Origin of the sequence: Methylobacterium sp. E-046, assembly GCF_022829625.1 — a bacterium.
In the GTDB taxonomy this organism is placed as follows: Bacteria; Pseudomonadota; Alphaproteobacteria; order Rhizobiales; family Beijerinckiaceae; genus Methylobacterium; species Methylobacterium longum.
Map to the genome: position 1 here is coordinate 1 of NZ_JAKSYP010000273.1, position 40,889 is coordinate 40,889.

35 protein-coding genes and 2 pseudogenes are annotated in these 40,889 nt (G+C 69.6%); 6 read left to right on the top strand and 31 right to left on the bottom strand.

The genetic code is table 11. The features are described from left to right. On the bottom strand, positions 1 to 187 hold a 187-nt coding region (locus tag MKK82_RS29600; protein ID WP_279603349.1), incomplete at its 3' end, for a TCP-1/cpn60 chaperonin family protein. Positions 188 to 286: 99 nt separating this feature from the next. Beyond that, the gene (gene groES / locus MKK82_RS29605; RefSeq protein WP_238290049.1) at positions 287 to 574 is read right to left on the bottom strand and encodes a co-chaperone GroES; all 288 of its coding nucleotides are present in this window, start codon (positions 572 to 574) and stop codon (positions 287 to 289) included. Between the two features lie 390 nt (positions 575 to 964). Here groES and rsgA point away from each other — a divergent pair, with 390 nt between their 5' ends. Further along, positions 965 to 1,999, top strand: a complete 1,035-nt coding sequence (gene rsgA, locus MKK82_RS29610; RefSeq protein ID WP_238290048.1) for a ribosome small subunit-dependent GTPase A — start codon at positions 965 to 967, stop codon at positions 1,997 to 1,999. A 370-nt stretch (positions 2,000 to 2,369) separates the two neighbouring features. Here the strand turns inward: rsgA and MKK82_RS29615 are convergent, their stop codons facing one another. From MKK82_RS29615 to MKK82_RS29745, 27 genes are all read right to left on the bottom strand, one after another. Beyond that, entirely contained in the window at positions 2,370 to 3,182 is an 813-nt protein-coding gene (locus MKK82_RS29615) for a class I SAM-dependent methyltransferase (RefSeq protein WP_238290047.1), read from the bottom strand. Positions 3,183 to 3,485: 303 nt separating this feature from the next. Continuing rightward, positions 3,486 to 3,782 (bottom strand): cytochrome C oxidase subunit IV family protein, encoded by a 297-nt coding sequence (locus tag MKK82_RS29620; RefSeq protein ID WP_238290046.1) that lies wholly within the window; start codon positions 3,780 to 3,782, stop codon positions 3,486 to 3,488. After that, the gene (locus tag MKK82_RS29625; protein ID WP_238290045.1) at positions 3,779 to 4,471 is read right to left on the bottom strand and encodes a cytochrome c oxidase subunit 3; all 693 of its coding nucleotides are present in this window, start codon (positions 4,469 to 4,471) and stop codon (positions 3,779 to 3,781) included. The genes MKK82_RS29620 and MKK82_RS29625 overlap by 4 nt, the downstream gene beginning before the upstream one ends. Further along, positions 4,468 to 6,165 carry a cytochrome c oxidase subunit I gene (gene ctaD / locus MKK82_RS29630; protein WP_238290043.1) on the bottom strand — a complete coding sequence of 566 codons (1,698 nt, stop codon included), beginning with the start codon at positions 6,163 to 6,165 and terminating at the stop codon, positions 4,468 to 4,470. Before ctaD ends, MKK82_RS29625 begins: the two co-directional genes overlap by 4 nt. 34 nt (positions 6,166 to 6,199) lie before the next feature. Then, positions 6,200 to 7,279 carry a cytochrome c oxidase subunit II gene (coxB, locus tag MKK82_RS29635; RefSeq protein ID WP_243987681.1) on the bottom strand — a complete coding sequence of 360 codons (1,080 nt, stop codon included), beginning with the start codon at positions 7,277 to 7,279 and terminating at the stop codon, positions 6,200 to 6,202. Beyond that, positions 7,267 to 7,779 (bottom strand): hypothetical protein, encoded by a 513-nt coding sequence (locus MKK82_RS29640; RefSeq protein ID WP_238290041.1) that lies wholly within the window; start codon positions 7,777 to 7,779, stop codon positions 7,267 to 7,269. Before MKK82_RS29640 ends, coxB begins: the two co-directional genes overlap by 13 nt. A gap of 13 nt (positions 7,780 to 7,792) precedes the next feature. Next, on the bottom strand, positions 7,793 to 8,770 hold the full coding sequence (locus tag MKK82_RS29645; RefSeq protein WP_238290040.1) for a hypothetical protein: 978 nt from the start codon (positions 8,768 to 8,770) through the stop codon (positions 7,793 to 7,795). Continuing rightward, positions 8,767 to 9,294, bottom strand: a complete 528-nt coding sequence (locus MKK82_RS29650) for a c-type cytochrome (protein ID WP_238290039.1) — start codon at positions 9,292 to 9,294, stop codon at positions 8,767 to 8,769. Before MKK82_RS29650 ends, MKK82_RS29645 begins: the two co-directional genes overlap by 4 nt. Then, positions 9,291 to 9,818 (bottom strand): DUF3341 domain-containing protein, encoded by a 528-nt coding sequence (locus tag MKK82_RS29655; protein WP_238290038.1) that lies wholly within the window; start codon positions 9,816 to 9,818, stop codon positions 9,291 to 9,293. The genes MKK82_RS29650 and MKK82_RS29655 overlap by 4 nt, the downstream gene beginning before the upstream one ends. Beyond that, positions 9,815 to 11,173, bottom strand: coding sequence for an NrfD/PsrC family molybdoenzyme membrane anchor subunit (gene nrfD, locus MKK82_RS29660; protein ID WP_243987682.1), 1,359 nt, complete (start codon positions 11,171 to 11,173; stop codon positions 9,815 to 9,817). Before nrfD (MKK82_RS29660) ends, MKK82_RS29655 begins: the two co-directional genes overlap by 4 nt. Continuing rightward, entirely contained in the window at positions 11,170 to 13,974 is a 2,805-nt protein-coding gene (locus MKK82_RS29665) for a 4Fe-4S dicluster domain-containing protein (RefSeq protein ID WP_243987683.1), read from the bottom strand. The genes nrfD (MKK82_RS29660) and MKK82_RS29665 overlap by 4 nt, the downstream gene beginning before the upstream one ends. Next, complete coding sequence (locus tag MKK82_RS29670) at positions 13,962 to 14,621, bottom strand: cytochrome c3 family protein (protein ID WP_238290035.1); 660 nt, start codon at positions 14,619 to 14,621, stop codon at positions 13,962 to 13,964. Before MKK82_RS29670 ends, MKK82_RS29665 begins: the two co-directional genes overlap by 13 nt. A gap of 109 nt (positions 14,622 to 14,730) precedes the next feature. Then, the gene (locus tag MKK82_RS29675; RefSeq protein ID WP_238290033.1) at positions 14,731 to 15,630 is read right to left on the bottom strand and encodes a beta-xylosidase; all 900 of its coding nucleotides are present in this window, start codon (positions 15,628 to 15,630) and stop codon (positions 14,731 to 14,733) included. Between the two features lie 5 nt (positions 15,631 to 15,635). Next, the gene (locus tag MKK82_RS29680; RefSeq protein ID WP_238290032.1) at positions 15,636 to 16,400 is read right to left on the bottom strand and encodes a TIGR04290 family methyltransferase; all 765 of its coding nucleotides are present in this window, start codon (positions 16,398 to 16,400) and stop codon (positions 15,636 to 15,638) included. After that, on the bottom strand, positions 16,397 to 16,987 hold the full coding sequence (locus MKK82_RS29685) for a histidine phosphatase family protein (RefSeq protein ID WP_238290031.1): 591 nt from the start codon (positions 16,985 to 16,987) through the stop codon (positions 16,397 to 16,399). Before MKK82_RS29685 ends, MKK82_RS29680 begins: the two co-directional genes overlap by 4 nt. A 262-nt stretch (positions 16,988 to 17,249) precedes the next feature. Continuing rightward, positions 17,250 to 18,332, bottom strand: a complete 1,083-nt coding sequence (locus MKK82_RS29690; RefSeq protein WP_238290030.1) for an inositol-3-phosphate synthase — start codon at positions 18,330 to 18,332, stop codon at positions 17,250 to 17,252. A 27-nt stretch (positions 18,333 to 18,359) separates the two neighbouring features. After that, entirely contained in the window at positions 18,360 to 19,370 is a 1,011-nt protein-coding gene (locus MKK82_RS29695) for a UDP-glucuronic acid decarboxylase family protein (protein WP_243987685.1), read from the bottom strand. 12 nt (positions 19,371 to 19,382) lie between these two features. Continuing rightward, a complete protein-coding gene (locus tag MKK82_RS29700) occupies positions 19,383 to 20,477 on the bottom strand; it encodes a glycosyltransferase (RefSeq protein ID WP_279603352.1) in 1,095 nt (364 codons plus the stop codon). A gap of 11 nt (positions 20,478 to 20,488) precedes the next feature. After that, positions 20,489 to 21,598, bottom strand: coding sequence for a glycosyltransferase (locus MKK82_RS29705; protein ID WP_243987687.1), 1,110 nt, complete (start codon positions 21,596 to 21,598; stop codon positions 20,489 to 20,491). Next, positions 21,595 to 22,914: a glycosyltransferase gene (locus MKK82_RS29710; RefSeq protein ID WP_243987689.1), complete on the bottom strand. Its 1,320-nt coding sequence runs from the start codon at positions 22,912 to 22,914 to the stop codon at positions 21,595 to 21,597. Before MKK82_RS29710 ends, MKK82_RS29705 begins: the two co-directional genes overlap by 4 nt. Then, positions 22,911 to 24,044, bottom strand: coding sequence for a glycosyltransferase family 4 protein (locus MKK82_RS29715; protein ID WP_243987690.1), 1,134 nt, complete (start codon positions 24,042 to 24,044; stop codon positions 22,911 to 22,913). Before MKK82_RS29715 ends, MKK82_RS29710 begins: the two co-directional genes overlap by 4 nt. Beyond that, positions 24,029 to 25,336: a TIGR04295 family B12-binding domain-containing radical SAM protein gene (locus MKK82_RS29720; RefSeq protein WP_238290023.1), complete on the bottom strand. Its 1,308-nt coding sequence runs from the start codon at positions 25,334 to 25,336 to the stop codon at positions 24,029 to 24,031. The genes MKK82_RS29715 and MKK82_RS29720 overlap by 16 nt, the downstream gene beginning before the upstream one ends. Positions 25,337 to 25,360: 24 nt before the next feature. Then, positions 25,361 to 26,422: an NAD-dependent epimerase/dehydratase family protein gene (locus MKK82_RS29725; RefSeq protein WP_238290022.1), complete on the bottom strand. Its 1,062-nt coding sequence runs from the start codon at positions 26,420 to 26,422 to the stop codon at positions 25,361 to 25,363. Next, entirely contained in the window at positions 26,419 to 27,534 is a 1,116-nt protein-coding gene (locus tag MKK82_RS29730; protein WP_238290021.1) for an NAD-dependent epimerase/dehydratase family protein, read from the bottom strand. Before MKK82_RS29730 ends, MKK82_RS29725 begins: the two co-directional genes overlap by 4 nt. A gap of 474 nt (positions 27,535 to 28,008) precedes the next feature. Further along, positions 28,009 to 29,070: an NrfD/PsrC family molybdoenzyme membrane anchor subunit gene (gene nrfD / locus MKK82_RS29735; protein ID WP_243987691.1), complete on the bottom strand. Its 1,062-nt coding sequence runs from the start codon at positions 29,068 to 29,070 to the stop codon at positions 28,009 to 28,011. Next, positions 29,067 to 29,975 carry a 4Fe-4S dicluster domain-containing protein gene (locus MKK82_RS29740; protein ID WP_238290019.1) on the bottom strand — a complete coding sequence of 303 codons (909 nt, stop codon included), beginning with the start codon at positions 29,973 to 29,975 and terminating at the stop codon, positions 29,067 to 29,069. Before MKK82_RS29740 ends, nrfD (MKK82_RS29735) begins: the two co-directional genes overlap by 4 nt. Positions 29,976 to 29,988: 13 nt before the next feature. Then, positions 29,989 to 30,228, bottom strand: a complete 240-nt coding sequence (locus tag MKK82_RS29745) for a hypothetical protein (protein WP_238290018.1) — start codon at positions 30,226 to 30,228, stop codon at positions 29,989 to 29,991. A 204-nt stretch (positions 30,229 to 30,432) separates the two neighbouring features. On the opposite strand from MKK82_RS29745, the gene fdh reads away from it, so the two are divergent. From fdh to MKK82_RS29775, 5 genes are all read left to right on the top strand, one after another. Then, entirely contained in the window at positions 30,433 to 33,648 is a 3,216-nt protein-coding gene (gene fdh / locus MKK82_RS29755) for a formate dehydrogenase (RefSeq protein WP_279603350.1), read from the top strand. Further along, positions 33,645 to 33,956 carry a hypothetical protein gene (locus tag MKK82_RS29760; RefSeq protein ID WP_238290014.1) on the top strand — a complete coding sequence of 104 codons (312 nt, stop codon included), beginning with the start codon at positions 33,645 to 33,647 and terminating at the stop codon, positions 33,954 to 33,956. The genes fdh and MKK82_RS29760 overlap by 4 nt, the downstream gene beginning before the upstream one ends. A gap of 508 nt (positions 33,957 to 34,464) precedes the next feature. Continuing rightward, a complete protein-coding gene (locus tag MKK82_RS29765; protein WP_243987693.1) occupies positions 34,465 to 37,956 on the top strand; it encodes a PAS domain S-box protein in 3,492 nt (1,163 codons plus the stop codon). 523 nt (positions 37,957 to 38,479) lie between these two features. Next, a complete protein-coding gene (locus MKK82_RS29770) occupies positions 38,480 to 38,842 on the top strand; it encodes a hypothetical protein (RefSeq protein ID WP_238290012.1) in 363 nt (120 codons plus the stop codon). A gap of 110 nt (positions 38,843 to 38,952) precedes the next feature. Beyond that, positions 38,953 to 39,924 (top strand): alpha/beta fold hydrolase, encoded by a 972-nt coding sequence (locus MKK82_RS29775; RefSeq protein ID WP_238290011.1) that lies wholly within the window; start codon positions 38,953 to 38,955, stop codon positions 39,922 to 39,924. 145 nt (positions 39,925 to 40,069) lie between these two features. Here the strand turns inward: MKK82_RS29775 and MKK82_RS29780 are convergent. Next, positions 40,070 to 40,329, bottom strand: a pseudogene (locus MKK82_RS29780) (IS3 family transposase); the annotation flags it as partial. A gap of 435 nt (positions 40,330 to 40,764) precedes the next feature. Continuing rightward, positions 40,765 to 40,889 (bottom strand): annotated as a pseudogene (locus MKK82_RS29785) (IS630 family transposase); the annotation flags it as partial.

Below are 40,889 nucleotides of genomic sequence, written 5' to 3' on the forward strand. Positions count from 1 at the left end.
CGAGTTCGATCTCCTTGGCGACCGTCACACCGTCCTTGGTGATGCGCGGGGCGCCGAAGCTCTTCTCGATCACGACGTTGCGGCCCTTCGGACCGAGCGTCACCTTCACCGCACTGGCGAGCAGCTCGACGCCGCGCAGCATCTTCTCGCGGGCATCGACCGAAAAGCGAACGTCTTTAGCGGACATGTTGAGGGCTCATCATCTGTCGTTTTAGCCCCGAGGCACGCCACAGCGGGCGCCTCGAAGGGCAGGTCGAGGATCAAGGCCAGTGAGGCCGGATCGGCGCTAGGCGACGATGCCCAGGATGTCGGATTCCTTCATGATCAGCAGGTCCTGACCGTCGATCTTGACCTCGGTGCCGGACCACTTTCCGAACAGGACGCGGTCGCCGGCCTTGACGTCGAGCGGGTTGATCTTGCCCGCCTCGTCGCGCGCACCCGGGCCGACGGCGACCACCTCACCCTCCTGCGGCTTCTCCTTGACCGTATCGGGGATGATGATGCCGCCCTTGGTCTTCTCCTCGCCTTCGATGCGACGGAGCACCACGCGGTCGTGCAGCGGCCGGAAGTTCATTGTGAAATCCTGATCGTTCCCAAGCGAGATCCAGCCGACATGGCTGGCGCTATCGCGGGACAAGGCAGCGGCGAAGCAGATCATCGGCGCCCGATCGGCCCATCTTTAGCACTCTCGACGTGGAAGTGCTAACCCCTTCTCTCGGGGCCGACGTGTAAATTTCAGATACTGGAACGCCGCGTCTCCGCCGATGATCGGATACGGGAGTCTTGAGACTGGCTGCGCCGTCGGGGGCTCTTGGTGCGACTGGGAGGGACCAACGCGCCGACACGCCTTTCCGCGGGATTCTACATGGTCAACCGGATCGGCACCGTGGAACGATCTCGCGTTCAGTGAGGCTTCATTAGGAGGCTGGCTGCAGAGGGCTGGCCAGGCGCGTGGTGCCATGCCATGGGCAGGGCGGTGATCAATCATCTCACCGCCCTCCAGTCCGTGCCGCTCTCAAAGCTGGGGTGGTCCGACTTCTTCGAGGACCAGCGAGAACCCGACGAGGCTGTATTCGCCCCGATGCGGATCGCTGCGATCCACCGCTCCCGCCTGACCGCGTTATCGGAAGTCGGATCGGTCGAGTTGACCTTGGCCGCTCCTGCCGACGCGGGCGACCTTACGGTCGGCGATTGGGTACTCGTCGACCCGGTGACCCAGACACTGCATCGCCGTCTCGGCCGCAGGACGGTGATGGAGCGACGCACGGAGGGCAGCAGGACTCTTCAGGCCGCTGCGGCCAATGTCGACACGCTGTTCATCGTCACCTCCTGCAACGCCGACTTCAATCCCGCACGCCTGGAGCGCTATCTCGCCCTCGCCAATCAGGGCGGCACGGCCCCGGTGATCTTGCTCACCAAGGCCGACACGACGGACGATCTGGGAGCCTACCAGCGCCAAGCGTCCCAGCTGCAGCGCGGGCTCGACGTCGTCACCGTCAATCCCCGGCTCCCAGCAGCCGCGGACATGCTCGCTCCATGGTGCGGCTCGGGGCGGACCGTGGCGCTGGTCGGCTCCTCCGGGGTCGGCAAATCGACTCTGGTGAACACGCTGGTCGGCGCAGGTGAGGGGCCGGCTCAGCAGACCGGAGGCATTCGGGAGCACGATGCGAAGGGACGCCACACGACCACGTCGCGTTCGCTGCATGCCATTGCCGGCGGCGGCTGGGTCATCGACACGCCGGGAATGCGAACGCTGCACCTCAGTGGCGCCGCGGAGGGGATCGAGACGCTGTTCGCTGAGATCGTCGAGCTCGCGCCCTTGTGCCGATACCGTGACTGTACGCACGCCCATGAACCCGGCTGTGCCGTGAGCATCGCGATCAGTGAAGGCAAGATCGAACCGGAGCGTTTGGTCCGGTGGCGCAAGCTCTTCGATGAGAACCGGGACAACACGCCGACATCCGTGGGACCGCGCGGCCGTCAGCGTGCCAGCCGTTAGCCTCGGCGATCACACTCGGCAGGTGTGGATGCTGTGAGGCAGCGCGGAAATCGTTCGTCGCGACAGAGCCGCGTCGGCAGCCGCATGCCCGTTCGACCGTCTCATCGCCTCCGAAGCAGACCGACGGCTTCCGGCCAGGTAGGGCCGGCCGCTCCGCGTGGCGCGGTTAGTCATTGCGTTGGATCGCCGGCCTGCTCCGGCGCGGACATGCGGTGCCAATGGGCCGATCCGGCGCCGACGCGCACAACGGACGTAACAGGAGCTGGATCGTACCCTCGGTTGTGGCGATGACCCGGATGCGTGCAAGCGATCTGGGCCGAGACGGGAAAACTGATCTGCGGCCGCACTGAGCGCTGTGCTGAACGGCCGATCACCGGCCTGAGTCGAAGACGATGGCGCGCATGCGACCTTCGATCGGCCCCTGACCGAAGCGCGTCGCCAGGGACTCGGCCACCCGCCGGGTGGCCTCCGGTAGACCAGTGGGATTTCGCGCCATGATCTCGCCTCGCAAGGGCGTTCCCTGGCAGTAGGCCACGGCCGGCCCGTGCGGCGAGGGACTCCGACTTACGTGTTCGACCACCTCCGCCTTCACATCGGAGAAGCCGGCCTGTTTCAGTGCCGTGGCCATGCCGACGGTGTCGCAGTGGCCGTACGGCGTGCGCACGAGAAATCGAGGCGGATCGGCCGGGAAGAGTTCGGCGAGCGATTGCGTGACCGTGTCGGCGAAGTCATTCGCTCCGATGGAATCCCAGACGCTGAAAATCAGCCGTCCTGATCGCTTCAGGACGCGCCGGGCCTCTCGAAACGCCCGAAGCGGCTCGGGGAAGAACATGATCCCGAACTGGCACAGCACAACGTCGAAGGTCTCAGCAGCGAAAGGCAGAGCTTGGGCGTCGGTCTGCAGCCACTCGATGGGCCGGGTCTGACCCACACGATCCCGGGCGACGGCGAGCATGGCCGCGTTCAGATCGGTGGCGACCAAACGCGTCGTCGCGGGCAAGGCCGTGGCGAGCCTGCGGGTGACGACACCCGTGCCGGCGGCAGTCTCCAGGACGCTCCTCGGTACGAGCTGCCTCACCCGGACGGCCGCATCGCGGGCATAAGGCTCGAAGATCAGGGGAACGAGGTGGCGCTCGTACAGATCCGGGATCGAACCCGTGAATGCTTTGTCCGCCGCTGCCATTCGGCGTCCTCCCAAACACCGGCGTGAGCAGATCATGAAGCCGCAGGCTCAGGCTCGCAAGCGGCCATCGCGAAGGTGGCATGTGGAACGCCCTCTGCCGTTCACGGGGGCTGACCGGACCGGCCAGCATTCATTCGGAGGGTTCGGGAGGATCGGCCAGGCGAGAGGGCTGCACCGGTCGCGAAACGCGGCGGACCTCGACGGGGCCCTGAGGCTCAGCAGGCTCGACAATGCGGGTGAGACCGCGCCGATCACCCTGGAGCGGCGCGGCAAGATCGATGAAGCACGCGGGACGAGGTGTCCTCAGCTCCGCGTCAGACGGCTCAGCACGTCGGCGAAGGTCAGCGTGAACAGAATCGCCGACCAGAACAAGCCGCAGGCCGCCGTGAGGCGGATGAGGGCGGAGGCCTCGATCAGGCGCATGAACAGCAGCGCCACCAGCGCCGCCTGCGTCGTGGCGATTCCGAAGCTCACGGCCGCCGTCCAGGGGCCGAGCGGCGCGTAGGCCAGGGCGCACGCGACCGCCAGCAGCGCCATCAGACCGAGCCAGACTGGCAGTACCCGGCGCCAGACCGCGCCTGCGGAAACCGGCGCGCTCATCCCGGCCGCCCGACGAGGTAGAGGGCCGGGTAGAGGAACAGCCAAACCATGTCGACGAACCCCCAGTAGAGCATCGTCACCTCCACCTGCGGATTCCCAGGCAGGCGCTCCGGATGCCGCCAGCCGATCCAGATCAGCCGCGCAACGAGCCCGATGCCGACCGTCAGATGGACGCCGTGGATGCCGGTGGAGAGCCAATAGAAGCCGAAGAACAGCTGCGCGGAGGGCTCGGGGAGCTTGAATCCCCGCCCCGGCACGAGGTGCTCGGCGATATCGTCGCGGTACTCCATGCCCTTGACCGCCAGGAAGGCGAGGCCGAGCGTCGCCGTCGCCACGAGACACCACTGAGTGAGCCGGCGCAGCGGCACGTGCTCGGAGGCCAGCGAGGCGGCGGCGGCGCTCAGGCCGCTGGTGAGCAGGATCGCGGTGTTGAGGGTGCCGTAGACGATGTTCGTTTCGCGGGCGGCCGTCGCGAAGGCCTCCGCGTGCTCGGCCCGCACGGCGGCGTAGAACAGGAACAGCGCCCCGAAGAACAGCACCTCGCTGGCGATGAAGATCCAGATGCCGAAGGTGGCGCCGAAGCGCTGGTAGGACAGCGCCTCCTCCTGCGGGAGCCCCAGCCCGTCCCAGGGTTCGCGCAGGAACTCCGCGTGCAGCGGCGCTTCGGTGGCGATCGCGGGGTCGGTCACGTGAGCGAGCCCTGCGAGGGGATGCGCGGCTCGTCGTGCAGCGGGGCTGCGCCCTCCGGGTGGTAGTTGTAGGGCTTGGCGAGCACGGCGGGGCGGCCGAAGAAGTTGACCCGCGGCGGCGGCGAGGTGGTTCGCCATTCGAGGCCCGAGGCGTTCCAGGGGTCGTTCACCGCCCGGGCGCCGAAGAACAGCGACCACGTCAGGTAGCCGAGCGGCATCAGGTAGGCGGCCGCCAGCACCGCAGCACCCGAGGAGGAGAGCACGTTCCAGACCTGAAACTCCGGCGGGTAGACGTGGTAGCGCCGCGGCATGCCGAGATAGCCAGCGATGAATTGCGGGAAGAAGGTCAGGTTGAAGCCGAAGAACATCAGCACTGCGGCGAACTTCGCCCAGGTCTCCGGATACATGCGACCGGTGAACTTCGGCCACCAGAAGTGCAGGCCGGCGAAGTAGGCCGACACGGTCGCGCCGACCATGATGTAGTGGAAGTGGGCGACGACGAAGTAGGTGTCCTGCACGTGCACGTCGATCGGGATGGAGGCCAGGAACAGCCCGGTCAGGCCGCCGACCGTGAACAGCCCGATATAGCCCAGCACGTAGAGCATCGGCGATTCGAACCCGACCTGCCCGCGGTAGAGCGTGGCGGTCCAGTTGAACACCTTGATGGCCGAGGGCACGGCGACCACGAAGGACAGGAACGAGAAGATCAGCGCCGCGTAGGGCGACATGCCCGAGGTGAACATGTGGTGGCCCCAGGTGAAGAAGCCGATCACCGCGATCGCCACCAGGGCGTAGACCATGAAGTCGTAGCCGAAGATCCGCCGCCGCGCGAAGCAGGTGATCACCTCCGAGACGATGCCCATGCCGGGCAGGAGCATGATGTAGACGGCCGGATGCGAGTAGAACCAGAACAGGTGCTGGAACAGGATCGGGTCGCCGCCCTTCGCGGGATCGAAGATCGGCAGGCCCAGGGATCGCTCGGCCACCACCAGGATGATGGTCAGCGCCAGGACGGGGGTCGCGAGCACGAAGATGATGCTCGTCGTGTACATGGCCCATACGAACAGCGGCAGACGGAACCACGTCATCCCGGGCGCCCGCAGCAGGTGCGTGGTGGCGATGAAGTTCACCCCCGTGGCGATGGTCGAGAAGCCCGAGACGAACACCCCCAGCACGCCGATGGTCACGGCCGTGTTGGAGAAGGTGGTCGAGTAGGGGACGTAGAAGGTCCAGCCGGTGTCGATGCCGCCAGCCAGCACGGCGGTCGCGGTGATCAGGCCGCCAATGACGTTGAGGTACCAGCTCGCGAGGTTGAGCTTCGGGAAGGCGAGGTCCCGCGCCCCGATCATCAGGGGGAGCAGGAAGTTGCCGAAGGTGGTGGGGATCGACGGGATCAGGAAGAACCACACCATGATCACGCCGTGGAGCGTGAACAGCTTGTTGTAGGTATCGGCGCCGACGAGGTCGGCCTGCGGCGTGAACAGCTCCAGCCGCACCAGCGTGGCGGCCGCGCCGCCGATGAAGAAGAACAGGGTGACCGACAGCGCGTAGAGGATCGCGATGCGCTTGTGGTCGGTGGAGGTCAGCCACGATCCGAGGGTGCCGCCGGCCGACAGGTAGCTCTCGGGCAGGCCGAGGGCCAACTCGTCCGGGTCGGCGAGGCTCGCCGGGCTCTCGGCGACGCGCGTGCTCATGCGGGCACTCCGGTTCGGGATGCTGGTGCGGAGGTCACGGCCGCACCACGGGGCCGGCGGGGGAGGGCGTGTCGGCGACGGGGGCGCCCGGCACCATGGCGGGGCTGCGCTCGGACTGGGCACCCGGCACGCGCGACGACAGCGGCGGCACGCCCGGCGTGCGGACCTCCCGCGGCCCCGCGCCCAGCGAGCGGATATAGGCGGTCAGTTCCTGGATCTCGCCGTCCGAGAGCAGCCCCTCGTAGCTCGGCATGACCGGGGCGTAGCCCGCCACGACGTCGCGCTTCGGCTGGAGGATCGAGTCGCGCACGTAAGCGGCATCGACCGTGGCGAGTTTGCCGCCGTCGAGCTGCACGGCCTGCCCCCAGATGCCGGCGAGGTTCGGGGCATGGACCGTCGAGCCCGGCGCGTGGCAGCCCGAGCAGCCCTTCTCGGAGAACAGACGTTCGCCCTGGTGGGCGAGGTCGTCGCCCTCGGGCTGGGCCGAGAGCCAGGCCGCGTAGTCCTGCGGCTCCATGACGATCACCCGGCCGAGCATGCGGGCATGGTCGGTGCCGCAATACTCGGTGCACATGAGCTGGAAGGTGCCGGTCTTCGTCGCCTGGAACCACGCCTCGGTGGTCTGGTCCGGCACGGCGTCGCGCTTCAGCCGGAAGGCCGGGATGTAGAAGGAATGGATCACGTCCTGCGAGGTCAGGACCAGGCGCACCGGCACGCCCACCGGCACGTGCAGCTCGTTGATCTCGCGGGCGCCGTTCGAGGCCTGCGTCTTCCACATCCACTGCTTGCCGACGACGTGGACCTCCAGGGCGTCCTTCGGCGGCGAGAAGGCGCCGATCTCGGCCGAGGCGGCCCACCAGAAGATGAAGACGAAGACGAACAGGGTGGCGGCGGTCCAACCGATCTCGAATTCCCGGGAGACCACCTCGGGGAGCGGCCCCCGGTCGGCGTTCGAGCCCCGGCGGAAGCGGATCGCGAAGGTGACCACGAGGCCGACCACGAGGAGCACGATGGCCGCCGAGACAAGAGTGAGGCCGATGAAGATCCGGTCGACCTTGGCGGCGTGTGTGGAGGCGGCGACCGGCATCAGCCAGGCGGGCATCAGCGATCCCATCGGCGCCCCACCTCGGAGGCGGCGCGTTGCACGGTGCCGGGTTGCCCGTCCGGCGACATCACGGTGCTCGACGCGCCGCCGCGGCTGCCGAGGGGCGGCACCTGCTCGGGCTGGGCGGGCGCAGCGAACCCGGCATCGCCCTCCGCGGCCAGCCGGGCCATCGCCGCCGCGACCGGAATCCGGGCGATGCCCTTGTCCCGGTCGACCCAGGCGTAGCCGGAGAGCCGCGCCTTCTGATCCCGGAGGAGGGCGGCGAGGTCGCTCGCGGGCGCCCGCTGGAGCTGCGGCTGCGCGAAGGTGCGGGGTGGCCGCATCAGCGGCAGGTCGACGGTCAGCGTGTAGTAGAGGCGCAGGCCCGCGAGCGTCGCGCCCACGAAGACGACGATGAACAGGCCGGTGAGCAGCACCGGGCGCAGCGCCAGGGCGGGCGCCTCCGTGCCGGGACGGGCGTGGCCCACGGCGTCGTCGTGAACGCCGGTATGAAGCTGGCCATCGGCCACGGGGGAGGGCTGATCAGGTATGGCGCGGCCTCCCGGCGGCCCGGATCCGGGCGAGGCGGCGGGTGATCTGGCGACCCACCGGCGCCGACAGCAGGGCCAGCAGCGCGGCGCACAGGGCAGCCCAGGCGGCAGCCGGACCCGCGCCGGCCTCGTAGGCGGGCAGCACGTACCACGCGAGGTGCAGGGCCACGCCGATCAGGGTGAGGAGACCGACCACCCGCAGGGACGCGACGCTCCGCCGGATCCGCCCGAACAGCAGGGCCGCGAAGGGCAGGAGCCCGCCGGCGGCGAGCGCCGCGAGGAGCACCGCGATCCAGGGGCCGGTTCCGCGCCTCAGGTACCAGACCGACTTCTCAGGCAGGTCGCCGTACCACGCGACGATGTAGGACATCAGGCTCAGGTAGAGGACGCCCAGAAGGGTCGCGAGGATCAGACCGGCCAGGTCGGCGGCGCGCTCCGCGTCGAGCCCCGGCGGGCTCGCGAGCGCCGCCCAGGCGAGCGCCGCCAGGATCTGGTGGAACGCGACGTTGGCCGCGAAGGCCGATGAGGTGAAGTGCGGCTCCACCGAGAGGATCCAGTCCACCGCCACGAGGCTGATGGTGAGCCCGTAGAAGCTCAGGCCCAATGCCGCCGCGAGGGGGGAACAGCGGCCCGCGAGGCACAGCAGCGCGAGGACCGACCAGCCGACGAGCGTCACCGCGGCCCGCAGGTCGAACAGGGCCGGGTCGAGGTAGAGTTCGGCGACCCCCGGCTTCACCGTGCCGGGGTCGGCGGCCCAGGGATACAGGGCGGGGAGACTGAGCGCCACGCCGAGGAAGGCCAGGGCGGCCAGCGGTATCAGGCCGGCGGCCGGACGCAGGGCGGGCGCCAGGGCCTCGCCCCAGCGGCCACCGGTCACCCGGTGGATCAGCATCAGAACGAGGCTGCCCACGGGAACCGCGCTCCAGACCAGCCAAGCGACGAGCCAGCCGCGGGCGAGATTCGCCATCATGGCAGCTGCTCTGCGAGACCGGGGACGTCCGCGACCCGCGCGCCTTGCGAGAGCTGAAGCGCCCGGATGTAGGCGGCGATCGCCCAGCGGTCCCGGGGGGCAACCCGGGCCGCGTAGGGGTACATCACGCCGTAGCCCCTGGTGATCACGTCGACGAAGTACCGGGCGGGCGCCGCCCGCAGGCGGTCCTCGTGGTAGGAGGGCGGCGGCGGGAAGCCGCGCTGCACGACCATGCCGTCGCCGTGGCCTGAATAACCGTGGCAGGGGGTGCAGATCGCCTCGTAGCGTTCCTTGCCGCGGGCGAGCAGGGCTGCGTCGAGGTGCGGCGGCGTGTCGAGGCCGGCATCATAGGCGGCATCGCCCTGCGCGACGGTTCCGGCCGGCGGCGTCTGCGTCTCGGCGCCGCCCGGGAAGAGCGGCGCCGTGCCGTAGACCTCGTAGCGGTTCTGTACCCGCATCGATTGGTCGTCGCAGGCCGTCAGGCAGAGGGCCGGGAGGGCGGCGAGGAGGAGCGCGCGCCTCATCCGTGCATCTCCGAGACGAGCAGCGCGCCGGCCTCCTCCAGACGCCGGCGCAGGGGCGCAGGCGCGTCCTTCGGCGCCACGAGGAGCAGGAAGCGATCCTGGCTCGCCCGCTCGAACTGCGGCATGTCGTGGACCGGGTGGTTGAGCCGCGGCAGGCCGCAGGACCAGAGCATCGCGGCGAAGCCCGCGACGGCCGCCGCCAGCACGCCGAACTCGAACGGCACCAGGGTGAAGACCGGCCAGGAATGGAGCGGCCGGCCGCCGGAATTCAGCGGGTAGGCGTAGACCGCGCTGTACCATTGCAGCCCGTACATCGCGGCCGCCGCCCCGAAGCCCGCCAGAGCCATGACGGGCCGCACCGGGTTGCGCGCGGGTTCGAGGGCGCCCGACAGCTCCTCGAGCGGGAAGGGCGTGAAGGCGTCGAGCAGGCGGTGGCCGTCGGCCCGGGCGAGCCGCAGGGCCCGCACCAGCGCGTCGGGGGTCTCGAACTCGGCCAGCAGCGGCTTGGTGGACGGCCTGCTCATGCGGCAGCCCCCTCGTCGTGGCTGATCTGCCGGACCTCGTGCATCGAGATGACGGGTAGGATCCGCACCAGCACGAGGAACCCGAGCACGAACAGGCCGAGCGGCCCGAACAGGATCGCGAGGTCGTAGAGGCTCGTGTGATAGGTCCGCCACAGGCTCATGGCGTGGCCGTGCGAGAGCGTGTTCCACACGATCAGGATACGCTCGAACCACATCCCGATGTTGATGACCACCGAGATCCCGGCGAGCACCCAGAGGTTGCGCCGCGCGAACGGGAACCACAGGGCCTGCGGCACGACGCAGTTGCAGGCGATCAGGGCGTAATACAGCCAGCAATAATCGCCCACGAAGAAGTAGCGCACGACATCGCGGTCGGCAGGCTCGCCGCCGTACCAGGCCATGAACCACTCGGTGGCGTAGGACAGGGTCATGACCACGCTGGCGAACAGCATGACCTTGCCCATGACGTCGAAATGGGCCGGCGTGATCACCGCCTGGAGGTTCAGGCCCCAGCGGATGAAGATCGCGATCACCACAACCATCGCGAAGCCGGAATACATCGCGCCGACGACGAAGTAGGGGGGGAAAATGCTCTCCTGCCAGCCGGGCATCAGGCTCGCCGCGAAGTCGAGGCCGACGATGGAGTGGACCGAGCAGACCAGCGGCACCGCGAGCGCCGCCATGGTCTTGTGATAGGTCTCGTAGACCTGCCAGTGCCGGGCGGAGTTGCGCCAGCCGAGGGCGAGGGCGCCGTAGATGACCTGCCCGGCCCGGGTGGTGGCCCGGTCGCGCATCGTGGCGAGGTCGGGCAGGAGGCCAGTGAACCAGAACAGGGCCGAGAACAGGATGTAGCTGAGGATCGCCCAGAAATCCCACACCAGGGCCGAGCGCCATTGCGGCCAGAGCTCCATGGTGTTGGGGTAGGGCGCCAGCCAGTAGGCGTAGAGCGGCCGCCCGAGATGGATGATCGGGAAGATCCCGGCGATCCCGGCGGCGAACAGGGTCATCGTCTCGGCGAAGCGGTTGATCGAGGCGCGCCAGCGCTGGCGCGTGAGCAGCAGCATCGATGAGATCAGCGTGCCGGCATTGCCGATGCCGATCCACCAGACGTAGTTGGCGATGGAGAAGCCCCAGACCACGGTGGTGTTCACCCCCGAGAGCCCGATCCCGACGGTGAGCACCGCGCCGATCGCCCCGAGGGTCACCAGCACGAAGGGCAGGGTGGCGAGCAGGGCGTAGAACCAGAGCCTGCCGGGGCCGCGCTTCTGGATCGGGTCGGCGATCGCCGCCGAGATCGCGCCGTGGCTGAGCTGCGCCGGAACGATCCAGCGAGGGGCCTGCGCGCCTCCGGTCATGTCCGGCCCCCGAGGTCGGGGTTCGGGGCGTGCAGGTCGGCGAGGTAGGTGGTGCGCGGCCGCGTGTTCAGTTCCTCCATCAGCGCGTAGTGCCGGGGGTCCCGGCGCAGGGCCAGGATCGGGTCGCCCGACTTCGCGAGGTCGCCGAAGGTGATCGCCCTGGTCGGGCAGGCGGACTGGCAGGCGGTGACGACCGGATCCATGGGCCGCCCGTCGCGCTCGGAGGCTTGGCGCTCGTTGGCGATCCGCTGGATGCAGTAGGTGCACTTCTCCATCACGCCGCGGGCCCGGACCGTGACGTTCGGGTTGTGCTGCGCCTTGATGCTCTCGGCGCCCATGGTGGCGTAAGGCTGCCCGTCGGCATAGCCGAAGAAGTTGAAGCGCCGAACCTTGTAGGGGCAGTTCGCCTCGCAGAAGCGCGTCCCGACACAGCGATTGTAGACTTGGAGGTTCAGCCCCTCGCCGTCATGGACCGAGGCCGCCACCGGGCAGACCGGTTCGCAGGGCGCGTGCTCGCAATGCATGCACGGCACCGGCTGGAAGCCCGCCCGCACCGCGTCGGGCGTGCCGGAATCGTAGAGGTCGACCCGCAGCCAGTGCATCATCCGGCCCCGGGCGATCTCCTCCGGCCCGACGACCGGCACGTTGTTCTCGGACTGGCAGGCGACGACGCAGGCGTTGCAGCCGATGCAGGCGTGCGTGTCGATCACCATGGCCCAGGCATGGCCGTCGGCGTCGCCCCTCCAGGGGTCCAGCAGGCTCGGCTGGCCGGCGCCGCTGCCTTTGGGCGCTGCCTGGGCAAGATCAACCAAGGCGATCTGCCGGAAGAGCTTCCTCGTCTCGCCCTCGATCTGCGTGTAGGTCTGGGTGCGCAGCACGTTGCCCCGCCGATCGGTCTTCGCGAGGTTCACGCCGGACAGCAGCCGCGGGGCCGCCGTGGTGGCGAGGCTGTAGCCGTCCGCACCGACGCCGTTGCCGATGGCCCCGGCCCGGGGGCGGCCGTAGCCGAGGGTCAGGGCGCCGGCCCCCTCGGCGACGCCGGATTCCACCGCCACCAGCACCTCGACCTGCCGCCCTCCCAGCCCGAGCGTGACGACGTCGCCGGCCTTGAGCCCGCGGCGCGCCGCCTCGCCCTCAGACAGCGCCAGGGCGTTGCCCCAGACCTGCTTGGAGACCGGCTTCGGGCATTCCTGCAGCCACGCATTGTTGGCGTAGCGGCCGTCGTACAGGCAGGGATCGGCGCGCAGCTCGATCGCGAAGCCGGCATTCGGGGACGCCGGCAGGGATGGCAGCCGCGCTGCGCCGGGCTCGACCGGCGCAGCGGCGCTGTCTGGGATCACCCCATCGTGGAGCGCCCGGCGCCACCAGCCCTCGAAATTGCCGCCGCCCTGATCGTGCCACGTCGCCCGGACGATGTCGTAGCCGGCCGTGGCAGGCTCGCCGGCCAGCAAGGACAGGATCTCGTGGGCCGAGCGGCCGCCGTAGAGGGGCCGGACCAGGGGCTGAACGAGGCTCGCGGTGCCGTCCAGCGCGCGCAGGTCCGACCAGCTCTCGAGCGCGTGGGCCAGCGGCAGGTGCCAGTGCGTGGCGCCCGCGGTCTCGTCGCCGTGCAGCCCGGCATGGAGCGAGAAGCCGGCTCGGCCGATCTTCTCCGCGAAGGCGAGGTCGGCGGGCGCCGTATGAGCCGGGTTGCAATCGAGGATCGCCAGGCAGGAGACCGCCCCCGCGTCGAGATCCGCCGCCAGGGTGGCGAGATCGGCGGGCGCACGGTCGCCGGCGACGTCGAGCGGGACGGTGTAGGTGATCGGCGCCTTGAGCCGCCCGTTGATCCAGTGCCCGAGGGCGTGCAGTTCCGGGGGCAGGGCATCGCCGACGAGGACCAGGGCGCGGCCCTCGGCTCCGCGCAGATCCGACGCCGCGGCCGCGGCGAACCGGGCCGCCTCCGGAGGCAAGTCGGGGGCGGGGAGGGCGGCGCCCAGATGGTTGGACAGGGCGGCCAGGAGGGCGCCCGCGTGGTGGGGGTGAAGGGCATAGCGGGCGTCGGCCTTGATGCCGGTCTGGGTCAGCGCGGTCTCGGCGACGTAGATCCGGCCGAACCGCGCCGAGTCGCGGCGGCGGTCCATGAGGGCACGGCTGAACCGGATCTGGTCCGGGCTTGGCCCGAGGGGATCGGCGCCGATGCAGAGAATCGTCTCGGCCCGACCGGGATCCGGCAGCGCCCGCAGGGGACGGCCGAAGGCGAGCTCCGCGCCGCGCAACGCGGCGGCGTCGTTCAGAGGCTCGTGGACGTGCCAGACCGCCTCCGGCATCGCCTGCAGTAGAGACGCGATCTGGTGCAGGAGCGTCGGCGACGTGACGTGCCCGGTGAGCAGGCGGAAGCCCTCGCCCTTGGCCCGGCGCGCCTGCGCCAGGGGGACGGCCAGGGCCCGCCCGACCATGTCCCAGGAGGCGATGCCGTTCACCCGCTCGGTCACGGTGCGCGAGCGGTCCGGATCGTAGAGGTCGAGGATCGCTGCCTCGGCGAAGACGTCGGTGGCGCCCCGGCTGCCCGGGTGCAGCGGGTTGCCCTCGATCTTGATCGGCCGCCCGTCCACCGCGATGGCGTGGACGCCCCGCGCCCAGCCGCCGAGCGACAGGGCAGTGGCGTAGCGTACCGGCACACCGGGCAGGAGACGCTCCGGCGCGACCACGTAGGGCACGAGTTCTTCCGAGGGCTTCGAACAGGCGCCGAGGCCGAGAGCGATGCCCGCGGAGAGCAGGCCCAGGGCCTCGCGGCGGGAGGGGACGCTCAGCGGTGGCATATGGAGCACTCGCTGAGCCGCTCGGGGCTCTTGATGTGATAGGCCTTTACCAGCTGCGCGCCGGCCGCTCTCTGGTCCGGCGGGGGCGTCCAGTCCATGTCGAACACCGCCTCGCGGGGGCGAAGGTTCGGAGCCGGGTCGCGGTGGCAGTCGAGGCACCAGCCCATGGTGAGCGGGGCGACCTGCCGGATCAGCTTCATGGTCTGCACTTCGCCGTGGCAGGTGGTGCAGCCGACGCCCTTGGCCACGTGAACGGAGTGGTTGAAGTAGACGTAGTGGGGCAGGGTATGGACCTTGCGCCACAGGAGCGGACGTCCCTCGGCGAGGCTGGTCCGCACCGGCGCCAGCATCGGCGCGTTGGTCCAGATCTGCGAGTGGCAGCTCATGCAGGTCTCGGTGGGCGGGATCCCCGGGAAAGCGGCCTTCTCCACCGACGTGTGGCAGTAGCGGCAATCGATCCCGAGGCCCCCAACATGGTGCTCGTGGCTGAACGGGACCGGCTGCTCGCGGGTCACGTCCTGCTGGGTGGCGTAGGGCGACCGCCAGAACGCGTAGGCGAGGCCCATGGACAGGACCGGGACCACCGCCACCGCGGCGAGGACGACCCGCGCGACCGTGTCGGCACCCGGACGGAAGATCTGCACCATTCCGGGCGTCCACCTCCCCGCGGCGTCGAACCGTCAGGAGCGTCGGGCGACCCTTCGTGCCGCGGCTCCGCGTTGACGGATAGCCGCTGTCCCCGGATCGATCGCCAATCTATGTTGGCGCGCCCGGCGCGTAGCGCTGGACCATGGCGGTGCAGAACTCCGCGAACTCGGCGCGGACCAGCGGCGCGCTGGTGTGATGGGGCGAGATGCCCCGGTGCTCGGGCGTGAAGCAGAAGGTGACGGTGACGTCGAACTCGTCCAGCGCGGCCATCTGACGGTCGAACCAGTCGAGGGCGCCGGGGCGAAAGCTGTCGGCCCAGGACAGGCCGGTGCGCAGGTGACGGACACCGAGCCGCCGCATCCACGCCACGGCCTCGTCGAGCCGGTGATCCTCGAAGTGGAACCACTGGCACAGGCCGATCTCGGGGGTGTGGCGGGCGAAGCTCTCGAGGGCGATCTTCGGGGTGCCGTCCTGGCGCAGCAGGCCCATGTGGAAGTGCCGGTAGTAGGAGGAGCCCTCGGCCTCCTTGTGGCGGGTGGTGGCCTCCCATTCCCGCGGCAGGTCGTAGAGGCTGTACCAGTGGATCCTGGGGGCCCGGCCGGAGAGCAGCTCCAGGGTCCGGCGCAGGCCCCAATCCTGAACCTCCTCGGCGCCGAAGGTCGAGACGCCGACCTCCGAGACCCAGACCGGAAGGGTCGTGACCGCGCGGATCTCGTCGACCTTGGCTGGCCAGTCGTGGATCGACCACAGGTTCCAGTCCAGGGGGAAGCCGTGAACCGCCACGGCGTCGACGGCGTCGAGGACGCCGCGCTCTTCCATGTTGCGGATGAAGAGGGGATCGATCGGCGAGATGCCGCCGAGCACGCGGGTCAGGGCCGGGTTCGCCGCCCGGATCGCGTGGCCCGCCTCCTTGACCATCTCGGCGAAGAGCAACCAGTCGGGGTCGATCTCCGGGTCCCAGTGCGACTTGTTGTTGGGCTCGTTCCAGAGCATCACCGAGTCGATCATCGCGCCTACCTGCGTCCTTGAGTATCCGCCCGCGCCGGATATTCGGCCCCCAATCCGTAGGGGACCGGCGCGGCGCGACAGATGTAGACTTCAGCCTCGGGCTGGCCCGCGATGGAGAAGCCGCTCGCCCGCAGCATCGCCTCGATGCCGGCGCGGTTGGGGATCCACCAGTTGGTCCAGTCATGCGCGTAGGCGCGTTCGACGAAGTGCATCCGCGGGTATCCGGGCCGCTCGAACTGGTCCATGTCCCAGAAGTCGTAATCCTCCGCTACCGGCTCGACGGCGCGGCTGCCGCGCAGCATCGACTGGAACACCATGAGGTCGCCGGCCACATGCTCCCGGATCAGGTCGAGGGCGAGCAGCGGGTGGCGCAGGTGGTAGAGCACCCCCATGAACAGCACGACGTCAAACCGCTCGCCCAGGGTGCCGACGTCGTAGACCGAGAGGTTACGGAACTCGATGTCGTAGCCGAGATGGGCCGCGGCGAAGCGGGCCTGGGCGAGGTATCGCTCATCCGAGTCGACGCCCAGCACGCGCGCCGCGCCGCGCTGCTTCATCGTAATGGCATAGAAGCCGCCGTTGCAGCCGATGTCGAGGACGCTCTTGCCGGTGAGGTCGGCGGGGATCGCGTGGGCGAAGCGACGCCACTTCACCCCCGGGTAATCGCCGAGGAAATGGTCCGGGGCGGTCCAGACCCCGTCGCCGAGGTCGAGGTTGTGAAACCAGGGGCCGAGGGCGTCGGCCCGCCGGCGCAGGTCGGAGGCCGTCATGGTGCGGTCCGTTCGTTGAGGGAGACCACCCGTCCGCCACCGGGCCAGAGGGCGAGTTCGCTGCAGGAGGCCGGATCGACGACGATCCGGTCGTAGGCGTCGAGGCCGAGGCCGAGGACCTTGAGGAGGGCCGCCCGGATCACGTCGGCGTGGCTCACCAGGATGACCGGCGCGCCGTCCTCGGTGAAGCGATCGAGGACCCGGCCGATGCGGGCCTGCGCCTCCGCCATGCCCTCGCCGCCCGGCGGGCGGGCAGTGGCACGCTCGGTGTTCCAGATGGCCCAGAGGGGATCGGCCGCCAGCGCCTCGAAGGTGCGGCCCGTCCAGTCGCCGAACGCGACCTCGTCGAGGTCCGGCTCGGTCGTGGCGGTGAGGCCGAGGGCGGCGGCGATCGGGGCCGCGGTTTCCGCCGTGCGCGCCCGGGGGCTCGTCAGCAGCGTGCCGGCGCCCGTCCCGGCAAGACGGCGCGCGACGGCCCGTGCCTCGGCGCGGCCGAACTCGCCGAGGGAGACGCCGCGCATGCGACCACACAGGATCCGGCCAAGCCGGTCATGGCTGCCGTGGCGGACGAGGAAGACCCGCCTCATGCGAGGCTCGGGCGGGCTGGAGGCCGCGCGCGGATCCCCGCGCCCCGCCTGGGCGGAGCGGGCATCACGCGCCCCTGTCGGGGCCGGCCGAGAAGCGGCGGCCAGGGGAGCGGGGGCGGCACCGGGCGGTTTCCCGGCGGCATCGCCCTCTCACCGTCGCTCCGGCCGCGCCTGCGCGTCCGGCAGGCGTGACGGGGTGCCTGCGGGCGACTCCCCACGCGCCGGGAGGTGGGGGCTCGGCCCCAACCATCCGCACGCGCGATCACGCCCCTTCGCCCGCCGCGAAGCGCAGGGTCCGCTCCCGCGCCTCCGTGTCGGTGAACTGCCGGGGCGGGGACTTCATGAAGTAGCTCGACGGGCCTTCAAGGGCGCCGCCGAGGCCCCGGTCGAGCGCGAGGCGGGCGCAGCGCACCGCGTCGATGACGATCCCGGCGGAGTTCGGCGAGTCCCAGACCTCGAGCTTCAATTCGATGTTGAGCGGCACGCCGCCGAAGGCGGTCCCCTCCAATCGGATATGGGCCCATTTCCGGTCGGTCAGCCACGGCACGTGGTCGCTCGGGCCGACATGGACGTCGGCCGGCGCCAGCGCTACGTCGAGCTGGCTCGTCACGGCCCGGGTCTTCGAGAGTTTCTTGGACTCGAGCCGCTCCCGTTCGAGCATGTTGAGGAAGTCGGCATTGCCGCCGAAATTGAGCTGGTAGGTCCGGTCCAGCCGGACCCCGCGCTCGCGCATCAGGTTGGCCAACACCCTGTGCACGATGGTGGCGCCGACTTGGCTCTTGATGTCGTCGCCGACGATCGGCAGCCCCCGGGCGGCGAAGCGCTCCGCCCATTCGGGATTCGACGCGATGAAGACCGGGATGCAGTTCACGAAGGCGCAGCCGGCCTGCAGCGCGCATTCGGCGTAGAACTCTGTGGAAGCCTGTGAACCCACCGGCAGGTAGGAGACCAGCACCTGCGTGCCGGTGCGGGTGAGTTCCGCCACCACGTCGGCCTCGGGCTCAGACGATTCCGCGATCACGCCCTTCAGGTAGTGGCCGATCCCGTCGAGGGTCGGGCCGCGGCGGACGGTGACGCCGGTCGGCGGCACCGCGGCGAAGACCTGTGTGTTGTTGGGTTCGGCCAGGATCGCCTCGGCGAGGTCGCGCCCGACCTTTGCGGCGCTCACGTCGAAGGCCGCGACCACCGCGATGTCGCGCACCCGGTAGCCGCCGAGATCCGGCGACATCAGGCCCGGCACGGACTCGCCGGAAGCCGCGTCGCGGTAATGGTGCAGCCCCTGCACGAAGGACGAGGCGCAGTTGCCGATCCCGACGAGGCCGACGCGGATGGGGGAGACGGCCATCAGCGCCTCGACCGCTGGGGGGATAGGTCAGCCGGCGACAACGGCGCGCTCCTCGATCGCCGCGCGCAACGGGCGCGGGGCGATCTCGCGCGAGAACCACGCGATCGTCGCCTCCAGCCCCTCTTCCAGCGGCACCTTGGGCGACCAGCCGAGCAGGGTCTCGGCGCGCGTGATGTCGGGGCGGCGGCGCTGAGGATCGTCCACGGGCAGCGGCCGGCGGACGATCCGGGACGGGGTCTCGGTCATCCGCACGACGAGGTCGACCAGTTCGCCCACCGTCATCTCGCGGGGGTTGCCGAGGTTGACCGGCCCTTCGAGGGGCGTCTCGACCCGCATCAGCCGGAGAAGGCCGTCCACGAGGTCGCTGGCGTAGCAGAAGGAGCGGGTCTGCTCGCCGTTGCCGTAGATGGTGATGTCGTCGCCCGAGAGCGCCTGGCAGATCACGTTCGAGACGACCCGGCCGTCATCGGCGCGCATCCGCGGCCCGTAGGTGTTGAAGATCCGGGCCACCCGGATGTCGAGGCCGTGCTGGCGCTCGAAGTCGAAGGTCAGGGTCTCGGCGGAGCGCTTGCCCTCGTCGTAGCAGGCCCGCGGCCCCGTGGGGTTCACGTTGCCCCAGTAGGATTCCTGCTGCGGATGCCGCTCGGGATCGCCGTAGACCTCGCTGGTGGAGGCCTGGAGGAAGCGCGCCCCACAGGCCCGGGCGAGTTCCAGCAGCCGGCCGGTGCCCAGCACGCTGGTCATCATCGTGTGGATCGGATCGGCCTGGTAGTGCGGCGGCGAGGCCGCGCAGGCGAGGTTGAACACTTGGTCCACGCGCGGCAGCGGCGGCAGCGGCTCGGTCACGTCCGCCTCGACGAAGTCGAAGCGCGGCTCCTTCGCCAGATGCGCGAGGTTCGCCGGCCGGCCGGTCAGCAGGCTGTCGACGCAGGTGACGCGCGCACCGTCGGCGATGAGCGCGTCGATCAGATGCGAGCCGATGAAGCCGGCACCGCCGGCAACGAGGACTCGGATACCACTCCTGGTTCCCACCAACATTCTCCCGAGTGCCTAGTGACCGGTAAGCGCGAGATCGGAGGCACGCACGTCGTCACGCGCCGCGCGTAGGGCATGCTCAAGTTCGGCGGCGCGGGCGGCGGCGGTGTGCCGGACGAGGATTGCCGCGCGGGACGCCGCGCCGAGGCGCCGCCGCTCCGCTTCGGAGCGAACGCGCAGGATGGCGAGGACGTCGTCCGGGCCGTCGGGCAGGAGTATCTCGCGCTCCGGTACGAGCAACGTGTCGAGCCCGTCCCAGCGGTCGGAGATCACCGGCGTCCCGCAAGCGCCCGCCTCGAACAGGCGCACGCTCGGGCTCCAGCCGGCCCGGATCATGTCGGCGCGGGTCACGTTCAGGGTGTAGCGGCTCGCCGTGTAGAAATCCGGATGCCGGTCCGGCGGCAGGTGCTCGATCCGCTCGACGTTGGCGGGCCAGTCGATGGCGGCCGGATATTGCGGGCCGGCGACCGCGAAGCGCAGGTCCGGCGCGCGCCGCGCTGGCTCGATCAGCAGGCGCTCCAGCGTGGGCTGACGGTCCGGAGAGTAAGTCCCGAGATAGCCGAGGTCGTAGCGCGCCGGGCGGTCGAGGGGCGGATAGGCGTCCGGATCGACCGAGCAGTAGAGGGCGCGGGCCGCGGGAGACCCGTAGGCCTGCTCCAGGCGCCTCAGGGTCGGGCCGCCCGTGAAAGACAGGTAGAGGTCGTAATTGCGAATCTGCTCGGCCGCGAGGTAGGCGCAGGTGCCGGCCTCCAGGGCCGCCAGGGTCACCGGCGTGTCGATGTCGTAGAAGGCGCGCGCGCCACGCGCCCAGTCGAGCACGCGCGCGCCGGCCGCGATCCCCTCGGGCACGTAGGAGCCGACGATCACGGCATCCGCCGCGGCGATGGCGGCGCGGTGCTTCGCGAGCCCGTCGAGGTCGGCGTAGAAGGCGAGCTCGCAGAAGCCCGGATCGGGCAAGTCGCGGTGGGCGGCGTACCAGGGCACGTCGCGTTCCAGGAACAGCACGGCGTGGCCGCGGGCCGCGAAGGCCTTGAGGAGGGCGCGGTAGGTGGTGGCGTGGCCGTTCCCCCAGGAGGAGGACAGGCTCAGGCCCAGAACGACGAGGCGCATCGGGGCCGCGCTCACGCGACACTCCGCCGGACCGCGCCGGCTTCCGCCTTGCGGGCCGCCTCGGCCCGCAGGATCGCGTCGACCTCGACCGCCCGCCTCGCGTAGGTATGCTCGGCCACGATGCGGCGGCGGGCGGCCTCGCCGATGGCGCGGGCGCGCTCCGGGGTCAGGGCGGCGACATAGTCGGCGACATCCCGCCCGTCCCGCGCGACCAGCACCTCGGTACCCGCGTCGAGGAACAGGCCGAGGCCCTCCCACGCGTCGGTGATCAGGCAGGCGCCGGCACCCGCCGCCTCGAACACGCGGGTGGCGGGGGAGAAGCCCACCGCCGCCATGCTGTCGCGGGCGATGTTCAGGACCGCCAGGGGCGTCGTGTTGAAGGCGTTGTGCTCGCGCGTGTAGACGTGGCCGAGATGCCGGACGTTCAGCGGTAGGCCGCGGCTCTCCCAGCCGTTGCCGCCGATCAGGAAGGCCCGTTCCGGCAGCCGGGCCGCCGCCGCGAGGAAGAACTTCTCCACCCGCGCCTCGCGGTCCGGCAGGCGGTTGCCCAGGAAGGCGAGGTCGGCCGCGAAGCGCGGCTCCGGCGGCACCGGGAAATGGGTTTCCGGATCGAGGGCGTTGTAGATCGGGATGCAGGCGCGGGCGCCGAAGCCCCCGTAGGCCGAGACCACCGGCGGGCCGCCCCCGTAGGTCAGCACGAGGTCGAGGTCGGGGAGGGCGCGGCGGAGCGCGTGGTCGGGGCTGGCACGCATCTCGGCGAGAGTGGCCGGGGCGTCCACGTCCCAGAAGATCCGTACCGCCTCGGGGCGGGACGCGGCGATCACGCCGTGGAGCAAGTCGTCGTCGAACACGCCGACGCCGCTCGCCTTGATTACCACGTCGGCCTCGGCGGCCTCCGCGATGACCGCGCGGGCGGCTTCGATGGTCGCCGGGTAGACCTTCACGGCTGCGTAGGGCGGCGCCTCGATGTCCCGGTGCTGCTGCCGGTCGAAGGCGTCCGGCTCGTAGAAGATGATGGTGTGGCCGTGCCGCGCCAGGGCGGCGAGCATGCCCCGGTAGTAGGTTGCGGCGCCGTTCCAGTAGGACGACAGCAGGGAGGAGCCGTAGAAGGCGATTCTCACGCGGTGGCCTCCAGGGTGGCGGGCGCCCGCAGGCTCTCGGCGATGGCGAGCAGTTCCTCGGCCCGGTGCGCGCAGGTGTGGCGCGACCGGATGGTGGCGAGCCCGGATTCCGCGAGCGCGGCCCGCAGGCCGGCATCGGAGCGGAGGGCGCGCAGGTGGCGCTCCATCTCGGCGCCGGTGCGGGCCACGAGGTAGTCCCGGCCTGGGCGGAACAGCCCTTCCGCGTCGTCCCAGGGGGCGCAGACCAGGGGGATGCCGCATGCCAGGGCCTCGAACACCCGGATCGTAGGGATGCCCGGCAGGCGCTCGACGTAGAAGCGCCTCGGCACGTGGACCGTGGCGATGTGGCGGGCGAACAGGCCGGGCGCGGCGGCGTTCGCCGCCCAGCCGTGATAGCGGACGCCGTAGCGCCGCAGGGTCGCGAGTGCCGCCTCGGGGTAGCGCACGCCGTAGACGTCGAGGGGCAGGCCGGCCTGTTCGGCGGGGCGGAACAGGTAGGTTTCCAGCTCGGCGCTGCGCTCCCCGTCGCCCCAATTGCCGATCCAGATCAGGCCCGAGCGAGGGCCTTCCGGACTGCCGGAACCGGAGGCGACCGGTTCCCTTCTCCCGGCGTGCGTGGTTTGGTTTGAGGGGTCAAATCCGTCCGTCAAGAGCGCGCCGCCGCCCTGCCGCAGATCGGAGGTCGTTGCGGAAACCCCTTCTCCCTCACCCGGTCCGTCTCCCGCATGGGGGAGGGGACCCGCGCCGGATCCGAAGACGTCGCGACCCGCCCGCTCTTCGGCCGTGGGATGGAACAGCCGGGTGTCGGCGGCCTCGTGCCAGACGAAGACGTGGCGTCCCCAGCCCTGCGCCCGGTAGACGGCCGCGAGAGTCTCGCCGAAGGCCAGGACGCCGTCGTAGCCGGAGAGATCGAAGCGCGCCATCTCCTCGGGGGCGCTCACCGCCCTGTGGTGCGTGTCATGGAACAGGAGCGTGTAGCGCGCTCCGCAGCGCCGCGCGGCGCCCAGGGCCGCCACCAGGGCCGGGTCACTCCACTCGTGGACGAGGACGAGGTCGCTCCCGGCCACGCGCTCGACAACGTCCTCGACGGCGGCATAGCGCTCCGAGGCGAGGTCCGGATACGCGGCACGGTAGGCGGCGAGGCCGGCCTCGCCGTGGTCGCGCAGGAGATTCTCGAGGCTCCAGGCGCCCTCCGGCTCGTAAGCGGCGACGGCGTGTCCGCGCGCCATCAGCGCCCGCAGGACGCCGCGCAGGAAATGCGCGTTGCCGTGGTTCCAGCACGAGGCCAGGGAATGGGTGAAGTAAGCGATCCTCATGCGGCGGCTCCACCGAGCCGCGTGGGTGTGCCGGCGAGGAGGCCGCGCAGGATGCCGAGCACCCCATCGATCATCGGCTCGACGCCGTAGCGGGCGGCGCGGGCAGCCGCGGCCGCGCTGGCGGCGGCGCGCCGTTCGGCATCGTCGAGGAGGCCCTGCACGGAGGTGGCCGCGGCGGCCGCGTCGTCCGGCTGCACGAAGGCGGCGGCGCCGTCCCACAATTCCCGGAAGCTCGGGATATCGGAGAGCACCAGCGCGCAGCCGGCCGTAGCCGCCTCCAGCACGGCGAGGCCGAAGGGCTCGTAGCGGGCGAGCGAGACGAAGACCGGCCGAGCGGCGAGTTCCGCGGCAATGCCGGCGTCGTCGAGCCGCCCGAGGAGATGCAGGTGGCGCGTCCCGACCTGCGCGCCGTTCGGCCCCTCCACGGAGCCGGCCGCGCGCAGCGGCGCGGACAGGCGGGCGGCAAGGCCGTCGAGGGCGGCGGCGTTCTTGGCCCGATCCCAGAGCCGGCCGGCCGTGAAGGCGTGGCGCGCGAGGGCCCGGGGAGCCGAGCCGCTCGGGGTGCGCCCGTTGCGGACCACCCGGGGCGGCCGCGCGAGTCCGCAGACCCGGGCGGTGGCCAGAGCGTGGGCCCGCGTGGGGGCGAGGAGGGCATCCGCGGTGCGGCAGCCCCGCACCGTGAGGTCGTGGCGCCAAGCGAGGTCGGGGGGCAGCGGCCCGGTCTCGACGGCCTCCCACCACGTCGCCACGCAGGAATGGCACACGGCGGCGACCGGCATGGGATAATCCGCCAGCGCCAGGGCGGGGCTGTGCAGGTGGACGCAATCGGCTTCGAGGCTTCGGGCAAGCTCCGCGAACGCCCGCGCGGCATCCAGCACGATGTCGGACGTCTCGGCGGTCCAGTCGAGGGGCAGGCCGGTGGCGAGGATGCGCGCGCCGGTGGCATCTTCGGCCGCCGCGATCCGCGCGTCGGAGGGCGCGGGTCCCAGGACCGCCACGGTCACCGGCAGGCCCCGCCGCACGAGGCCGGCCGCGAGGTCGAGGCTGTACTGCCAGACCCCGCCCACCGCGTCCGCGCTCATCAGGACGTGCGGCGCCATAGTCCGGGACGGGTTCAACAGCACCCGCATGCGGCCTCCAGCTCGGACAGCGGCAGGGGGCGCTCGTCCTGGATGTCGCTGAACTGGTCGAACTGGCCGAGATAATGGTGGTGCGCCCGCTCCCAGGCCCGGTCGTCGGGCTCGCCCCAGAGGCGCCGGTAATCGGGGGAGCTCGGATAGGGATAGAGCGGCACCGGGTCGTTCGCCCAGACGCCCTGGCCGCGCAGGCGGTCGCGCCACGTCGCCACGAGATCGGGGTCGTCCCCCGCCACGGCGATGAGGTTCGCCTGCACGAAGGGCACCGTGCGGCGGGCATGGATCAGGCGCTCGGCGAGGTCGTCCGTCGAGGCGCGGCAACGCTTGTCGAGGGCGGCCCGGCCGGCCTCGGTAAGGCTCTCGATCCCAGCCTCGATGGAGACGCATCCCGCCGCCCCGAGGAGGTCGAGCATGTCGGGCTTCCACAGGTCGATCCGGGTCTGGATCCCGAAGCGGAGGTCCCGGGCGACCAGCGCCTCCAGCATAGGCTTCTGCGGCAGGAAGATCTCGTCGACGAAGTAGACGTAGGTGACGCCCTGCGCGATCAACCCGTCGATCTCGTCGAGGACGCGGGTCAGGTCCCGCCGCCGGTAGGCGTCGCGGAAATCGATCTTGGCGCAGAACGAGCAGGTGTAGGGGCAGCCGCGCGAGGCCTCGACCTCGGCGCCCGGACCGTCCGGTGCGGCGTCGAACCGATGATGGTGGTGCCGGTGCCGGGCGATCCAGGCCTCCGGCCAGCGCAGGGCCGGCAGGTCGGTGAACCGCCCGGCCTGGGGCGGACCCGTCACTGCCGCTGCCTCGCCGTCGCGGAAGGCGAGGCCGGGCACGGCCCGCAGGGTCGCCGGGCGCAGGTCGGCGAGGTCCGCGAGACGGGCGACGACCTCCTCGCACTCGCCGCGCACGACGATGTCGCAGCCGAGCTTGTCGAGGACGGGCCGCGGGGTCGCCGAGCCGTGGGGACCGACCGCCACGGTGGCGCCGCCCCGGCCCGCCAGGGTGTCGAGGAAGGCGCGGGGCACCCGTAATTCCGGCGGGGCGCAGCGCCAGAACAGGTAGGTCGGCGCCGTCACCACCACGGTCATGTCCGGCACGAAGGCGGCCACGCGGTCGGCGGCGGCCTCGGCGGACAGGCCCTCCAAGTGGGCGTCGACCAGCAGCGTCTCGTGCCGGGCGGCCGCCAGGAGCGCCGCGGCATAGCCGAGTTCGAGCGGCAGGTGCGGCTCGCGGCAACCAAAATAGATGCTGTTGCGATAGTCCCAGGGCGGGTTGACGAGCGCGACTCTCATGGGGCGTCTCTCATGAGTCGACCCTCATGCGGCCGCTCCCGCGAGCGGCGGGGCGCCCGCCTGCGCACGCTCGGTGGTGAGCCAGTGCGCCAGGTCGGCAACCCCATCGCGCCAGCCGGTGAAGGGCTCAAGGCCGAGGCTCTCGACGGCCCGTCGCGTGTCGGAGACGTAGTAGCGCTGGTCGCCGGGGCGCCAGTCCTGGAAGCTGCGCGCCACCGGGCGGCCCAGCAGGGCGCCGACATGGTCGAGGAGCTGCAGCAGGCTCACGGCGTTGCCGGGGCCGCCGCCAATGTTGAAGGCGCGACCGGCCGCGGTGTCGATGCAGGCGAGGGCCGCCCGGTAGACCGCCACCACGTCGCGCACGTGCAGGATGTCACGCACCTGCCGGCCGTCACCGTAGAGCGTGACCGCCTCGCCGGCGAGCGCCCGGATCAGGAAGTGGGCGACCCAGCCCTGGTCCTCGTTGCCCATCTGGCGCGGGCCGTAGACGCAGCTCATCCGCATCACCGCCGCCGGGATGCCGAAGCTGCGGGCGTAGTCGAGGACGTACTGGTCGGCCGCACCCTTGGAGCAGCCGTAGGGCGTGTGGAAATCCAGGGGTCTCGCCTCGCCGATGCCGCGGGCGCGCAGGTCCGGATCGGCCGGGAGATAGGCCTCGCCGACCGCCTCCAGGGTGATGTCGGGGAGGTCGCCGTAGACTTTGTTGGTGGAGGCGTAGAGCACCGGCACCGGCCGCTCGAGGGCGCGTAACGCCTCTAGGAGGTTCACGGTGCCGAGGAGGTTGATCTCCAGGTCGGCGCGCGGCGCGACGAGACTCGTGGTCACGGCGACCTGGGCGGCGAAGTGGAACACCGCGCCCGCCTCCGCCACCGCCCGGGCGAGTTCCGGCGCGTCGCGAATGTCGGCGACGACCGGGGTGATCCGGCTGCCGTGGCGCTGCCGCAGCCAGTCGAGGTTGCCTGCGACGCCGGGGCGAGACAGGGCGTCGTAGACGATCACGGCGTGGCCGTCGGCCGCGAGGCTGTCGGACAGGTTGGCGCCGATGAACCCGGCGCCGCCGGTGACGAGGATCGGCCGGCCGTTCACGCGACGAGACCCCGCGCTTCGAGTTCGCGCCGCGCTTCGGCGACGCGGTCGACGGCCTGCTGCTCGGCCACCCAGGCGGCGAGTTCGGCGAGCCCTTCGACGAAATCACGACGCGGCGCGTAGCCGAGCTCCCGCTGGATCTTGCCGATATCGGCGATGCAGTGCCGGATGTCGCCGAGCCGGGCCTGGCCAGCCAGCTCCGGCTCGATACCCTCCCGGCCCATGGCGCGGGCCAGCAGGCGGGCGACCTCCCGGACAGTCCGGTCCTGGCCGCTGCCGACGTTGTAGACCTGACCGGCGGCCGCCGGATGCTCCAGGGCCAGCGCAAAGGCCTGGGCGACATCCTCCACGTGGACGAAGTCGCGCCGCTGCTCGCCGTCCTCGAAGATCATCGGCGGCTGGCCGTTATGCAGGCGAGCCGCGAAGATCGCCAGCACGCCGGTATAGGGGTTCGACAGGGCTTGTCCCGGCCCGTAGGCGTTCCACAGGCGGAGCGCCACACCCTCCATCCCGTAGGCGGGGGCCAGCGTGAGCGTCAGGCGCTCCTGCGTATACTTGGTCAACGCGTAGACCGAGGCCAGGGCCGGGCGCTTCGATTCCGGCGTCGGGATCGGCCGCATGGGCTGCCCCTGCGCGTCGAGGGGGTCCCAGGGCTCGCCGGGCCGGCGGGGGCGGCGCACCACCTCCTCGGCCGTTCCACCGTCCGAGGTGCGGTAGAGCCCCTCGCCGTAGATGCTCATGGACGAGGCCACGACCACGCGCCTCACCGGCGCTTCGATGAGCTGCTGGAACAGCACGGCCGTGCCGCAATCGTTGACCGAGACGTAGCGCTCGACGGCGTACATGCTCTGGCCAACGCCGACTTCGGCCGCGAGGTGCACGACCCGGTCGATCCCGCGCAAGGCCCTGGCCACCGCCGCGCCGTCGCGGACGTCGCCCGCCTGGAACTCGACCTCTGGCGGCAGCATCCCGGCACCGCTTGTCCCGCCGCCATGGACCTGCTCGATCAGGCTGTCGAGCACCCGCACGCGGTAGCCGCGGCGCAGAAGTTCGGCGGAGAGGTGGCGACCGATGAAGCCGGCGCCTCCGGTAATGAGTACGAATTCCGGCACGAGGCGTCACATTCCCCTGCGAGGACCTTCAGCTATGTAGAGCGGGAATCCCGGACCGGAGAAACAACGCAAGTTAAATTCCGGCCTCGGCGAACGAAAAACCAATCTTCAATGCTAAGGTCGCGGGAAATATGGGCTATTTGTGCCGTCCGACGATAAATCTCCGCGAGACAATCCGCCTCATCTAGCCGGCGGCACGGAGGTCCCTAGACAGGCGCCTGAGCGGCATCTCTCCAGTCCACCTCAAATGAGACTGGTGGGCAGATCAACGATTATTTCGAGAAATCGAGATCAGCTGCCGATAAAAAGGTTCGCGCCGTCATTCTCCGACCTCATCCAAGCAAATGACGGCCCCCGCCCGCGGTTCCCTATAAAATCCGGACATGATGCGGCCGCGACTGGAGGGGCGGGAGGGGGCCCTTCGCTGAGCGCGCAACCGGATCCGACGGATGCGGTCCCCGGGGCATGGATGGATCACCGTGCGGGCAGATTTTCGGGCTGGCTGAACCGGAAGCTCACGTCCGGATCCTCGGCCGAACGGTCGCCCGCCGCCATGATTGATATCCGCAGGGCCGCGGCGCCCGCGAGCGTCGCGACGGCGGCGAGAGCCGTCACGGGTCGCGGCAGGCCGCGGCGGGTCAGGAGCGAGGCTGCCAAGATCCCCAGCGGGAGGGCGGTGCCCAGGAGGGTCGCCCCCAGATGCTCCACCCTGCCGGCCTTCCCGCTGAGGGCGCCCGCGACGCCCGTGCGCCGGTAGGTGGCATGCGAGATCGCCGCGCCGGCGAGTTCGGCGGCGAGCGCCGCCGCGGCGGTTCCCTCAAGGGCGCGGCGCCGGCTCGGATCGGCCTCGGTCATCGCCAGCGCCGCGGCCGCCGAAGCCATCGACGAGGCGCCGAAACGCATGGCGAGGCTCTGCGGGGCCGCGGCCCAGAGCGGCGTCGAGGTCGCCGACAGCAGGGACGCCGTGTAGGTCGAGAGGCCGAGGCCCGTGAGCGCCGCCGGCACCTGGGCGGCGCGGGCAAGGCCCCTGAGGCCCCGCGTCCCTGGCCGGAGATCTGCACCGAATTGCGCCGCCGCGGTGAGGCCGGCGGCCCCGCTGAAGCCCATCAGGATCCAGGTGCCGATCGACATGGGCGAGGTGTGCTTGGCCACCCGCAGCATGTTGTAGAAGCGCTTGGGCGTGTGCAGGTCATAAACCAAGAGCGGCGCGCCGAGGATGGGGGCGAGCAGCGCGAGGTAGCGCCCCCGGCGCACGAGCGGCGCCGCCTCCGCGCCCTGACGCAGGTCCGCCAGGGCGGCGATCACCGCGGCCGAACCGGACAGGCCGGCGAGAAAGATGTAGCCGCCCACCACCGGGTTCTCGAACGGCGACGCCTTGAGCTGCGGGCGGCCGTAATAGGTCGGCCCCGTCCAGCCGGCCCGGTTCGGCCGTCCGTGCACCGAGGGCGGCTCGGTGGCCTGCCGGGGGACGCGCGGCGCGTCCTCGGGGCCGTCCCGCGTGGCGGGAGCGGCTTCCGGGCTGATCGTGGCGGTCACGGTCGCTCACCCCGCTGCGGCGCGAATAGGAAGGCGCTCGCGAGCGCCAGCGCCGCCACCGTGGCGAGGCCAGTGGCGAGGCTCGGCGCGACCCGGTTGGCGGGCCGGGTTGGGGCGGCCGGCAGGTTGTAGACCTCCGGCCGGTCGATCAGCAGGAAGAAGGCGTTGAGGTGCCCGAGATCGCCGGTCGCCCCCGGGGCGCCGGGGGTGCCGTACAGGTAGGCGCTGTCCACGCCGATCCCGTGCAGGTGCTCGACGCGCTCGGCCGCCCGGATCTGGAGGTCGGACAACTCGCCGAACTGGATCGAGTCAGTCGGGCAGGATTTGGCGCAGGCAGGCTCCAGCCCGCCCTTGAGGCGGTCGTAGCAGAGGGTGCACTTGTGCGCCTTGCCGTCCACCGTGCTGACGTCGATCACGCCGAACGGGCAGGCCGGCACGCAGTAGCCGCAGCCATTGCAGATATCCTGCTGGACCACGACCGTGTCGAACTCGGTCTTGAACAGGGCCCCGGTCGGGCAGGCTTCGAGGCAGGGCGCGTTGTGGCAGTGCTTGCACACGTCGCTCATCATGAGCCAGCCGGACTGGAACTTCTGGTCCTGTCCGCCCCGGAGGCCGTTTGCCCCGGACTTCTCTACGAAGGCGACGTGCCGCCAGCTGTTGGCCGACAGGGCGCCGGTGTTGTCGAAGCTCTGGCCGGTGAGCCCGATATTGTCGGCCGGCAGATTGTTCCACTCCTTGCAGGCGACTTCGCAGGCCTTGCAGCCGATGCAGACCGTGGTGTCGGTGAAGAAGCCGTAGGACCGCCCCGCCTCGATCCGCACCCCGGCGGTGAGTTCGGACTCGTTCGGGATCACGTGATCCAAGGTGGAGTAAGCGTGCTCCAGGGCGCGGGGATGCATGTTCATGGGTCGGCGCTCCTCAGCGGGCCTGGGACGGCGGGAGGAGGCGGACCGAACGGGCCACGAGGCCGATCAGGTTCCGAGCGGGCTCGTAGGTCACGCGCACCCGCGCCTGGCGGGCTTGAAGGGGCGCGAGTTGCGCCGGCTCGGCCGCGGCGTTGCGGTCCAGCAGGAACAGGTGCGAGACCCCGTTGTCGTCCGTGAGCTGAAAGCGGCTCTCCTGGACGATGGTGACCACGCCTTCTTTAACATACGTCAAAGTCTCGTCCTCTCGGAGCGTGGCAGTCGAAGCCTGGAATAGATCACAACTGATCCGATAACCGCCGCTCGCCGGCGAAGTTTCTCAGCCGATCCGGCCTGACCTTGGCGCAACGCCGCGAGTGCTGCCGGGCGCCGCTCGGCCGGGAACAAAATGGCTGCCCGCCCGGCTTAACCTTGCGAAGGCCGAGCAACGGGTGGCACGATGACGAAGATCCGCAGGCGCTTGTCGGAGAGGGTAGCGGGCTTCGTGCGGGACTGGTCGCTCCCGCGCCAGATGGCCGGGCAGAGCGTCATGTCCGAGGCGGCCCGGAGCACGACCTCGGCAAACCTGCGCCCCCGCCTGGAGGAGGCCGGCCGGATCGGCACCAGCGTATGCCCGTTCTGCGCCGTGGGCTGCGGTCAGCTCATCTACGCCAAGAACGGCAGGCCGATCCACGTGGAGGGTAATCCGCGCAGCCCGATCAACCAGGGAACCCTGTGCCCCAAGGGCGCCGGCACGCTCGGCATGCTGCTCTCACCCGAGCGGATCAGCGACGTGCTCTACCGGGCGCCCTATTCCGACCGATGGGAGAAGAGGCCGCTGGCCTGGGCGATGGAGCGCATCGCCCAGCTGACCAAACAGGTGCGCGACGAGACCTTCGCGGAAACCCTACCGGACGGCCGGATCATCAATCACACCTTAGGCCTGGGCTCCCTCGGGGGCGCCACCATGGACAACGAGGAGAACTACCTCATCAAGAAGCTGTTCGGCGGCGGCCTCGGGATGATCAACATCGAGAACCAAGCGCGCATCTGACACTCGTCCTCGGTGCCCAGTCTGGGTACCACCTTCGGGCGCGGCGCCGCCACCATGGCGCTGTGGGACTTGGCCAATTCCGACTGCATCATCGAGATGGGGTCCAACCTCGCGGAGAACCACCCGGTGGGATTCCGCTTCGTCGTGGAGGCCCAGCGCCGCGGCGCGACCGTGATCCACATCGACCCGCGCTACACCCGCACGAGCGCGCTCGCCGACATCTACGCGCCGATCCGCTCCGGGTCCGACATCGCGTTCCTCGGCGGGATGATCCGGCACATCCTCGAGAACGACCTCTGGTTCCGGGACTTCGCCCTCGCCTACACGAACATCAGCCACATCATCGAGGAGGGCTACGGCGACCCCGAGCAGAACGAAGGCCTGTTCTCCGGCTACGACCCGGTAGCTGGGACCTATTCGCAGGACACGTGGCAATACGCCGGCAAGACCGTGCCGTCGCCGGTGGCCGAGCACCGGGTGCAATCCCAGGAGAATTCCTCCGATGAGGGCGCGGCCTTCGAGAGCATGACCAAGTCGCCGCCGCCGCAGGACCCGACCCTGCAGCACCCGAACTGCGTCTACCAGATCATGCGGCGCCACTACGCGCGCTACACGCCCGAGATGGTCGAGCGGGTGACCAGCTGCCCGAAGGACCTGTTCGTCCGGATCACCGAGATCTTCGCGCACAACTCAGGGCGGGAGAAGACCGGAGCCTTCACCTACGCGGTGGGTTGGACGCATCACTCCACCGGCGTCCAGATCATCCGGGCCGCGAGCATCATCCAGGGGCTGCTCGGCAATATCGGGCGGCCGGGCGGCGGCATCATGGCCCTGCGCGGCCACGTCAGCATCCAGGGCTCGACCGACATCCCGACGCTCTACAACATGCTGCCGACCTACCTGCCGCAGCCGAACGTCTTCCACGACCACGCCACCGTCGACCGGTACCTCGCGACCGAGACGCCGCCCACGGGCTGGTGGTCGAACATGCCGAAATACGTGATCAGCCTGCTCAAGGCCTGGTACGGCGAGGCTGCGACGCGGGAGAACGGGTGGGGCTACCAGTTCCTGCCCAAGCTCACCGGCGACGCCTCGCAGGAGCCGATGACCATGGCCATGTCGGACCGGGTCGTGAAGGGTCAGTTCATCCTCGGCCAGAACCCTGCCGTGGGGGCGGTGAATTCGGAACTCGTGGAACGCGGCTTCGCCAATCTCGAATGGATGGTCGTGCGCGATTTCGCCATGACGGAAACCGCCAATTTCTGGCAGCAGGGCCACCGGGTCCGCAAGGGCGAGGTCCGGCCGGAGGAGATCGGCACCGAGATGTTCTTCCTGCCCGCCGCCATGCCGGGTGAGAAGGACGGCTCGGTCACGAACACCTCCCGGCTGGTGCAGTGGCACGACGTGGTCTGCGAGCCGCCGGGCGACAGCCGCTCGGACCTCTGGTTCATCGTCCATCTCGGGCGGCGGCTGAAGGAGCTCTACCGGGACTCCATTGAGCCGAAGGACCGGGCCATCCAGGCGCTGACATGGGACTACGCGCTCCGGGGCGAGAAGCAGGAGCCCGACGCCGAGGCGGTGCTGCGCGAGATCAACGGCCGGACCGTCGCGGACGGGAAGCAGGTCGCGGATTATCGCGAGCTCAAGGACGACGGCTCCACAGCCTGCGGCGGCTGGATGTATTGCGGCATCTTCCCGGAGACGGGGAAGAACCTCTCGCGCTCCCGCCGACCGGACGGGCCCGGGGAATCCGGCGCCCATCTCGGCTGGGCTTGGACATGGCCGCTCAACCGCCGGACCCTCTACAACCGCGCCTCTGCGGATCCGGCCGGGAAGCCCTGGTCCGAACGCAAGAAGATGATCTGGTGGGACGAGGCGCAGGCCAAGTGGACCGGCAACGACGTGCCAGACTTCCTGGCCGACAAGCGGCCGGACTACCGCCCGGACTGGTCGAAGCGGCCGCACGGCATGGACGCGCTGGGCGGCGACGACCCGTTCATCATGGAGGCGGACGGCAAGTGCGCACTGTTCGTGCCGTCCGGGCTCAAGGACGGGCCGCTGCCGACGCATTACGAGCCGATCGAGAGTCCGGTCCGCAACCCGCTCTACCCGAAGCAGCAGCGCAACCCGACCGCGAAGCTCTGGGGCCGGCCCGGCAACGAACTCCACGACGCCGCCGACCCGCGATTCCCCTACGTCTTCACCACCTTCCGCCTGACCGAGATGCATTGCGGCGGCATCGCCACCCGAGTCATGCCCCACACGGCGGAACTCCAGCCGGAGGCCTTCGTGGAAATCTCCCCGGAACTCGCGGCGAGCCTCAGGATACGGCACCTCGGCTGGACCGTGATCTCGACCCTGCGCGGCGAGGTCGAGGTTCGGGCCATGGTCACGGAGCGGCTCAAGCCATTCCGGATCGACGGCCGGGAGGTCCACCAGATCGGCATGCCCTGGGTCTACGGTTGGCAGGGCTACGCGCGGGGCGACGTCGCCAACGTGCTGCTGGCGATCACCGGCGACGCCAACACCAGCATCCACTCGACCAAGGCGATCACCTGCAACATACGGCCCGGCCGCAAGGCGCGGCCGGACGTGCTCGGGCAGAGCGAGGCCCGGACGTGAGCGCCGCCCCTGGCCGGGAGTCCGGCCACCGAGCGCTCGCCGCCCTCGACATCGTGCTGGCGCGCAAGCCTGAGCGCGACGACGACCGTCTCTCGGAAGCGACGGCAGAGCTGACGAAGTTCCGCGACGCGATCATCGCGGAGCAGCGCGGCGGCGGCGTCCGCAGCGCGAACGACCGGCAGCACCTCGCCCATCTGAACGCGGTGCTCAGCGTGGTTCTCGGCGTGCATTTTCCCCTGGGAGAGACACCGTGGGACGAGCTTCAGAAGGCCCGGGACTGGCTCTCCGATCTTGTCAGGACATCATAGCTGGTGTTTTCGTTTCCAGGTGGAGCAGGTCGGCCCGCTGAAGATCCATGATCCGGACCGGCGTCAGCGTTCTTTGGACAATCAACGCCGCTTTCAACGGACACTACACTGTCGATGGAACACAGGAGACGCGCGCTGACTGTACTGAGACCTCTCATGCCGCCGAACTGGCATGCCCATCATCGCAAAATGCGCTGATCCTGAATTGGTCCGGACGTTCTGGATCCGCTCTTTGCCCCGAACCGCCCGGACGTAGGCCGGCGGCTCCCGGAACCGTCCCCGTGACCGTTTCACGGCCATTGCGGTCGGTAAGTTGACTTGGCAGCGATCCCGGTAGCCGACGTTTCCGCATGGGGGGTGATCGACACGCCTTGGTCATGTCACTCTTCAGTCCGGCCGATCATGCCCGGCCGAACCGGTTCGCTCATGACGGGACGGCCCTCCTGCGCTAAGCGTCGAGCCGGTCCCTCGCCAGTTGCGCAGGGATCGCCCGCGGAAAGGACTGTTCGTGGCCTCTGTTCTGGCCCCCCCTGCCACGCATGCCTTCCTCGCCGGCGGCGGCGCGATCGGCCTGCTTGTCGGCTCGCGGGATTGGTCTGCGACCCCGCTCGGCCCCATCGAGGAGTGGTCGTCGAGCCTGAAGACCGCGGTCAACATCATGCTCACCTCGTCGAGCCCGGTGTCGATCCTCTGGGGACCTGAGCGCATCCAGCTCTACAACGACGCGTACGTCCCGATCGCGGCAGAGCGGCACCCGGACGCGCTCGGCCGGTCGGCGGCCCGGAACTGGAGCGAGGCTTACGAAACGTTCCTCGGGCCCCTCCTCGATCGTGTGTTCGAAGGCGAGACGGTCCGGATCGACGAGCACGCGGTGCTGCTGCGGAAATCGTTGGGGCTCGTCGAGCAGCGCTTCTTCACCGGCAGCTTCCAGCCCGTGCGCGATGAGACCGGACGGGTAAAGGGCGTCTTTCACCCGCTCTCCGAGGTGACCGGCAATCAGGCGGCCGCACGAGATCAGCGCCGCGCCGAGCGCGCGCTGCGGGAAAGTGAGACGCGCTACCGACAGATTGTCGAGGGCGCCGAAGACTACGCGATCGTACGCCTCAACGATCGCGGGATCATCACGACGTGGAACACGGGGGCGGAGCGCCTCACGGGTTTCACCGAGCGCGATGCGATCGGGCAGCCGGGGAATATCCTGTTCACACCCGAAGACCGAGCCTTGGGCCGGGCCGACGCGGAGTTGAGCCGGGCGATGCGCCACGGGCGAGCGCAGAACGAGCGCTGGCACATGCGCAAGGACGGCAGCCGGTTCTGGGCCTCCGGGCTCATGATGCGTCTCGACGCTGACGGCGGCAGCTATCTCAACATGTTCCGCGACCGAACGGCCGAGCACGAGACCGAGGCGGCCCTGGCCGCCGAAGTCGCGGCGCTCGGGCGCTTGCAGGACATCAGCACGCGGCTGGTCGGCGACGAGGCTCCGCAAGCCATATACGACGCCATCCTGACCGCCGCCGCCGAACTGATGGGGTCCGAATGCGCCAGCATCCAGATACTGGACGAGGCCGGGGATCTCAAACTCCTGGCACACCGCGGCTACGACCCACGCTCGGCGGCTTACTGGCAGACGGTCGACGCGAATTCCGAGAGCACGTGTGGCATCGCGATGACCACGGGCAAACGCGTGATCGTGCCCGACGTGGAACTCAGCGGCTTGGCCCACGACAGCGGCGATCTTCAGTCCTACCGCTGGACGGGTATGCGGGCGATCCAAACGACGCCGCTGCTGTCACGCTCGGGCAAGCCCATCGGCATGCTCTCGACGCACTGGAAAGACCCGCACACCCCTCCGGAGCGCGATCTGAAGCTGTTCGATGTCCTCGCCCGCCAAGCGGCCGACGCGATCGAACGAACGACGGCTCAGGCAAACCTGCGCGAAAGCGAGGCGAGGCAGGTGTTCCTGCTCGCGCTCTCGGATGCGTTACGCCTCCTCAGCACGCCGGCGGAGATCGCCTCGACTGCGGCGGAGCGTCTGGCCGAACGCTTCCACCTGAGCCGGGTCTTCTACGCTGAGTTCTTCGGCACCCGGATGAGGGTGGAGCGCGACTACACCAGGGGCGTCGATTCGCTCGTGGGTGAGCACGATCTGGCGACGTTCGGACCGGACCTGCTGGGCGCGTATCACGATTGCCCGATCGTCAAAGTCGACGACGTCCGCACGGACGTGAGGTTCAGCGAGGACGCACGCTCAGGGCTCCTCGCCAGGCAAGTCGGCGCCTACCTCGATGTCGTGCTCTTCGAGCGCGAGCGTTGGGTGAGCGTGCTTGCCTTGCAGAGCGCCACAGCCCGGAACTGGACATCCGTCGAGGAGGGTCTGTTCCGAGAGGTCGGTGAACGCATCAAAGTCGCCATCGAGCGCGCCCGCGCTGAGGATCGACTCCGCGAGTTGAACGACACGCTCGAGCGGCGGGTCTCCGAGGCGCTCGCCGAGCGCAACATGCTCGCGAAGCTCGTCGAGATGACCGACGTCATGATCATGGCGATCGACCTTGAGTACAACATCCTCGCCTTGAATGGCGCTAACGCCACGGAGTTCGAGCGCATCTACGGCGTGCGCCCGAAGGCAGGCGACAACATGCTGGAGCTGCTCGCCGACCAACCGGAGCACCAGGAACAGGTCCGGACCGGCTGGGTGCAGGGCATGCGCGGCGAGCCGGTCACGTTCGTCGAGAATTATGGCGATCCGGACCGGGGCCGCCCCTACTTCGAAGTAAATTTCCGGCCCCTGCGCAACGAGGCCGGCGAGCAGGTGGGTGTCTACCAGTTTGTAACGGACGTCAGCGACCGCCTCCGCCGCGAGGCGCAGCTCGCCGAGGCGCAGGAAGCGCTTCGCCAGTCGCAAAAGATGGAGGCGATGGGTCAGCTGACCGGCGGAGTCGCGCACGACTTCAACAATCTGCTGACCCCGATCGTGGGCTCGCTCGACATGCTTCAGCGAAGGCAGCTCGGCGGTGAGCGCGAGCAGCGCCTGATCGCTGGTGCGATGCAATCGGCCGAGCGGGCGAAGACGCTGGTCCAGCGGCTGCTGGCGTTTGCGCGCCGTCAGCCGCTTCAGCCGGTGCCGGTCGACATTGCCAAGCTGGTCACCGGCATGGGCGAACTGGTCGCGAGCACCACGGGTCCGCAGATCAAGGTCCTGGTCGACGCTCCGGACGGGCTGCCGCTGGCGAAGGCCGATCCGAACCAGCTTGAGATGGCGCTTCTGAACCTCGCCGTGAACGCGCGGGATGCTATGGAGGACGGTGGAACGCTCCGCATCTCGACCAGCGTAGAAGACGTGAGAGCGGGCCATCGGACCAAGCTACGACCTGGGACGTACCTTTGCCTGTCCGTTGCCGACACGGGTTCAGGCATGGACGAGGCGACGATCACGCGCGCCGTCGAGCCGTTCTTTTCGACCAAGGGGGTCGGCAAGGGGACGGGTCTCGGACTGTCGATGGTCCATGGGCTTGCCTCGCAACTGGGTGGCGCGCTGGCGATCCAGAGCCGACCCGGGCTCGGCACCAACGTCGAGCTGTGGCTCCCCCGAAGCACGGGCGGCCAGGGGGCCGTCAGGCCAGCGGTCAAGATGTCCGAGTTGCTCACCACGCGCGGAACGGCGCTCCTCGTCGACGACGAGGAACTCGTGCGGATGAGCACGGCGGATATGCTGAGCGATCTGGGCTATGCGGTGGTCGAAGCCACTTCGGCGGAGGCGGCTCTCAATCTCGTCGACAAAGGCGAGCACTTCGACCTTCTCGTGACCGATCACCTGATGCCGGGCATCAGCGGGACCGAACTGGCGCGCACGATGCGGACAGCCAGACCCGGGATGCCCGTCCTGCTGGTATCCGGCTACGCTGAGCGCGAAGGTCTGGATCCGGACCTGCCGCGGCTGACCAAGCCGTTCCGCAAGGACGAGCTGGCGTCAAGCCTCGCCCGACTCACAGCGGACCCGTGATCGACGGGGCCTTGCAGGGGCACGCCGCGCCTCCCCCGTGCGAACAGCGCCGCGGCACCCCAACAGGTAGCATCGCCGAACGAATATCCGGCGGCCACCCCGAACAGCGCAAGCCGGCTATCGGCCGGATCTTGTCTCTGCCGATGGGCCGCAGCTGCGTCTTCGGCGAATGGTTTTTGGAAATCCCACGGTCAGATGATCTGACAGCCACAATGGGCATCGTGGCCGTGCCCGAGATGGTCCGCACCACGTTCCGCGGCGGTGCGTTTCGGCGACCGTCATTTCAGCCCGAATGGTGTCCTGCGACGCGGCGCTGGCTTCCCGGACGCCGGTCGCCCACGCCGTGATCCGCGGCGTCCCGTGATCGCGTGGGATCGTTCGGGAGATCCGAGGGTTGTCATGCTGCACCGCAACCATCCCTGCGATCATCCGTCGGCCGCGCGTATCTGGCGGCCGCTCAGATCGTGCGGCCTGCCCCCTGGCAGCGCGTGGATGGATGGCTCGCGGTACAAAGGACCCCTTCATGCGCCTCGAACTCTCCCTGGCCGGCTCAACCCTTCTGCTCGGCCTCATGCCGCTCCCGGCGCAGGCCAGCTCCTGCGCCGAGCAGATCGGGACGATCGAACGCCGTCTCGACAGCGCCGGTGCTGTTCACGTGGCCGGCCTCCAGGACGGCCACACGATCCGCAGCAGCCATTCGCCGAAAGCTCTCGCAGCAGCTCCGCCGAGCGCGCCCAGCGACGCCGCGATGATCCCCACATCGGCGCACGTCGCCGACGCGCGTCGACTTCTCGACCGAGCCGCCGAGGAAGATCGCGCCGGTCATCAACGGGCGTGTGAGGAGACGATGACCCGTGCCAAGTCCATGATCGGCGCGCTGCCGTAGAGCGGCGCAGGCGCCTCCGGTTCGGCCTTCAACCCGCCGGCCCCACTGCATGGCTTCAGCGCGATCCGATTGATCGACGAGCATGTCCCGCAATTCACTTGGATGATCTCATGACACGCCAGTCCTTCACCGAGCGTTGGCTCGGACCGACGCTGATCGGGTCCGCGGCCGCGCTCGCCGCCTCTGCGCTCTACGCTGCCTCGAAGTCGCGTGAGGCCGAGCGTGAGACCCCGCCGATCGGCCAGTTCCTCACCGTCGATGGGGTGAGGCTGCACTACGTTGAACGCGGTCGCGGCGAGCCGCTGGTGCTGATTCACGGCAACGGCATGATGATCCAGGATTTCCTGGTCAGCGGCATCGTCGACGATCTCGTCAAGCGTTACCGCGTCATCATCATCGACCGGCCCGGCTACGGCTACAGCGACCGCCCGCGCGGTCTCTGGACGCCGCGCGCCCACGCCACGCTGTTCCAGAAGGCGCTTCAGCAGCTCGGCGTGACGCAGGCCATCGTGCTTGGGCATTCCTGGGGTGCACTGGTCGCGGTCGCCCTCGCGCTTCAGGCTCCGCAGCTCGTCCGCAGCTTGGTCCTGGCCTCCGGATATTACTACCCAACGCTGCGCGCCGACGTCTTGCTCTCATCCCCGGTGGCGATCCCCGGCATCGGCGACCTAATGCGCCACACCGTGTCGCCCGTGGTTGGCCGGATCCTGCAACCCGCCTTGATCAAGGTCATGTTCGCGCCGGCTGCCGTACCAGAACGGTTCGACCGCCAGTTCCCGAAAGCCATGATGCTGCGGCCGGTGCAGCTACGAGCCTCGGCGGAGGACGCCGCGCTCATGACACCCGTGACTGTCGAGCTTCAGAGGCACTATCGCGACCTGAAGCTCCCGGTGGTCATCATCGTGGGCGGAGACGATCAGATTGCCGACGTCGACCGGCAGTCGAAGCGCCTGCACAGCGAGCTGCCCAAAAGTGACCTCATCATCGTGCCCGGGATGGGCCACATGATCCAGCACCTGGCACCGGCGGAGGTCATCTCCGCGATCGACCGCGCCTCTGAGCGGGTCCGCCACGCCGCCTGACGGGTAGAGTCCGCGGATCGTGACGTCGCGACTGTTCGATACCGGTGTCAGGGCGCGCCTGTTCCTCGACACCACCACGTCGGAGAACAGGCCGGGCGGGTTCACAGCTGGCTCATGACCGCCGTACCCCGCCCCAATGCTGATCTGCAACCTGAAGGATCAGCTTGTCGAGCGTGAGATCGGTAATCGCCTTTCGGAGCCGCGGGTTGTCGGTCTCCAGATCTTTCATCCGACGGATCTGAGCGGTCTTGAGGTTACTTACCCACGTCGCCAGCGCCAGTAAGTCACCTCGCTCATGCCGATCGCGCGGATCGCTACTGCCACGCTGTGGCCTCGGTCGACCAGCCCATCCGCCTGCAGCAGCTTCGCGACGATCTCTTCAGGCTTGGGCCGTTTCTTCGACATCGATCCGTCCTCCAGGCTCGGAAGCCATACCAAAGGGCGGACCGCTGCATTGGGAGACGATGATTTGACCAAATGCGGGGATTCCGTTGCGTCCGACGAGCGCAACCGCTCGAAGAGAGCGTTGCAGATCCGCCACATTCCACACAGCATATTTCCAGATTGCAATTCATCTAAGTCAAGACGGCGCCGCGATCATGATGTCCCTCAGTGCGGTACGCGAAAGATAAGAATCCATCTAAGATCCATTTTAGAAACACCCCCCCCGCAATAGGGGATTAAACCTTGATCCACATTGTGTCCCGCCAGTAACTCCGCATCTGACGACGATGAGATTTTCGGGACATTTCGGCTTTCGTGCGAAGCCGCGGAGTGGATGATGGGCAGGATTCTCCAGTGTCGTTTCCTCGGGCTTCTGCTGACTAGAGCGTTTTCGGTTTAATCTGGGTCGTATCCTGCCGCGGCGAAGAAGTTAGCGCACTCGTCTGGGGTGACAGTGTCGATGAGCTGTCCGATGGCCGACCATAGCCCTTCAACGGTGCGCTCGGCGGCCCTGCGCAGCA

Excerpts from the sequence above, each read along its gene's own strand:
- groES (WP_238290049.1), bottom strand. The coding sequence starts at position 574 with ATGAACTTCCGGCCGCTGCACGACCGCGTGGTGCTCCGTCGCATCGAA.
- rsgA (WP_238290048.1), top strand. The coding sequence starts at position 965 with ATGGGCAGGGCGGTGATCAATCATCTCACCGCCCTCCAGTCCGTGCCG.
- MKK82_RS29615 (WP_238290047.1), bottom strand. The coding sequence starts at position 3,182 with ATGGCAGCGGCGGACAAAGCATTCACGGGTTCGATCCCGGATCTGTAC.
- MKK82_RS29620 (WP_238290046.1), bottom strand. The coding sequence starts at position 3,782 with ATGAGCGCGCCGGTTTCCGCAGGCGCGGTCTGGCGCCGGGTACTGCCA.
- ctaD (WP_238290043.1), bottom strand. The coding sequence starts at position 6,165 with ATGAGCACGCGCGTCGCCGAGAGCCCGGCGAGCCTCGCCGACCCGGAC.
- coxB (WP_243987681.1), bottom strand. The coding sequence starts at position 7,279 with ATGGGATCGCTGATGCCCGCCTGGCTGATGCCGGTCGCCGCCTCCACA.
- MKK82_RS29645 (WP_238290040.1), bottom strand. The coding sequence starts at position 8,770 with ATGATGGCGAATCTCGCCCGCGGCTGGCTCGTCGCTTGGCTGGTCTGG.
- MKK82_RS29650 (WP_238290039.1), bottom strand. The coding sequence starts at position 9,294 with ATGAGGCGCGCGCTCCTCCTCGCCGCCCTCCCGGCCCTCTGCCTGACG.
- MKK82_RS29655 (WP_238290038.1), bottom strand. The coding sequence starts at position 9,818 with ATGAGCAGGCCGTCCACCAAGCCGCTGCTGGCCGAGTTCGAGACCCCC.
- nrfD (WP_243987682.1), bottom strand. The coding sequence starts at position 11,173 with ATGACCGGAGGCGCGCAGGCCCCTCGCTGGATCGTTCCGGCGCAGCTC.
- MKK82_RS29665 (WP_243987683.1), bottom strand. The coding sequence starts at position 13,974 with ATGCCACCGCTGAGCGTCCCCTCCCGCCGCGAGGCCCTGGGCCTGCTC.
- MKK82_RS29670 (WP_238290035.1), bottom strand. The coding sequence starts at position 14,621 with ATGGTGCAGATCTTCCGTCCGGGTGCCGACACGGTCGCGCGGGTCGTC.
- MKK82_RS29675 (WP_238290033.1), bottom strand. The coding sequence starts at position 15,630 with ATGATCGACTCGGTGATGCTCTGGAACGAGCCCAACAACAAGTCGCAC.
- MKK82_RS29680 (WP_238290032.1), bottom strand. The coding sequence starts at position 16,400 with ATGACGGCCTCCGACCTGCGCCGGCGGGCCGACGCCCTCGGCCCCTGG.
- MKK82_RS29685 (WP_238290031.1), bottom strand. The coding sequence starts at position 16,987 with ATGAGGCGGGTCTTCCTCGTCCGCCACGGCAGCCATGACCGGCTTGGC.
- MKK82_RS29690 (WP_238290030.1), bottom strand. The coding sequence starts at position 18,332 with ATGGCCGTCTCCCCCATCCGCGTCGGCCTCGTCGGGATCGGCAACTGC.
- MKK82_RS29695 (WP_243987685.1), bottom strand. The coding sequence starts at position 19,370 with ATGTTGGTGGGAACCAGGAGTGGTATCCGAGTCCTCGTTGCCGGCGGT.
- MKK82_RS29700 (WP_279603352.1), bottom strand. The coding sequence starts at position 20,477 with ATGCGCCTCGTCGTTCTGGGCCTGAGCCTGTCCTCCTCCTGGGGGAAC.
- MKK82_RS29710 (WP_243987689.1), bottom strand. The coding sequence starts at position 22,914 with ATGAGGATCGCTTACTTCACCCATTCCCTGGCCTCGTGCTGGAACCAC.
- MKK82_RS29715 (WP_243987690.1), bottom strand. The coding sequence starts at position 24,044 with ATGCGGGTGCTGTTGAACCCGTCCCGGACTATGGCGCCGCACGTCCTG.
- MKK82_RS29720 (WP_238290023.1), bottom strand. The coding sequence starts at position 25,336 with ATGAGAGTCGCGCTCGTCAACCCGCCCTGGGACTATCGCAACAGCATC.
- MKK82_RS29740 (WP_238290019.1), bottom strand. The coding sequence starts at position 29,975 with ATGAACATGCATCCCCGCGCCCTGGAGCACGCTTACTCCACCTTGGAT.
- MKK82_RS29770 (WP_238290012.1), top strand. The coding sequence starts at position 38,480 with ATGCGCCTCGAACTCTCCCTGGCCGGCTCAACCCTTCTGCTCGGCCTC.
- MKK82_RS29775 (WP_238290011.1), top strand. The coding sequence starts at position 38,953 with ATGACACGCCAGTCCTTCACCGAGCGTTGGCTCGGACCGACGCTGATC.